This window comes from Burkholderia lata, assembly GCF_902499335.1.
GTDB lineage: Bacteria > Pseudomonadota > Gammaproteobacteria > Burkholderiales > Burkholderiaceae > Burkholderia > Burkholderia lata_B.
On sequence record NZ_CABVQK010000004.1, the window covers coordinates 454,875 to 512,545 of the forward strand.

49 protein-coding genes (1 of these 49 only partly in view) are annotated in these 57,671 nt (G+C 66.2%); 15 read left to right on the forward strand and 34 right to left on the reverse strand.

Features of this window, described 5'->3' with window-relative positions; genetic code table 11:
* The first annotated feature begins 192 nt into the window (after positions 1-192).
* Together BCO18175_RS12625 and BCO18175_RS12630 are read left to right on the forward strand one after the other, a co-directional pair.
* Positions 193-441, forward strand: a complete 249-nt coding sequence (locus tag BCO18175_RS12625; RefSeq protein ID WP_174981105.1) for a hypothetical protein — start codon at positions 193-195, stop codon at positions 439-441.
* 162 nt (positions 442-603) lie between these two features.
* Positions 604-2,187 (forward strand): isocitrate lyase, encoded by a 1,584-nt coding sequence (locus BCO18175_RS12630; RefSeq protein ID WP_011354218.1) that lies wholly within the window; start codon positions 604-606, stop codon positions 2,185-2,187.
* A 49-nt stretch (positions 2,188-2,236) separates the two neighbouring features.
* Here BCO18175_RS12630 and BCO18175_RS12635 read toward each other — a convergent pair whose 3' ends face one another.
* The gene (locus tag BCO18175_RS12635) at positions 2,237-3,115 is read right to left on the reverse strand and encodes a LysR family transcriptional regulator (protein ID WP_174981108.1); all 879 of its coding nucleotides are present in this window, start codon (positions 3,113-3,115) and stop codon (positions 2,237-2,239) included.
* 121 nt (positions 3,116-3,236) lie between these two features.
* On the opposite strand from BCO18175_RS12635, the gene BCO18175_RS12640 reads away from it, so the two are divergent.
* On the forward strand, positions 3,237-3,686 hold the full coding sequence (locus tag BCO18175_RS12640) for a DMT family transporter (protein WP_174915993.1): 450 nt from the start codon (positions 3,237-3,239) through the stop codon (positions 3,684-3,686).
* A gap of 70 nt (positions 3,687-3,756) precedes the next feature.
* Here the strand turns inward: BCO18175_RS12640 and BCO18175_RS12645 are convergent, their stop codons facing one another.
* From BCO18175_RS12645 to BCO18175_RS12675, 7 genes are read right to left on the reverse strand one after another with little or no spacing between them, the layout of a single operon-like run.
* Positions 3,757-5,262 carry an aldehyde dehydrogenase family protein gene (locus tag BCO18175_RS12645; protein ID WP_174981112.1) on the reverse strand — a complete coding sequence of 502 codons (1,506 nt, stop codon included), beginning with the start codon at positions 5,260-5,262 and terminating at the stop codon, positions 3,757-3,759.
* 33 nt (positions 5,263-5,295) lie between these two features.
* Entirely contained in the window at positions 5,296-5,784 is a 489-nt protein-coding gene (locus BCO18175_RS12650; RefSeq protein ID WP_174981115.1) for a c-type cytochrome, read from the reverse strand.
* Between the two features lie 53 nt (positions 5,785-5,837).
* A complete protein-coding gene (locus tag BCO18175_RS12655; RefSeq protein ID WP_174915996.1) occupies positions 5,838-6,338 on the reverse strand; it encodes a c-type cytochrome in 501 nt (166 codons plus the stop codon).
* Complete coding sequence (locus tag BCO18175_RS12660) at positions 6,335-6,880, reverse strand: methylamine dehydrogenase light chain (RefSeq protein ID WP_011354212.1); 546 nt, start codon at positions 6,878-6,880, stop codon at positions 6,335-6,337. The genes BCO18175_RS12655 and BCO18175_RS12660 overlap by 4 nt, the downstream gene beginning before the upstream one ends.
* A gap of 39 nt (positions 6,881-6,919) precedes the next feature.
* A complete protein-coding gene (gene mauD, locus BCO18175_RS12665) occupies positions 6,920-7,546 on the reverse strand; it encodes a methylamine dehydrogenase accessory protein MauD (RefSeq protein WP_174981118.1) in 627 nt (208 codons plus the stop codon).
* Positions 7,543-8,097: a MauE/DoxX family redox-associated membrane protein gene (locus BCO18175_RS12670; protein WP_174981121.1), complete on the reverse strand. Its 555-nt coding sequence runs from the start codon at positions 8,095-8,097 to the stop codon at positions 7,543-7,545. Before BCO18175_RS12670 ends, mauD begins: the two co-directional genes overlap by 4 nt.
* A 7-nt stretch (positions 8,098-8,104) precedes the next feature.
* A complete protein-coding gene (locus tag BCO18175_RS12675) occupies positions 8,105-9,262 on the reverse strand; it encodes an amine dehydrogenase large subunit (protein WP_174981124.1) in 1,158 nt (385 codons plus the stop codon).
* A gap of 244 nt (positions 9,263-9,506) precedes the next feature.
* On the opposite strand from BCO18175_RS12675, the gene BCO18175_RS12680 reads away from it, so the two are divergent.
* From BCO18175_RS12680 to BCO18175_RS12700, 5 genes are all read left to right on the forward strand, one after another.
* Positions 9,507-10,469, forward strand: coding sequence for a helix-turn-helix domain-containing protein (locus BCO18175_RS12680; RefSeq protein WP_174981127.1), 963 nt, complete (start codon positions 9,507-9,509; stop codon positions 10,467-10,469).
* A gap of 127 nt (positions 10,470-10,596) precedes the next feature.
* Positions 10,597-11,541: a GlxA family transcriptional regulator gene (locus BCO18175_RS12685; RefSeq protein WP_174939048.1), complete on the forward strand. Its 945-nt coding sequence runs from the start codon at positions 10,597-10,599 to the stop codon at positions 11,539-11,541.
* Positions 11,542-12,028: 487 nt separating this feature from the next.
* The gene (locus BCO18175_RS12690) at positions 12,029-13,741 is read left to right on the forward strand and encodes a M36 family metallopeptidase (protein ID WP_174981130.1); all 1,713 of its coding nucleotides are present in this window, start codon (positions 12,029-12,031) and stop codon (positions 13,739-13,741) included.
* Between the two features lie 79 nt (positions 13,742-13,820).
* A complete protein-coding gene (locus BCO18175_RS12695; protein ID WP_174981132.1) occupies positions 13,821-15,074 on the forward strand; it encodes a M20/M25/M40 family metallo-hydrolase in 1,254 nt (417 codons plus the stop codon).
* A gap of 127 nt (positions 15,075-15,201) precedes the next feature.
* On the forward strand, positions 15,202-15,570 hold the full coding sequence (locus tag BCO18175_RS12700) for a YbjQ family protein (protein ID WP_174916004.1): 369 nt from the start codon (positions 15,202-15,204) through the stop codon (positions 15,568-15,570).
* 10 nt (positions 15,571-15,580) lie between these two features.
* On the opposite strand, the gene BCO18175_RS12705 is transcribed toward BCO18175_RS12700, so the two are convergent.
* From BCO18175_RS12705 to betC, 8 genes are all read right to left on the reverse strand, one after another.
* A complete protein-coding gene (locus BCO18175_RS12705) occupies positions 15,581-16,291 on the reverse strand; it encodes a PepSY-associated TM helix domain-containing protein (protein ID WP_174981136.1) in 711 nt (236 codons plus the stop codon).
* Entirely contained in the window at positions 16,288-16,971 is a 684-nt protein-coding gene (locus BCO18175_RS12710; RefSeq protein WP_174981139.1) for a Fe2+-dependent dioxygenase, read from the reverse strand. The genes BCO18175_RS12705 and BCO18175_RS12710 overlap by 4 nt, the downstream gene beginning before the upstream one ends.
* 44 nt (positions 16,972-17,015) lie before the next feature.
* Positions 17,016-19,205 carry a TonB-dependent receptor gene (locus BCO18175_RS12715; RefSeq protein ID WP_174981142.1) on the reverse strand — a complete coding sequence of 730 codons (2,190 nt, stop codon included), beginning with the start codon at positions 19,203-19,205 and terminating at the stop codon, positions 17,016-17,018.
* Positions 19,206-19,750: 545 nt separating this feature from the next.
* Entirely contained in the window at positions 19,751-21,001 is a 1,251-nt protein-coding gene (locus tag BCO18175_RS12720) for an MFS transporter (protein WP_174916008.1), read from the reverse strand.
* 228 nt (positions 21,002-21,229) lie between these two features.
* A complete protein-coding gene (cysS, locus tag BCO18175_RS12725; protein WP_174981145.1) occupies positions 21,230-22,642 on the reverse strand; it encodes a cysteine--tRNA ligase in 1,413 nt (470 codons plus the stop codon).
* Positions 22,643-22,990: 348 nt separating this feature from the next.
* A complete protein-coding gene (locus tag BCO18175_RS12730; RefSeq protein ID WP_174916010.1) occupies positions 22,991-24,130 on the reverse strand; it encodes a porin in 1,140 nt (379 codons plus the stop codon).
* 259 nt (positions 24,131-24,389) lie between these two features.
* Complete coding sequence (gene choX / locus BCO18175_RS12735) at positions 24,390-25,355, reverse strand: choline ABC transporter substrate-binding protein (protein WP_174970212.1); 966 nt, start codon at positions 25,353-25,355, stop codon at positions 24,390-24,392.
* Between the two features lie 45 nt (positions 25,356-25,400).
* Entirely contained in the window at positions 25,401-26,936 is a 1,536-nt protein-coding gene (betC, locus tag BCO18175_RS12740) for a choline-sulfatase (RefSeq protein ID WP_174916012.1), read from the reverse strand.
* Between the two features lie 275 nt (positions 26,937-27,211).
* Between betC and BCO18175_RS12745 the strand changes: the two genes are divergently transcribed.
* Positions 27,212-28,117, forward strand: coding sequence for a choline sulfate utilization transcriptional regulator (locus BCO18175_RS12745; protein ID WP_174981148.1), 906 nt, complete (start codon positions 27,212-27,214; stop codon positions 28,115-28,117).
* 211 nt (positions 28,118-28,328) lie between these two features.
* The gene (gene purU, locus BCO18175_RS12750; protein ID WP_174981151.1) at positions 28,329-29,213 is read left to right on the forward strand and encodes a formyltetrahydrofolate deformylase; all 885 of its coding nucleotides are present in this window, start codon (positions 28,329-28,331) and stop codon (positions 29,211-29,213) included.
* 27 nt (positions 29,214-29,240) lie between these two features.
* Here the strand turns inward: purU and BCO18175_RS12755 are convergent, their stop codons facing one another.
* Both BCO18175_RS12755 and BCO18175_RS12760 read right to left on the reverse strand, forming a co-directional pair.
* Positions 29,241-30,233 carry a DMT family transporter gene (locus BCO18175_RS12755; RefSeq protein ID WP_174981154.1) on the reverse strand — a complete coding sequence of 331 codons (993 nt, stop codon included), beginning with the start codon at positions 30,231-30,233 and terminating at the stop codon, positions 29,241-29,243.
* A 168-nt stretch (positions 30,234-30,401) separates the two neighbouring features.
* Positions 30,402-31,019, reverse strand: coding sequence for a TetR/AcrR family transcriptional regulator (locus tag BCO18175_RS12760; RefSeq protein ID WP_174981157.1), 618 nt, complete (start codon positions 31,017-31,019; stop codon positions 30,402-30,404).
* On the opposite strand from BCO18175_RS12760, the gene BCO18175_RS40865 reads away from it, so the two are divergent.
* A complete protein-coding gene (locus BCO18175_RS40865; protein ID WP_302480648.1) occupies positions 31,018-31,152 on the forward strand; it encodes a hypothetical protein in 135 nt (44 codons plus the stop codon). The two genes, BCO18175_RS12760 and BCO18175_RS40865, sit on opposite strands and share 2 nt — an antisense overlap.
* A gap of 62 nt (positions 31,153-31,214) precedes the next feature.
* Here the strand turns inward: BCO18175_RS40865 and BCO18175_RS12765 are convergent, their stop codons facing one another.
* From BCO18175_RS12765 to BCO18175_RS12815, 11 genes are all read right to left on the reverse strand, one after another.
* On the reverse strand, positions 31,215-32,870 hold the full coding sequence (locus tag BCO18175_RS12765; protein ID WP_174916015.1) for an APC family permease: 1,656 nt from the start codon (positions 32,868-32,870) through the stop codon (positions 31,215-31,217).
* Between the two features lie 178 nt (positions 32,871-33,048).
* Positions 33,049-33,912 carry a glycine betaine ABC transporter substrate-binding protein gene (locus BCO18175_RS12770; RefSeq protein WP_174981160.1) on the reverse strand — a complete coding sequence of 288 codons (864 nt, stop codon included), beginning with the start codon at positions 33,910-33,912 and terminating at the stop codon, positions 33,049-33,051.
* Between the two features lie 133 nt (positions 33,913-34,045).
* A complete protein-coding gene (locus BCO18175_RS12775) occupies positions 34,046-35,194 on the reverse strand; it encodes a hybrid-cluster NAD(P)-dependent oxidoreductase (RefSeq protein WP_174981163.1) in 1,149 nt (382 codons plus the stop codon).
* A 29-nt stretch (positions 35,195-35,223) separates the two neighbouring features.
* Positions 35,224-36,465 (reverse strand): aromatic ring-hydroxylating oxygenase subunit alpha, encoded by a 1,242-nt coding sequence (locus BCO18175_RS12780; RefSeq protein ID WP_122947844.1) that lies wholly within the window; start codon positions 36,463-36,465, stop codon positions 35,224-35,226.
* A 52-nt stretch (positions 36,466-36,517) separates the two neighbouring features.
* Entirely contained in the window at positions 36,518-37,303 is a 786-nt protein-coding gene (locus BCO18175_RS12785) for an electron transfer flavoprotein subunit beta/FixA family protein (protein WP_174916018.1), read from the reverse strand.
* Positions 37,300-38,469 carry an electron transfer flavoprotein subunit alpha/FixB family protein gene (locus tag BCO18175_RS12790; RefSeq protein WP_174981166.1) on the reverse strand — a complete coding sequence of 390 codons (1,170 nt, stop codon included), beginning with the start codon at positions 38,467-38,469 and terminating at the stop codon, positions 37,300-37,302. The genes BCO18175_RS12785 and BCO18175_RS12790 overlap by 4 nt, the downstream gene beginning before the upstream one ends.
* A 4-nt stretch (positions 38,470-38,473) precedes the next feature.
* Positions 38,474-40,399, reverse strand: a complete 1,926-nt coding sequence (locus BCO18175_RS12795) for a (Fe-S)-binding protein (protein ID WP_174981170.1) — start codon at positions 40,397-40,399, stop codon at positions 38,474-38,476.
* Between the two features lie 3 nt (positions 40,400-40,402).
* Positions 40,403-42,466 carry an NADH:flavin oxidoreductase gene (locus BCO18175_RS12800; protein WP_011354182.1) on the reverse strand — a complete coding sequence of 688 codons (2,064 nt, stop codon included), beginning with the start codon at positions 42,464-42,466 and terminating at the stop codon, positions 40,403-40,405.
* 74 nt (positions 42,467-42,540) lie between these two features.
* A complete protein-coding gene (locus BCO18175_RS12805) occupies positions 42,541-43,074 on the reverse strand; it encodes a DUF5943 domain-containing protein (RefSeq protein ID WP_006488993.1) in 534 nt (177 codons plus the stop codon).
* 139 nt (positions 43,075-43,213) lie between these two features.
* Positions 43,214-44,185: a dipeptidase gene (locus BCO18175_RS12810; protein ID WP_174931264.1), complete on the reverse strand. Its 972-nt coding sequence runs from the start codon at positions 44,183-44,185 to the stop codon at positions 43,214-43,216.
* Between the two features lie 31 nt (positions 44,186-44,216).
* The gene (locus tag BCO18175_RS12815) at positions 44,217-45,491 is read right to left on the reverse strand and encodes a serine hydroxymethyltransferase (RefSeq protein ID WP_174916022.1); all 1,275 of its coding nucleotides are present in this window, start codon (positions 45,489-45,491) and stop codon (positions 44,217-44,219) included.
* A 447-nt stretch (positions 45,492-45,938) separates the two neighbouring features.
* Here BCO18175_RS12815 and BCO18175_RS12820 point away from each other — a divergent pair, with 447 nt between their 5' ends.
* Positions 45,939-46,964, forward strand: coding sequence for a GlxA family transcriptional regulator (locus tag BCO18175_RS12820; protein ID WP_174981173.1), 1,026 nt, complete (start codon positions 45,939-45,941; stop codon positions 46,962-46,964).
* A gap of 59 nt (positions 46,965-47,023) precedes the next feature.
* On the opposite strand, the gene BCO18175_RS12825 is transcribed toward BCO18175_RS12820, so the two are convergent.
* Positions 47,024-48,436: a discoidin domain-containing protein gene (locus BCO18175_RS12825; protein WP_174981174.1), complete on the reverse strand. Its 1,413-nt coding sequence runs from the start codon at positions 48,434-48,436 to the stop codon at positions 47,024-47,026.
* A gap of 268 nt (positions 48,437-48,704) precedes the next feature.
* Between BCO18175_RS12825 and BCO18175_RS12830 the strand changes: the two genes are divergently transcribed.
* The 3 genes from BCO18175_RS12830 to BCO18175_RS12840 all read left to right on the forward strand — a co-directional run bounded on the left by BCO18175_RS12830 (position 48,705) and on the right by BCO18175_RS12840 (position 52,482).
* Positions 48,705-50,126, forward strand: coding sequence for a PLP-dependent aminotransferase family protein (locus tag BCO18175_RS12830; protein ID WP_174981178.1), 1,422 nt, complete (start codon positions 48,705-48,707; stop codon positions 50,124-50,126).
* Between the two features lie 262 nt (positions 50,127-50,388).
* Positions 50,389-51,144 (forward strand): hypothetical protein, encoded by a 756-nt coding sequence (locus BCO18175_RS12835; protein ID WP_174981180.1) that lies wholly within the window; start codon positions 50,389-50,391, stop codon positions 51,142-51,144.
* Positions 51,145-51,459: 315 nt separating this feature from the next.
* Complete coding sequence (locus BCO18175_RS12840) at positions 51,460-52,482, forward strand: class I fructose-bisphosphate aldolase (protein ID WP_174981183.1); 1,023 nt, start codon at positions 51,460-51,462, stop codon at positions 52,480-52,482.
* 156 nt (positions 52,483-52,638) lie between these two features.
* Here BCO18175_RS12840 and fdhA read toward each other — a convergent pair whose 3' ends face one another.
* From fdhA to BCO18175_RS12860, 4 genes are all read right to left on the reverse strand, one after another.
* Positions 52,639-53,835 (reverse strand): formaldehyde dehydrogenase, glutathione-independent, encoded by a 1,197-nt coding sequence (gene fdhA, locus BCO18175_RS12845; protein ID WP_039369545.1) that lies wholly within the window; start codon positions 53,833-53,835, stop codon positions 52,639-52,641.
* A 254-nt stretch (positions 53,836-54,089) separates the two neighbouring features.
* Complete coding sequence (locus BCO18175_RS12850; protein ID WP_174981186.1) at positions 54,090-55,280, reverse strand: HlyD family secretion protein; 1,191 nt, start codon at positions 55,278-55,280, stop codon at positions 54,090-54,092.
* Complete coding sequence (locus BCO18175_RS12855; RefSeq protein WP_438820494.1) at positions 55,280-57,082, reverse strand: efflux transporter outer membrane subunit; 1,803 nt, start codon at positions 57,080-57,082, stop codon at positions 55,280-55,282. The genes BCO18175_RS12850 and BCO18175_RS12855 overlap by 1 nt, the downstream gene beginning before the upstream one ends.
* A 62-nt stretch (positions 57,083-57,144) precedes the next feature.
* A protein-coding gene (locus BCO18175_RS12860; protein ID WP_174981192.1) for a glycosyltransferase family 2 protein crosses the window boundary here: on the reverse strand, positions 57,145-57,671 show its 3' portion. Its footprint extends 412 nt past the window's final position; the window shows 527 of its 939 coding nt (coding positions 413-939); its start codon lies beyond the right edge, outside the window — the gene reads right to left on this strand; it ends in the stop codon at positions 57,145-57,147.

The window sequence follows — 57,671 nt, forward strand, 5'->3', positions numbered from 1 at the left end:
TTCCTCCCGGTTTGACTCGCGGCAGCCGGTGCGCGGGGTGTGCCCGGCCTGCATCGTGGGAGTAAAAGTAACGAGCCATATTGGTCGCGAGAAGACCGGCGGCGACCTGTTCTTGACTGTTTGCGACTATGAGTGGAAACCACTAGGTTTCTTGTGAGGCTTATCAGGCGGGGTTTTAACGCGCATTTCCGATTGATTCAGCTTGTCCACATGCGGCGCAACGCTTTCGATTCAACCGGGGCGAAGCGAAGTGCCGGTGCGGCTCCGGGCCCGGCGTATTCGCGCCACCCCGACGAACGGGTGTCATGGGCGCATGTGAAGCTGGCCTGGCCTCCAGCAGCCGAAAGCGCGTTTCGTATTGCGAAATCCACGCCGAATTCCCGCGCCGACGCCTTTTCGTCGCTTGAAAACATGTTTTACATCGCAAAAATCACAACGTAACTCATTGAAAATCAAGCAAAAATAATGTCTTATGTCTTATATAAGACATCACCAAAAGCTCAACGGGCGGCGTTACTATTTATCCCATGCAGTTCGCTTCGACAGACGTAGCGGGCACGCTCAACCAGTTACTCAAACGCGCTTTGCTCCCAGGAGATTGACATGGCCCAGTATCAAGACGACATCAAGGCAGTTGCCGGTTTGAAAGAAAACCACGGCAGCGCGTGGAATGCGATCAGCCCCGAGTACGCCGCCCGCATGCGTGCCCAGAACAAGTTCAAGACGGGCCTGGACATCGCCAAGTACACCGCGAAGATCATGCGCGCCGACATGGCCGCCTACGACGCCGATCCGGCCAAGTACACGCAGTCGCTGGGTTGCTGGCACGGCTTCATCGGCCAGCAGAAGATGATCTCGATCAAGAAGCACTTCAACAGCACCGAACGCCGCTACCTGTACCTGTCCGGCTGGATGGTTGCCGCGCTGCGTTCCGAGTTCGGCCCGCTGCCGGACCAGTCGATGCACGAAAAGACCTCGGTCAGCGCGCTGATCCGCGAGCTGTACACGTTCCTGCGCCAGGCCGACGCCCGTGAACTGGGCGGCCTGTTCCGCGAGCTGGACGCCGCCAAGGACGCAACCGCGAAGGCCGCGATCCAGGACAAGATCGACAACCACGTCACGCACGTCGTGCCGATCATCGCCGACATCGATGCCGGTTTCGGCAACGCGGAAGCCACGTACCTGCTGGCCAAGCAGTTCATCGAAGCAGGCGCATGCTGCATCCAGATCGAAAACCAGGTGTCCGACGAGAAGCAGTGCGGCCACCAGGACGGCAAGGTCACGGTGCCGCACGAGGACTTCCTCGCGAAGATCCGCGCGATCCGCTACGCGTTCCTGGAACTGGGCGTGGACGACGGCATCATCGTCGCCCGTACCGACTCGCTGGGCGCCGGCCTGACCAAGCAGATCGCCGTGACCAGCACGCCGGGTGACCTGGGCGACCAGTACAACGCGTTCCTCGACTGCGAAGAACTGTCGGCCGACCAACTGGGCAACGGTGACGTCGTCATCAAGCGCGACGGCAAACTGCTGCGTCCGAAGCGCCTGCCGAGCAACCTGTTCCAGTTCCGCGCCGGCACGGGCGAAGCACGCTGCGTGCTCGACTGCATCACGTCGCTGCAGAACGGCGCCGACCTGCTGTGGATCGAAACCGAAAAACCGCATATCGCACAGATCGGCGGCATGGTCAGCGAGATCCGCAAGGTCATCCCGAACGCGAAGCTGGTGTACAACAACAGCCCGTCGTTCAACTGGACGCTGAACTTCCGTCAGCAGGCGTACGACGCGCTGAAGGCCGAGGGCAAGGACGTGTCGGCCTACGACCGTGCGCAGCTGATGAGCGTGGAATACGACGAGACGGAACTGGCCAAGCTGGCCGACGAAAAGATCCGCACGTTCCAGGCCGACGCAGCCCGTGAAGCAGGCATCTTCCATCACCTGATCACGCTGCCGACGTACCACACCGCCGCGCTGTCGACCGACAACCTGGCCAAGGAATACTTCGGCGACCAGGGCATGCTGGGCTACGTGGCCGGCGTGCAGCGCAAGGAAATCCGCCAGGGTATCGCCTGCGTGAAGCACCAGAACATGTCCGGCTCGGACATCGGTGACGATCACAAGGAATACTTCAGCGGCGACGCAGCGCTGAAGGCGGCAGGCAAGGACAACACGATGAACCAGTTCTGATACCGGTCATCTCCAGGCAAAAAGCCAACCCGTTACGGGTTGGCTTTTTTTATTCCGCGATAACCCGCACGAACGCGTCCGCCAGAACCGTCGGCTCGACCGGCAACACCAGCGCGCAAACCGACTTTGCGTCTTCATCCGAAATCGGTACGAAGACGACCCCGTCGATCCCGAGACTCGCCATTCGTTCCGGCACGATCGCGACACCCTGCCCGGCCGCGACGAGATTCAGCATCGACGTCTTCGGCGACACGATCCGGGCGGTAGCCGGCACGAATCCCCGCTTCAGGCAAAGATCGATCACGACGCGCGCGAGCCCGCCCCGCTCCCGATACACGGCCGATACGAACGGCTCGTGCCGCAGCCGCGAGATCGCCATGCGCTTGCGGCCCGCGAGCGGATGATCGGCCGGCACCGCCACGCACAAACGCTCGGCCGCGAGCTCGACGAAACGCACGCGCGAATCGCGGCGCAGCACCGGCAGACGAACGATTCCGATATCGGCGTTGCCGTTCGCGATCTCCAGGACCTGATCCTCGGACGATGCGCGGTCGAGATCGATCCGCGCGCCCGGACACGCGCTCATGAAGCGTTCGAGCACCGGCATCAGGCTGCCGACGGGAACGGTGCTGGAATGCAGGAGCCGCAGTACGCCCGCTTCGCCGCGCGACAACCGCGCGCCCTCCTCGGCCGCGGCGGTCAGGGTCGCGGGAATCGACGCCACGCGATCGCGATAGATCACACCGGCCGGCGTGAGCCGCACACCCCTCGGCTCCCGGTCGAACAGCAGGAACCCCAGCTCGTCTTCGAGTTGACCGATCTGCCGGCTGAGCGCCGACTGCGCGACGTGGAGCGCGCTCGCGGCCGGCGTGAAGCCGCCGAGATCGGCCACGGTCAGGAAATACTGGATTTGCCTCAGGGATGGCATGCCGAAAAGAGATGGATAAACGCCATATTTGATATTTGCGTTATACCGTCGCGCTTCCCAGAATGGAAGCCTGCCGTGCCGGAGCCGCCGTCACGGCCACCTCGCCGGAGCCGCCCTCTTCGTGACTACTCTCCTGTCCTATCTGCTGGTCGTTGCCGCCGGCGTCAGCGTGGCGTTGCAACAGGTGCTCAACGCCAACCTCCGTGCACAGCTCGGCTCGCCGTGGTGGGCCGGGTCGGTCAGCTACCTCGTCGGCCTGGCCGCGATGCTCGCGGTCGCGCTCCTGTCCCCGCATCCGCGCTTGAGCGGCACCGGCACCATCACCGGTGCCGGGTCGTGGTTCAGCTGGACCGGCGGATTCTTCGGCGCGGTGTTCGTCGGCATCGCAATCCTGATGGTGCCGCGACTGGGCGCCGCGACGACGCTCGCGCTGATCGTCGTCGGGCAGATGACCGGCGCGCTCGTGTTCGACCACTTCGGCGTGCTCGGCATCCAGCAGCATTCGGCCAGCCCGATCCGCATGGCCGGCGCGGCGTGCCTCATTCTCGGGGTGGTGCTGGTTCGCGCGTGACGCCGTCGCGTACCGCTGCCGGATGCGCGCATTGCCGCACCTCCGGCAACGCACGCATCCGCCGCTACGCTCATGCGTAGTTCATCATCACCGACTTGCTTTCCGTGTACTGGTCGATCACCGCGCGGCCGAGTTCGCGACCGAAACCCGACTGCTTCATCCCGCCGAACGGCATCGCGTTGTCGAGCAGCGAGTGGCAGTTGACCCACACGGTGCCGGCCGCGATGCGCGGGATCAGCTTGTGAATCGCGGAAAGATCGTTCGACCAGATGCTCGCGCCGAGGCCGTAAGGCGTGTCGTTGGCGAGCTGCACGGCCGAGTCGACGTCGTCGAACGGCATCGCGACGAGCACCGGCCCGAAGATCTCCTCGCGCACGACGCGCATCGCCTGCGTCGTATCGACCAGCACGGTCGGTTCGACGAAGAAGCCGGGGCCGTCGATCGCGCGGCCGCCCGCGGCGGCACGGGCGCCCTCGCCGAAGCCCGAGTCGATATAGCCGCACACGCGCTGGCGCTGCTTCGCCGAGACGAGCGGGCCGATCTGCGTCGACGGGTCCATGCCCGGGCCGATCTTCAGGCTCGTGGCGATCTTCGCGACGCGCTCGATCACGTCATCGAACACCTTCGCATGGATGTACGCGCGCGACCCGGCCGTGCACACCTGCCCCTGGTTGAAGAAGATCGCGTTCGCCACACCGAGTGCGGCCTTGTCGGGATCGACATCGGGCAGCACGATCACCGGCGACTTGCCGCCGAGTTCGAGCGACATCCGCGTCATGTTGTCGAGCGCCGCGTGGCCGATCGTCTTGCCCGTCTGCGTCGAGCCCGTGAACGCGATCTTGTCGATGCGCGGATCGCGCGACAGCGCGGCGCCGGCCGTGTGACCGTAGCCGGTGACGATATTGACGACGCCGTCAGGAAACCCGGCCGCCTGAATCAGCTCGCCCAGCCGCAACGCGCTGAGCGGGGTATCTTCCGCGGGCTTCAGCACGACGGTGCAGCCCGTGGCCAGCGCGGGCGCAAGCTTCCACGCGGCCATCAGCAGCGGGAAATTCCACGGAATGATCGCGCCGACCACGCCGACGGGTTCCTTGCGCGTATAGGTGAAGATCTCGCTGTCCGGCATGTACGGCATGCCCGCGTCGATCACGCTGCCTTCGATCTTCGTCGCCCAGCCGGCCATGTAGCGGAAGCATTGCGCGGCCATCGCGACATCGAGCCCCTGCGCCACCATCACGGGCTTGCCGTTGTCGAGCGACTCGATTTCGGCCAGCTCGCGCGCATTCGCTTCGATCAGGTCGGCGAGCGCCAGCAGCAGGCGCTCGCGGTCGGTGGTCTTCGCGGTGCGCCACGGCCCCGCGTCGAATGCGCGCCGCGCGGCGACGACGGCCTGCTGCACGTCGTGCTCGTCCGCTTCGGGCACGCGTGCGAGCACGGCGCCATCGGCCGGGTTCACGACGTCGAGCTGGCGGCCCGACGCCGCGTCGCTCCACTCGGCACCGATCAGCATCTTCTTCGGCTTCGCGAGAAATGCGCGCGTGGCGTCGAGCAGCGGGAAATGTTCGTTCGTTTCCATCTTCTTGATTCCTCGATTTCCAGAATGGGTCGGTCAGTAGCGATCGGCGACACCGTCGATCCCGCGTGCCTGCAACGCGCGAACGAGGCCGGCGCGCACGGTCGCGACATCGGAAAAGGCGGGACGGCGGTGCGCGGCGACTTCGGCGGCCGTATAAGGCTTGAAGTCACGCGGCAGCGCGTCGTGGTTCATGGTCGTGAGTACCCAGTTGAGCACGTCGGCAAGGTCCTGGTCCGACAGCGCCGAGTTCGACGCGCCGGGCACGCGCATTACGTACTCGCGCCCGGCCGGCAGATGCGTGAAATAACCGAGCGAGTTGGCAAGCGGCGGTACCTTGCCGGAAATACCGCCGCCCGTCACCGTGTGGCAGCCCATGCAGTTGAGCACCCAGTGCTGCCGCGCGAGCGCCGCGTCGGCCGCGCCTTCGGCATGCGCAGGTGCTGCGGTCAGACTGACGACCGCCCCGGCCAGCATCAGCAGCGACGCCAGGCGACGCGACGCACTGCCGAGCCGCGACGACACTGCGCACCGCGTGCTTGGCGCGGCGTCGCCAACACCGGGCGTGCACGCGAGCTTCACAGGCCGAGCCCCTTGACGACAACTTCGCGTTGCGCATGAACGGCCGTGCCGTCCATCGCCTTCGCGCGCGCCGCGCGGATATCGGCCGCCGTGAACGGCTTCGCGTCGCCGTGCTGTGCGTTGAGATCGAACACGACGTAGTTGAGCACGTGTGCGATATCGTCGTCGCTCGCGCTCGCAAACGACGGCATCTTGAAGTTGTAATTCTTGTCGCGCACCTTGATCTCGCCGAACATCCCGTGCAGCAGCGTCGCGACCAGTTGCGCACGTCCCGGCTCGGCCGTCGCATACTTGCCCGGATACTCGGTCAGCGGCGGCGCGAGCCCGTCCTGCCCTTTTCCGCCCGCCTGGTGACACACCGCGCACTGCGCGTCGAACAGGCTCTTGCCGGCCGGGTAATGCACGGCTTCCTGCGCGCCGGCAGGGCTCGCCAGCGCGAAGGCCGCCACGGCCGTCATGCATACGACGGCAATCTTTCCCGCTTGCTTCACTTTCATTGCTTTGCCGCTCCCAGCAGAACCGAAACCGAACAGTGATAGTTCGAATTGCCGTTGGCCATGCACCAGTTGATGTCGTTGTTCAATGACAGCTTGTACAGCGGCTTCTCGCGCTCGTTGCGGTTGCAGAAGCACTTGCCGCATGACGTCTTGCCGCAGCAATCGTTGTACGACACGATGTAGTCCGAACCGTCGTGCGGATTGCGGCAGGTACCGATCCACGTGATCGGCGAAGGCGTCGTGCCCGGCGGGCAACTGCTCGACGTGCCGCCGCAGCAACTGCACAGCCAGCCGTCGATCGCGCAGTACTTCCAGTAGTCGCAGCTCATCGGATCGTCGCTCGCACCCGATGCGGCGCCACCGGACGCCGCCGACGCGCCCGACGCCGCATCGGCCGCGTACGCGGTGCGATCGACGGGCAGCAGCGGCAGCATCGCCGATCCCACCAGCACCTTGCCGAGCTTCGCCATCGCGCTGCGCCGCGAACTGTGCTGCGCGACGCCGCGCGCCGACCGCTCGAACCATGAATCAAACAGGCCCATATCGTTGTTCTCCCTTGACGTTGAAAGAGGGTCGGCCGGTCATGCGTGCTGCGCGTGCGCGTCGTGGCTGTGATCGCCGTGCACGAACTGCTGCAGCGATGCGACGCCGCGCTCCTTCGCTTCGAACAGGCTCTCGAGATGCTCGCGCGTATTGACGAGCCCCTTCGCACGCACCGTGCCGGTTTCGTCGAGCAGCACCGCATACGGCAGCTTGCCGATCTGGTACGCGAGGCCGAGCTCCTGCGACAGCACGTACGGGAAGCGCCCGAGATCGTGCTTGCGCGCGAAACGCGAGTGCTCGTCGACATCGCCGTCGCTCGCGAGCACGATGTTCACCGGCGTCGATTCGCTCGACTGCAGCGACGGCAGCAGCGGCAGCAGCTTCTTGCAGACAGGGCAAGTGGGCGACAGGAAGAACAGCAGCGTCGCCTTGCCCGACGCATCGATGCCGCCGACCTTCACCTGCGAGCCGCGAATGTCGGTCAGCTCGAACGTCGGCGCGATCGCGCCGACCGCCGGCCCCTTGTCGATCATCAACGCGCCGGCCGGCATGATGCGTTCGTACAGGATGCCGATCTGGCGCACCAGCGCGAGGCAGATCGCGCCGAGCGCGAGGACGGCCACCCACAGCAGGGCGGTGGAAACGGTGAGAGCGGTTTGCATCATGAATTCCTCAGGTGGGAAAGGCGCGGTACGTTGGCGAGCAGCACGTCGACGGTGAGCAGCGCGCAGACGATCAGCAGCACGGAGAAGAACAGCGTCAGGTAGTCGAACCACACGACCGCGCGTGCGCCCGGCTCGACGAGCGCGGTCGCGGCCAGCGCGGCGAGCAGCAGCGCGCGCCCGACGTGCAGCCAGCCGATGCCGCGCGGCGCGTCCGTGCGCGCCGCCGCGAAGCCGGAACAGCCGCAGTCGATGTCGGTGTGGCCGCGCAGGAGATTGATCGCAATCGCGGCGGCGAAGGCCACGAGCAACGCGATCAGGCCGATCGCGCCGGCCGTGCGCGTATCGGGAAACAGCAACGCCGCGGCGCCGACGAGTTCCGCGAGCGGAATCGCGAACGCGACGGGCGCGGTCAGCGCGTCGGGCAGCAGCCGGTAGCCGGCGAGCGCCTGGCTGAACGCGGCGGGCCGCCGCATCTTCGCGAACGCGCCGAGCAGCACGACGACGGCAGCGCCGGCCTGCGCGCTGGTGGCAAGTACGGGATCGAGCGTCATCGCGGCCTCACGGGTTGACGAGCAGCGACGACGTATTGCCGATCTGCTTCTCGACGTTCTGCAGCTTGCCCGTGCGCGCATCCATCACGACGAGGTCGGACGTCGCCGTCAGCCCGTAGAACAGCGGCTTGTCGTCCTCGCTGACCTGGATCGACACAAGGGGATCGACCTTCTGCTGCACGAGATCCCAGCGCGCGACACGCTGCTTCGACTTCAGGTCGTACACCCACACCTGCGTGCCAGGATCCTTGTGCGAACCGTCGCCGCCCTTGTGCATCAGCACGTAGTAGCGGTTCTGCCTGGCCTGCACGGCCGTCTGCTGCATGCCGCCCGGGCGCCAGCCTTCGGCGCGCTCGGCATCCGTCAACAGCGGCCACGGCTTGCCGAACGCGGGCTTGTCGCCGCTGAAATCCGCGCTGCGCACGTTGCCGCCGTACGTCGTGAACAGATAGTCGCCCTCGTAGCGCGATGCATTCACGAACGCCGGATCCTTGTCGACGTCGATGAACGCATCCGACATCGTGCGCTTCGTTTCCTTGCCGTTCGCATCGAGCGTGACGGTCAGTGCCTTGCCGCTTTCGCACAGCGCGGTGAAGCGGTCGTTGCCCGACGGATACGCGAGCACGCAGGCCGCCGTGTCGATCTCCGACAGCACCTTCTTCGACACCGCATCGATCACCGTCATCGAAGCCGCCGGCGTGATGTTCGCGACGTACAGCCGCTTGCCGTCCGCGCTGAACGCGGTGTTGTACGGCGACGGCACGTGCTGCGCGTGCTTCGCCGGAATCACGATCTCGCCCGCGTGATCGAGCGTCGTGTTGTCGGTCATTTCGACGACGTCGGTGCGCGTGCCGTGCGAGCCGCGCGAGAAGTAGGTCGTCGCGACGAAGCTCGTCCGGTGATCGGGCGAGATCGCGAAGCCGGGGCCGAAGCCGCCGTCGATCTGGCCGAGCAGCTTCTTCGCATCGGCGTCGTACACGTAGATGCGTCCGTCGGTCATCGACGGCATCGAGATGTCGACGATATAGACCTCGTGCGGATGCCACGGCGGCATCTTCTGCACGACCAGTTCCTCCGGCTTTTCCGTTGCGTTCGCGCTGCCGACCCATGCCGCCGCGAACGCCAGCGTCGCCGCGAGCACCGCGGTTCGTCGCCTTGTCCTCATGTCGCCTCCAGTTGGGGAATCACGTTATGTGGGGCGACTGTAGTTCGACAATAAATCCGGTCAGCACCCGGACCGGCACCGCGTGCGTGCCGATTCGGGATATTGGAAAACCGCCTGAAAGCCGCGTTGGCCCGAGGCATCCGACCCTCTGACGAATGCGCCCGGAATAGCGCTCCTCCTTATTGCGCCGACCACGCGGTCGGTTTAATCTTGCGCGGTCCTGATCGACGCACCTGGAGGCGCTGTGTTCGTGTTTCACGAGAGGTTCGACAACGCGGACCGGCATGCCGAGGCGCTGCGCGGCTGGAACCAGCGCTACGACCAGATCGGCTCCGGCACGTATCGCAGCGCGGTCAAGCACGCGGTGCTGGACGGTGTGCAGCTGTTCCAGGAAGCCGCCAACGTTCGCATCATCCAGCGCGGAAGGCTGCCGCACGACCATACGGTGTTCGGCATGCCGCTCACCGGCTCCGGCGCATTCGCATTCGGCGGCGCGCGCATCGAGCGCGGCACGATGGTGATGGCGCGCGGCGGTGCGCCGTTCGAGTTGCATTCGCCGGACGACATGTCGCTGATCGGTGTCGTCGCCGATCGCGAACTGACGCAGCAGGTCGAGGATGCGGCCGATGTCCGCCTCGACGAAGCCACCTTGCGGCGCGGTGTCGTCGACATGCCCACCGCCGTGCTGATGCGCGCGAGCGTGCAGGTCGCCTCGCAACTCGAGCGTGTGCTGTCGGCACCCGATACCTACCGCGACGCACGCACGCAGCGCGAACTGCGCGGCGAGATCGGCAACGTGCTCGTCGATCTCCTCACGTACCGGATTCCCGATCCGTCGAACCGTCTCACGCACGCCTGCCGCGCCGACATCGTGCGCCGCGTGCACGACTACGTGATCGGCCATCCCGAAGCACCGGTCGACGTGCTGAGCCTGTGCACGCAATTGCGCGTGAGCCGGCGCACGATGCAGAACAGTTTCCAGTCGGTCGTGCAGACCGGCCCGTTGAATTACGTGCGCTCGCTGCGCCTGTCGCAAGTGCGGCGGATGCTGCTCGATACTCGGCAGTCCGACCTGCCGATCAGCGACGCGGCCGCACGCTGGGGTTTCATCCATCTCGGGCATTTCGCGAACGCGTACAAGGCGCAGTTCGGCGAGTTGCCGTCGACCACCGCGCGCCGGGCCGTGCGCGGCGCAAAAACGCGCTGAGCCCGCGCAAAACCCGCGATAATCTCCCGCTGACCGTGCGGCGCGCGCGAACCGGCCGCGGTGCATGCCCGTCCGCTCGCCGCCCCGTGCGATGCGCGACGACCACCGGATTCCACTGCCTGCCCCGATGCCCGAGGATTTCCACTTCCTGCTGCTGCCCGGCTTCTCCGCGCTCGGCTTCATGTCAGCGGTCGAACCGCTGCGCGTCGCGAACCGCTTTCGCACCGAGCTCTATCGCTGGCATGTGATCAGTGCCGACGGCGCGCCCGTCGCCGCGAGCAACGGCATTCCGGTTGCCGCCGAAGCCGCGTGCGCGGAGGTCGACAAGGTCGATACGGTGTTCGTCGTCGCGGGCTTCGATCCGCTCGTGTGCTACACGCGCGCGATCGGCGACTGGCTGCGCCGCCAGCACCGCCATGGTGCAACGCTCGGCGGCATCGATACGGGCAGCTTCGTGCTCGCGGAAGCCGGGTTGTTCGACGCGTCGCAGCCGCTCACGCTGCACTGGGAAGCGCTGGCCGCGTTCCGTGAGCGCTACCCCGGCCTGAACGCGACGCAGGAGCTGTTCGAGATCGACGAGCGACGCATCACGTGCGCGGGCGGCACCGCGTCGATCGACATGATGCTCGACCTGATCGGCCGCCGGCACGGCGCCGATCTCGCGGCGGCGATCTCCGAGCAATTCGTCGTCAGCCGGATCCGGCAGCGCTCCGACAGCCAGCGGCTCGAGATCGCCGCGCGCTACGGCGTGCACAACCGCAAGCTGATCCAGGTGATCGGCACGATGCAGCGGCACATGGAAAACCCGCTCGGCTCCGATGCGCTCGCGCAAGAGGTATCGATTACGCGCCGCCAGCTCGAACGGCTGTTCAGCGCGACGCTGAACGACACGCCGACGCATTTCTACCTGAACCTGCGCCTCGATCGCGCACGTGAACTGCTGCAGCAGACCGACATGAGCATCACGTCGGTTTGCGTCGCGTGCGGGTTCGAATCGCCATCGCACTTCTCGCGCACGTATCGCACGCGATTCGGGTTGAGCCCGCGCAACGACCGGCGCGCGACACGCTGATCATCGCGGGTTTAAGCACAATCCGACGCGGTATTACGCGTTCCGGCTGCGTTTCCCGCCGCTCGCTGAACAATTCCGGCGATTGATCGACGGACCGAAGCGGTCATCGAAAATAAATTGGAATGTCGTTGAAAATATTCTGTAACATACCAAAAAAAGTTAGATAGGCAGCCTAACGACACGCGTGCTGTATCTCGACGCGCCGCGCCACGCGGGCTACCAACCGATATCGATCCGATCCGAGGGGTATGACATGACGATGCTCGATTCGCCGTCGCCGCACCTGCCTTCCGTTCGCTTCTTCGTCCGCTCCCCCCGCTCTTCGCCCACCTGTTTCTTTTCGACCTGACATTTAGGGCTCCTTAGTCAGTCGACGTTCCCAACACCGCTTCGCCGCACCTGCTCCATCGAGCCGGCGCGCGGGCCGTGTCGTGCCTGCGCGCCACGAACGCGCGGGCGTGTCCAACCGTTGAGATGAGGATCACGTATGCAGACATCACGCAAAGCACTGCCGCTCGCCCTGGGTCTCGCGCTCGGTTTCGGCATCGTCGGCGGCACCGCGGCCGATACGAAAGTCTCGAATCCGCAAGCAACGAGCCTGCGCGAAAGCCTGACACGCGGCGTCGCGCCGCCGGCCGCCAAGGCCGATACGGCCGCCGGGCAGTACCGCTCGGACGGCGTCGCCGTCACGCTCTACAACCCCGCGTATCGCGCGAAGAAGACCGCCACGACGCCCGCCGCCACCGCGCGCGACTTCGTCGCGTCGCAAGCCACGCAGCTCGGGCTCGACGCGACCGCGCTCGCGAGCCTCGTCGTCACGTCGGAGCGCGCCGATGCCGACTTCACCGTCGTGCGCCTGCAGCAGCAGGCGGCCGGATTGCCCGTGTACGGCAGCGATATCGCGGTGACGGTCGGGAAGGACGGCCGCATCCTGTACGTCGCGAGTAACACGATCAACGGTGTGGTCGCGACGTCCCGCAAGTCGCAGGCCGTCGACCAGCAGCAGGCGCTCGATCGCGCACGCGCGTATCTCGGCGTGAACGGCTTCACGAACCTGGACGCGCAGCTCGTGGCCTTCGTCGACAAGACCGGCACGCATACCGCTTGGAAAGTGCGCGGTCGCCCGAACGACGGCCCGAAAGGCGACTGGGAACTGCTGATCGACTCGGGCAGCGGCGAAGTGCTGCGCGCCGAGGACAAGGCGTTCTATGCGACCGACGGCACGGGCTTCGTGTTCCGTCCCGACCCGCTGTCTCCGACCAAGAGCAGCTACGGGAGCACGGGCTACAAGGACAGCAACGACGCCGATTCGTCGCAGCTCACCGCCGCACGCGTGCGCGTGACGCTGAAGGATCTCGCGCAGTCGGGTGGGCGTTACTCACTGTCGGGCCCGTATGCCTCATGCGTCGATTTCGACGCGCCGCTCGACAAGGCGTGCCCCGTGCAGTCGACGCCCGCGTTCGAGTTCACGCGCGGCAACCTGTATTTCGAGGCCGTGAACACGTACTACCACATCGACACGTTCCTGCGTTACGTGAACCAGACGCTCGGCATCAAGGCGATGCCGTACCAGTACACGGGCGGCGTGCAGTACGACCCGCACGGCGAATCGGGCGACGACAACTCGTCGTACTCGTCGAGCAGCGGCCGGCTGACCTTCGGGCAAGGCGGCGTCGACGACGCGGAGGATGCGGACGTCGTGATCCACGAGCTCGGCCACGGCATCCACGACTGGGTGACGAACGGCGGCCTGTCGCAGCAGGAAGGCTTGTCGGAAGGCACCGGCGACTATCTCGCCGCCGCGTACAGCCGCGACTTCAACCAGTGGAGCCCGTCGGATGCGCAGTACCACTGGGTCTACAACTGGGACGGCCACAACGAGTTCTGGGGCGGCCGCGTGACCAACTGGAACGTCGGGCGCACCTATGCGCAGGCGCGCGGCGCCGAGATTCATACGGCCGGCCAGTACTGGGCCTCGTGCAACCTCGTCGCGCGCGACGCGATCGGTGCGCAGGCGATGGACAAGGCGTTCCTGAAGGGGTTGTCGATGACCAACAGCTCGACCAACCAGAAGGCCGCCGCGCAGGCCGTGCTGACGGCTGCGTCCGCGCTGGGCTACAGCAGCGCGCAGCTCACCGCGATCGGCAATGCGTACAACCAGAGTTGCACGTACGGCGTGACCGTACCGAAGAAGTCGTAATTCCGCAGCAGGCGGGGGCGCGTCGCACGACCTGCGGCGCGCCCTCTTCCTCGACATCGCCATCCTCACGAGATCGAACATGCCTACTCTGAAACTGACCCGTCTGAGCGCCGCGCTCGGCGGCATGCTGCTGACCGCCGCCGCGCACGCGACGCCGGTGTGGATCACGCTCGGCGACACGGCGTTCCACCAGTTGCAGCGCATCGACGCCAGCGCCACCGCGCAATACAGCACGACCCTCGACGCCGGCAAGACGGCCGACGGCGCCGCGCGCCGCGAAACCGTCCACGTCGTCGAAATCGACGATTCACGGCTCGGCGAGCTCGCCCACGCCGTCCACCATACGCGCGGCCACGGGCCCGGCTATGTCGTGCACGACTCGTTCGACGAAGCGCGCCAGGCACTGCAGCCGTTGCCGCCGACGCTCGCGAAGCAGGCCACGGCCGCCGTGTACAAGGTATCGAACGCGCCGCAGATCGGCACGTGGATCCAGCAGCTGCAGGCCAGTAACATCGTCGGCACGATCACGTCACTGTCCGGCTTCACGAACCGCTACTACACGACGTCGCACGGTGTCGCCGCGTCGGACTGGCTCGCATTGCAGTGGAAGCAGCTGGCGGGCTCGCGCACCGACATCACCGTCGAGCAATTCGCGCACACGGGCTTTCCGCAGAAATCCGTGATCCTGACGATCCGCGGCAGCGACCCGGCCGCGGGCACCGTCGTGCTGGGCGGCCACCTCGATTCGACGGTAGGCCGCACGACGGAGAACACGCGCTCGCCCGGCGCCGACGACGATGCATCGGGCATCGCCAGCCTGACCGAAGCGCTGCGCGTGCTGCTGGCGAACAACTACAAGCCGAAGCGGACGATCAAGTTCGTCGGGTACGCAGCCGAGGAAGCCGGGCTGCTCGGCTCGAAAGCGATCGCGAAGCAGTTCCGCGCGCAGAATGCGAACGTGGTCGGCGTGCTGCAACTCGACATGACGAACTACAAGGGCGATCCAAAGGATATCTACCTGATCACCGACTACACGAACGCGTCGCAGAACACCTACCTGACGAACCTGGCGAAGACCTACCTGCCGGAACTCGCGATCGGCACGTCGCAGTGCGGGTATGCGTGCTCGGATCACGCGTCGTGGAATGCGCAAGGCTATCCGGCGTCGTTCCCGTTCGAGGCCGACCAGAACGACAGTCCGTATATCCATACCGTGAACGATACGCTGGAGAATTCGGATCGGCAGGCGAATCACGCGTTGAAGTTCGGCAAGCTGGCGCTCGCCTACGCGGTCGATCTCGGCGGGAACGGCAGCTCGACCGTCAAGCGTTGACCCGGCGACGGCCGGGTGCGATGGAACGGGCGCGTGGTGCGGGCGCGCCCGTTCGAACCCGGTCGAGCCCGTTTGGCGTTCCGGATAGAATCGTCATTCGCTTACTTCAGCAACACGGGGCCATGCCATGACCGATATCTCCCGCTCGTTCGACGATCTCACGCCCGAACGCGTCACGACCGCATTCGACCTGCCCGGCCACACGACCGTCCGCTCGCTCGGCGTCGCACAGGGCATCATCGTGCGCTCACGCTCGATCGTCGGCTCGTTCGGCGCGTCGCTGCAAACCATCTTCGGCGGCAACATCACGCTTTATACGTCGCTGTGCGAGAAGGCGCGCCAGCAAGCGTTCGACAAGATGCTCGGCGACGCGCGCAAGCTCGGCGCGAATGCGATCGTCGCAATGCGCTACGACTCGACCGAGATCGGGGCGGGCGTCACGGAAGTCATCTGCTACGGCACGGCCGTGCGGGTCGCGCGCGACGCCGGCGCCTGAGCGTCAACCGCTACGCGCCGGCCGCCCACACGATCGCGACGATCGAGCCGATCACGAGCACCACGCCGACGGTCTTGCGCCTGTTCAGTTCAGTCCACAGCAGCACGCCCGTCAGCGACAGCAGGATCAGCGCACCCGCAAGCGTATCGACGAGCAGCACCCAGCCGATACTCATGCCCACGCCCTTGTGCAGGTTCGTCAGCCACGCAAGCGTGCCGTTGCCGGTGCGCTTGAGCGTGATCGTGTCGCTGCCGACCCAGTAGTCGACCGCGACGTTCTCGCGCGGCGACGCGAACACGAGCTGCCAGTGCTCGGGCTGCACGGTCTCGCGGTCGCCCCATGCGACCGGATGCTCGGGCTCCTTCTGCACGCGCCCCATGCGTTCGGGCAGATGCAGATCCGGTTGCCCGCGCAACCATTTCGCGAGTTCTTGCGGCGATGCGGGCTCCGGATCGGGTACGTCGAGCCGCAACGTCTCGACCTTCGGCGCGCCGGTCTGGATCCGCAGCGGCGGCGCACGATGATTCAGCAGGAACCCCGTCGTGCCGAACAGCAAGCCGAGCGCGGCGCCCCACAGTCCGACCCAGCCGTGCACCTTGCGCAGCCACTTGATGAATGTGCCGCGGCGCGATCGCGCGCCGCCGGCGCCGGCCGGACGCGCGCCCGGCGCGGTGCGCGACGCGGGTGCCGCGTTGATTTCGATGGGATCGGCAACGCTCACGTTTCGCTCCAGATTCTCAAAAGATTGTGATAACAGCCGACGAGACTGCGGCACGCCTGCGCGTCGGCGCCGCTGGCATTGAGCCGCTGGATCGCGGTGTCCATGTCGAACAGCAGCGCGCGCTGCGCATCGCTGCGCACGAGGCTCTGCACCCAGAAGAAGCTCGCGACGCGCACGCCGCGCGTGACCGGCGTGACCTGATGCAGGCTCGTCGCCGGATAGACGATCAGGTCGCCGGCCGGCAGCTTGACCTGCTGCACGCCATACGCATCCTCGATCACGAGTTCGCCGCCGTCGTATTCGTCGGGTGCGGACAGGAACAGCGTGACGGACACGTCGGTGCGCAGCTTCACGCCGTTCGGCAGCACGCGCACCGCGCCGTCGACGTGGCTGCCGAACGTCATTCCGCCTTCGTAGCGGTTGAACAGCGGCGGATAGACCTGATTCGGCAGCGCCGCGCTGATGAACAGCGGATTGCGCTCGACCGCGGCGAGGATCACGTCGCCCAGCTCGCGCGCGACCGGCGAATGCTCGGCGATCTGCTGGTTGCGCTTGACCGGCGCGCCCGTGTAGCCGGCCGTCGCGCGGCCGTCGACCCACGCGTCGCCCGCATGATCGAGCCGGTCGCGCACCATGCGCACCTGTTCGGGCGTCAGTACGTTCGGAATGTGTACAAGCATCGTTCCACCTTTTTCATCGAATGCCGCGGCGGCATGCGTATCGCTCAGAACCGGTAGTCGAGCGTCGCGAGGAACGTACGCCCGACGCCCGGCACCGCGCGGCCGCCGTCCGACTGGATCAGCGCATCGTAATAGAACTTGTTGGTCAGGTTCAGCAGGTTCAGCCGCAGGTCCCACTGCTTCGCGTGATACGCGGCCGTCGCGTCCCAGCGCGTATAGCCGCCCACCTGCACGTAGTCCGTGTTCGCCGCGTAGCGTCCCGACATGTACGTCGGACCGCCGCCGATCTCCCAGTGCGGCGTGAACGCATACGTCGTCCACAGCGTGAAGGTGTTGCGCGGCGTATTCGCGAGCGTCTTGCCCTGCGTGCCGTCGAGCGCGCTCAGGATCACGCCGTTCATGTACGTGTAGCTGCCGAACACCTGCCACTTCGGCGTGATGTGGCCCGTCACGCTCGCCTGGAAGCCACGCACGCGGATATCGCCTTCGAGCAGGTATTCGCCCGTCGACGTCTGCGTGCGCGCGTTGCTCTTCTCCTGCTGGAACAGCGCCGACGTGACCGACAGGTTGTCGTTCAGCAGGTCCCACTTGCCGCCCACCTCATACGACTTCGTGTGTTCGGGCGACAGGTTCTGCGTGTTGTTCGTGACCGTCAGCGTCTCGAGCGACGGGTTGAACGACGTGCCGTACGAGAAGTAGTACGACTGCGAATCGGTCGGCTGGTAGATCAGGCCGGCCCGCACGCTCGTGAAATAGTTCGTCTGCGACGCGTAGCCGGGCGCGCTCACCGTGTTCGCGAGATGCGCCTGGAAGCGATCCCAGCGCAGCCCGCCCACGAATTTCCAGTCGCGGCCGATCGATATGGTGTCGTTCATGTACGCGGCGAGCGTCGTCGCGCCCGATTCCGCATGATTGGCAGGCGTCTGGGTCGCGTTAGTCGCCGTCGATGCCAGATAGGCCGGATCGATCAGCGACAGGATCGGCAGGCCGCTGCGCGTGTACGTCTGGTTCGTGTAGCTGTCGTGGCCGACCTCGACACCGGCGATCAGGTCGTGCTTCACGAACCCCGTGTCGAACTTGAAATGCGCCATCGTGTCGTTGTCGATCGAATGGTTCTCGATCACGCGATCGTGGCTCGCGAGCTTTACGTACAGCGCGGACATCGGCAACGACGTGTAGTTGCCGTTCGTCAGCGCGGTGCTGGACGACAGCGGCCCGGTCAGCACCGCGTTCGCCGCCGTCTCGCGCGCATCCGTCATCGAGTGCGAGAGCGACGTGCGGTTGCTGATCGTCAGCGCATCGTTGACGCGATGGTCGATGCGCGCGGACACCGTCTGTACGTCCTGGATCGTGCGGTCGTCGGTGAGGCCGTAGAACGTGTTCTTCGACACCGGCGCCGGATGGCCGTTGACCGCGAGCACGCCATAGTCCGGCATGTCGTAGTTGTGCTGGATCAGCGCGGACAGCGTGACCTCGGTCGGCGTGCCGATGCCGAAGCGCAGCTCCGGCGCGATCCCGTAGTCCTTGTTCTTCATCACGTCGCGCGTCGAGCCGAGCGACTGGCCGAACGCGTTGATGCGGAACGCCGACGTCGCGCCGAGCGGCCGGTTCAGGTCGACGCTCGTGCGGTAGCGATCGTCGGTGCCGATCGTCGTCGACACCTCGGCCGACGGCTTCAGGTTCGCCTTCTTCGACACCTGGTTGATCACGCCGCCCGTCGAGCCGCGCCCGAACAGCATCGACGACGGGCCGTACAGCACCTCGACCGAATCGAGATCGAACGTGTCGCGGTAGTACTGGTTGCGGTCGCGGAAGCCGTCGAGATAGATGTCGTTCTGCGCGGTGAAGCCGCGCAGGTTGATGTTGTTGCCGATCTGCCCGCCCTCCGCGCCGCCGATCGTGATGCCCGGCGCATTGCGCAGCGCATCCTGGAACGACGTGAGCCCCTGCGACTCCATCAAGGCCTTGTTGATCACCGTGACCGACTGCGGAATGTCGCGCAACGCGGTCGGGGTTTTCGCGCCGACGGTCGAGCGCTCCGCCTGGAAGTCCTGATGCTCGGCCTGCCCCGACACGCTGATCGTCGGCAGCGTGTCCTGCGTGCGCGCGGCCGGTTTTGCGTCGGCAACGGGGTTCGCGTCGACGGCGGGTGCGCCCTGCGCAAGCGCGGGCGAAACGATGGGCATGGCAAAGGCCAGCGCGAGCGCGCTCGCGAGCGGGGTCCTGTTCGGCATGGAAATCCAGTCGGGAAAACCGTCCGCGTGGACGCGCGATGATGCGCGCACGAGGCACGGATACGTTGGCTGACTGGCCGTCCCGAATCAGGCTGAGGGCGGCGCTAGCTGGCTACGGTTGACGAGTGATCGACGGGCTTGCCCGACCGACCATGAAAATGAGAATCGATATCATTTCATGTATTTCCATTTGTTTCAATTTCCGAAACTTTGCCATACCAATGATTATCGTTTCTAAAAATTACAGAAGCCTATTTGTAATTTATTGAATGGGCTTCGTAATTTAATGTCGGCATTCTTCTGATGATAAACGCCCGCGATCCGTTGACCGGTAAGCCATTGACGGATCAGGCACTTCTTCGCGGCCGTATTGCGGAACAGGCCGATTCGCGCGGGTTTCGAGGTGCCTGAATCGTGCCGGATCCAACTTCGGACGATCCATTTTTATTAATCAGATGATTTATCGCACCAAACAACGAAAGCAATTAGATTGAATATGGAATGGTATTTGAAATATTCAGACGTGAAACGGCGTCGGTATCGCTTCAACGCTCTCGGTCCAGCGAAGTCATGTTCCGCAGTTGCGGGAACAACCGCATCCACGTGAGCGCGACCAGAATCGTCGCGGTACCACCAACGACGATCGCCGTCGGCGCGCCCCACCACGCGGCCGTCACGCCCGACTCGAATTCGCCGAGCTGGTTCGACGTGCCGATGAACAGCGCATTGACCGCGCTCACGCGCCCGAGCATGTCATCGGGTGTACGCAGCTGCACGAGCGACAGCCGCACGACGACACTGACCACGTCCGACGCACCGAGCACCGCCAGCGCCACGAGCGACAGCGCGAAGTGCCGCGACAGCCCGAACACGATCGTCGCGATGCCGAACGCGATCACGCCGCCGAACATCGCGCGACCCGGCCGCCCTTTCAGCGGAAATCGCGTGAGCCACAGGGTGCCCGCGAGCGCGCCGACCGCGGGCGCCGCACGCAGCGCACCAAGCCCCCACGGCCCGACCTGCAGGATGTCGCGCGCGTAGATCGGCAACAACGCGGTCGCGCCGCCGAACAGCACCGCGAACAGGTCGAGCGACAGCGCACCGAGAATCGCCGGCTCGCGCCTGATGAACGCGATGCCCGAAAACACCGAGCGCAGCGTGACCGGCTCGCGGGCGGGCGGCGCGCTGCGCAGCGGAATCGTACCGCTCAGCATCGCCGCGATCGCGAATGCGACGACGCTCGTGCCGAACGCGGCGGGCGCGCCGACACCGTACAGCAGCCCGCCGAACGCGGGCCCGAGGATCTGCGCGGCCTGGTTCGCGGACGTCGACAGCGCGGTTGCGCGCGGCAGGTCGGTGCGCGGCACGACGGCCGGCAGCAGCGACGACACCGACGGCGACTCGAACGCACGCGCCGTGCCGACGATCGCCGCGAGCGCATACACGGCCGGCGCGGCCAGCCACCCTTGCGCGGCGCCGAGCAGGAACACGCCGGCAGCCAGCGCCTCGACGCCCTGGCAGATCGTCGCGATGCGGCGGCGATCGTAGCGGTCGGCCACCTGCCCGACGACGAGCGTCAGCGCGAACATCGGCACGAACTGCGCGAGGCCGACGAGACCGAGTGCGAACGCGCTGTGCGTGAGCGCGTAGACGTACCAGCCGATGGCAACCGACAGGATCTGGAAAGCCAGGGAAGACATCACGCGCGTGCCCCAGAAGCGCTGGAACGGGACGTGGCGGAACAGGTTGGCGGGTAACGGGGATAAAGGACTGGGGTCGGGCACGGGGTCGGTCATCGAGGTCTCGGCGGGCGGCGCTGCGCGCCGGTACCGTTCGGGAAACGACTGCGCACGCCGGAGCGTGCGCGCGACAACGGTGCGGACGCGACGAAATCGCGATGATATGCCAACCGCGGAAAACGGGCAGTGGGCGTGGGAACTGACGATTCCGGCGGCCGCGCCGATCGCGGCCGCCGGGTCATCGTGCGGACACCTCATCTTCTGATCGAGGCGCCCCCGGGAGCTTCACCGCGGCGGGATACCCGTATCGGTCGAGCCTGCTGCGATGCCGAACAGGCGTTGGCCTTCGGGGGTGTCCTCGACTCTCCAGCCCTCGGCGCTCAACGCTTCCCGGATCCGGTCAGCTTGCGCCCAGTCCTTGTCCGCCCTCGCGCGCTCACGATCGCCGAGCAACCCGCGGACGTGCTCCGGAACGTCGAACGCAACCGGCCGCCACTCGCGCAAACCGAGGCCAAGCACGGCGTCGAAGCTGTCGACGGTCGCCTTCAGCGTCGCGGGCGGCAGGTTGCTCCTGACCAGATCCCACAGCACCGCGAGCGCCCTGGGCAGATTCAGGTCCTCGTTCACTTCGGTGTCGAATCGCGCGGCGAAATCCGCATCGACGCGCCCGCCGTCAGGCCAGCCGGCATAGAGGTGCCGAAGCCGATTCAGCGCGGTGTGCGCCGCGTCGAGCGACGCCCACGTGAAATGCAGCTTGCTTCGATAGTGGGCCGTCAGGCACAGGTAACGGTACGCGAGCGGATCGACATTCCGGCTCTGCAAGGTCTGCAGACGGACGAAATCGCCGCTCGACTTCGACATCTTCGTATCGGCGTCGAGCGTCAGGAAGTGCCCGTGCATCCAGTAATTCGCGAGTTGCGTGCCGTGGGCCGCCCGCGTCTGCGCGATCTCGTTGCTGTGATGCACGGCGATATGATCCTCGCCGCCGCAATGGATATCGAACAGCGTCCCGAGATACTTCGCCGACATCGCCGAGCATTCGATATGCCAGCCCGGAAAACCGCGCCCCCACGGGCTGTCCCATTCCATTTGCCGCCTGACGTCGGCCGGGCTGAACTTCCACAACGCAAAATCCGTGATGCTCCGCTTCCCGCCCAGCGCCACCCGCTTGCCCGCCTGCAACCCCGCGCGGTCCAGCCGCGCGAGATAACCGTAGTCGTCCTGCCGACTGGTGTCGAAGTAGAGGCCGTCGTCCGTCCGGTAGACGTAGCCGGCCCGGTCGAGCGTATCGATGAACGCGATCTGTTCGGCGATGTGATCGGTGGCGCGGCACCAGACCGTCGGCTCGAGCAGGTTGAGCGCGTGCCAGTCCCGGACGAACGCTTCGGTGTAGCGCCGGGCGATGGCCCACGCCGACTCGCCGGTCCGACGGCTCCCCTTCTCCATCTTGTCTTCGCCTTCGTCCGCATCCGAAGTCAGGTGGCCGACGTCGGTGATGTTGACGACGTGCCGGACCGTGTAGCCGTTGCGCTCCAGTACACGACGCAGGAGATCCTCGAACACGTAGGTTCTCAGGTTGCCGATGTGGGCATCGTCGTAGACCGTGGGGCCGCAGCAATACATGCCGACCTGCCCGGCCCGGATAGGCGTGAAGGGGCGCACGGTACGCGACCAGGTGTCATACAGCGCAAGCGGCATCGAGTTTCTCCGTCCCGAAAATGTCGGCCCAAAAACAAAAAGGCCGCCTGTTTTGCATCACAGGCGGCCGGAAGGCGATTGCTTGAATGTTTAGCGAGTTCGCTAGACGCAACTTCCCCCTGGCATGTTCTGACAACATGCACGGATCAGCGAGGAGGGGGAAATGGCGCGATCAAGCATGCGGACGATGCTAGCGCCTATAGACGGCAATGGTCAATACCCGTCGGGCGGCCGGCACCGGCCGGATGCAATTCATGCCCGCTTGCACCCGTCAAAAAAAAGCGCGAACCGTAGTTCGCGCCAAAGAGAGACCGCTCGCTGAAGACGTCGCTGCTCCACACCACCCGCTTAGAACGAATGCCGCATCCCGATCCGCACGTCGGCCTGCGTCTGCGTCGTCGACGGCGTGAAGCTGTAGCCGATCACCGCATCCACGCCTTGCGACGCGCGCAGGTAATCGCCGGAGATGTACACGTCCGTGCGCTTCGACAGCATGTAATGCAGGCCCGCCGTGCCCTGGTTCCAGTGATGGCCTTCGAAGCGCGTGTGCTGGTAGCCGGCGATCAGGCTCAACGCCGGCGTGAACTGGTACGAGCCGCCGCCTTCATAGACCTGCATGTGCGACGACTGGCCGAAGCCCTTGATCGTCGTGTACGAGAAGTTGCCGTCGAGCGTCAGCTTGCCGATCGTGTAGCTCGTGCCGATGCCGAACGTGCCCTGGCTGTCGACATCCATCGGCGTGTTCGCAAACAGGTCGGTGCGTGCGCCGGTCGCCGGATCGACGGTGACGGTCTGCTGGCCGAGGAACGTGTGCGTGCCGATCATCGCGTACGGGTCGAACGCGTAGATGCCGTTCGGGTTGTTCAGGCGCGTGTACGCGGCGCCGATCGAGAAGTCGCCCTTCGTGAAGCTCGCGCCCGCACTCCATGCGCTGTTGCGATGGAAGTTGCCCGCGACGTTGCCGAACGAGTACATCGCGCCGAACTTGAAACCGCTCAGGTCGTTCGACAGGAACTTCACCGAATTCGGCAGGCGGTCGCCGTTGAAGCGGTCGAAGTCGCCCTGGTGAATCGCGTAGCCGCTGCCCCACGCGGAGATGTTGTAGATCGATACAAGCTCGTTCGTGATGTCGAGCTGGTTACCGAACGACAGCGTGCCCCAGTCGTTCTGCAGGCCGACATACGCCTGGCGGCCGAACTCCGAGCCGCCGAAGCCGAGCTGCCCGGTGCCGAGGCGGAAGCCGCTCTCGAGGGTGAACACGGCCTTCAGGCCGCCGCCGAGATCTTCCGTGCCCTTGAGGCCGAAACGGTTCCCGTACGCGACGCCGTCGTCGAACTTGACCACGTGCGAACCGCCCGTGTTGTTCACGTACGTGATGCCCGCGTCGAGAATCCCGTACAGCGTCACACTGCTCTGCGCATGCCCGATGGCGGGTACACAGGCCGCGCATGCAAGCGCGGCGGCTACGGCAACTTTCGTATGCTTCATTATCGACCACCCTCCCTGAACCGTTCGATGGAAAGAACCTCGTTCCGGCGCGCGCCGCAATGCGCCGGTGGATTCGAATTCGGTACGCCTGATGGCTTCGGAATTTCGTTTTCCGCAATAACGCAGCCATTGGCGAAAAATACAAACCCATATTTCGCGTCACCCGTCTGAAGGCGACACCAAATGGTCACGATGCGACCCGGTCGGGAAAACACGTAGACAGGCGGCACGGTAAAACCGGCCGCCCGGAGGGAGGAAATCAGCGCCCGTCGAGGGCCGCGCGCACCGCTGGCAGGCCCGGTGCGCCCGCTGCCGTCGTCACGCCGTCCAGCCAGCCGGCGACCAGCGCCGGGTCGGCCTTCAGCGCATGCTGCGCCGCGAGCGCGGGCGACGTCTTGTGGTCGAGCATGTCGGCGATCATCCGGTTCTCGACGTCGACGGAAAACGTCATCTGCCGGAACAGCCGCGCGAGGTTCGCGCACTGGCCCGCGAACCCGGCGCGCGTGACCGTGTTGACCGTCGCGCCGCCGTAGTTCGGGCCGAAATACGCATCGCCGCCCGACAGGTAGGTCAGGTGGAATTTCGTGTTCATCAGATGCGGCTCCCAGGCCAAGAACACGATCCAGCGCTTGTCGCGTACCGCGCGCTCGACCTGCGTGAGCATGCCCGTCTCGCTCGATTCGACGAGCGACCAGTTCGCCGCACCGAGCGCATGGTCGGACAGCAGCCGCTTGATGTTCTGGTTCGCGGGCGCGCCGGGCTCGATCCCGTAGATCTTGCCGCCGAAGCGATCCGCGTAGCGCGCGAGATCGGCGAACGTATGCACGCCGGCGGCCGCCACGTAGTCGGGCACCGCGAGCGTGAACTTCGCACCGCTCAGGTTCGCGTGCAGCACGTCGATCGATTTCTCGTCGACGAATGGCTTCACGAGCGGTGCCTGCGCGGGCATCCAGTTGCCGAGAAACACGTCGACCTGCCCCTTCTTGAGCCCCTGGTACGTGATCGGCACCGACAGGTTCGCCACGTCCTGCCGGTAGCCGAGCGCCTTCAGCACGACGCCCGCCATCGCGTTCGTCGCATCGATGTCGGTCCAGCCGGGCGCCGCCATTTTCACATCGCCGCACGTCTGCGGGTCGGCCGCGTACGCGGCCTGCGTCGTCATCACGCACGCGGCCGCGGCGAGTGCCGCGCCGATCCGGATTGCTGCATTGCATTGCCGTTCCATCGTCCGCTTCCTCCGTCGTTCGTCAGTGATCGCGATGCGGGACGCTCAGCGCCCGACGCGCGGAAAGCGCGCCATCGCCTCGAGCGTGTCGAGCTCGATGTGGTTGCGCATGTAGCGCTGGCTCGCGTCGGTGAACGGCTGCCAGTCCCACGCGTGGATGCGGCCCTGTGTCGTCGCCGCGTAATGGAAGCGCCGGCGCCGCTGGCTCGCACGCACCTGCCGGTCCAGCTCGGGCAGGTTCCAGCGTTGCGCGGCTTGCGCGCGGAATGCGGCGAGTACGTCGGCGGCTTCCGGCGTGCCGGCGAGGTTCGTCAGCTCGCGCGGGTCGTCCGAGAGGTTGTAGAGCTGATCGGGATCGAGCGGGCAATGCACATACTTCCAGTCGCCGCGGCGAATCATCACGACCGGTGCAACCGCGCCTTCCGCCAGGTATTCGCCGAGCGCAACGTCGTGTGCCGGCGTGCCGTGCAGGTGCGGCACGAGGCTCGCGCCATCGACGGGGTCAGGCCAGCCGCCGGCCGGTGCGGCGCCGGCCAGGTCGACGAGCGTCGGCAGCAGGTCGACGTGCGATACCGGCCCGCGCACGCGCGCGGCGCCGAAGCGGCCCGGCGCATGGACGATCAGCGGCACGCGGCAGCCGCCTTCGAAGAACGTCATCTTGTACCAGAGCCCGCGTTCGCCGAGCATGTCGCCGTGGTCGGACGTGACGATCACGATCGTGTCGTCGGCGAATCCGCACTGTTCGAGCGCGGCCAGCACGCTGCCGAACTGCGCATCGACGTAGGACGTCGCGCCGTAGTACGCGCGGCGCGCGGCCCGGATCTGCGCGTCGGTGGGCGGCGTACGGTCGTTCTCGCAGACGAAGCGCAGCCGCTGCGAATGCGGGTCGCTGTCCGCCGCGTCGAGGCGCACGGCCGGCAGGTCGATCTCTTCGTCGCTGTAGAGATCCCAGTATTCGCGCGTGATCGCATACGGATCGTGCGGATGGGTCAGCGACACGACCATGCAGAACGGCCGCGCATCGTGCCCGGCGGCGCGCTCGCGCGCGACGTCGTACAGCTTCTGCTTCGCGGCGAACGTGACTTCGTCGTCGAAATCGAGCTGGTTCGTGCGCACGCACGGGCCCGCTTCGAGCACCGAACTCATGTTGTGATACCAGCTCGGCCGCTCGGCCGGGCTGTCCCAGTCGGGCACCCAGCCGAAATCGGCCGGATAGATGTCGGTCGTGAGCCGCTCCTCGAAGCCGTGCAGCTGGTCGGGCCCGCAGAAATGCATCTTGCCGGACAGCATCGTCCGGTAGCCGCCCGCGCGCAGGTAGTGCGCGAACGTCAGCGTTTGCGCCGGCAATTCGGCGGCGTTATCGTAGGCGCCGATCCCCGACGGCAGCTTGCCCGTCAGCAGCGAGAAACGCGACGGCGCGCACAGCGGGCTCGCGCAATACGCGGCATCGAATACGACGCCTTGCGCGGCGAGACGGTCCAGCGTCGGCGTGCGCGCGACGCGATTGCCGTAGGCCGGCAGCGCGAATGGCGTGAGCTGGTCGGCCATCAGGATCAGGATGTTGGGTGTCGGGTTCGTCATCGGCTGTCGTGGGGAAAGCGGTGTTCGAATGGAACGGCACGCCGCTCGCGCAGCGGGACGTCCGGCATGACGGAAGCGGCTCGACGAAAGTGCCGCGCGGGCGGGCCGCGCTGGCTAGAATCGCGGGATGCGTTGCGCGGTGGCCGTGAAGCAGGCTTTGAAGCAGGCGTTGAAGCAGGCCGTGAAGCACGCGTGTCGCACCGTCCGATGCACTATCACCCGCCCGAATTCGCGCGGGTAGGCGTCCAGCCCTTATGGGGCCATTAGAGGGACTTATGTCGAAATCCGAACCGTTACCGTCGATGCAGGCGCTGCGCGCGTTCGAATCGGCCGCCCGGCTCGCGAGCTTCACGGCCGCCGCGCGCGAGCTCGGCTCCACCCAGCCGGCCGTGAGCCAGCAGGTGTTTCAGCTCGAAGCCGAACTGGGCGTGCCGCTGTTCGAGCGCAGCCCGCGCGGCGTCACGCTGACGGCCGACGGCCAGTGCCTGTACGAAGCCGTGCGGCTGAGCCTCGACACGCTGCGCGGCGCAACCGCAACCCTGCGTGCGCGCCGCGAGCACGGCGCGCTCACGATCGTCACCGACTTCGGCTTCGCCACCTATTGGCTGATGCCGCGCCTGGCCGGGCTGAAGCGCGTGATGCCTGATGTCGACGTGCGCGTCGTCACGTCACAGGATTACGACGCGCAGCGTGACCATGGCGACATCGCGATCCTGTTCGGCGACGGCCACTGGCCGTCGTGCACGGCCGCGCGCCTCTTTCCGGAATCGGTCACGCCCGTGTGCTCGCCCGCGTTCCGCGATGCGCACCCGCACGTCGCACGGGCCGACCACCTGCTCGCGTTGCCGCTGCTGCATGTGCAGCCGACGCGCCCCGAGCGCTGGCTGTCGTGGTCGGGCTGGTTCGACGCGCACGGCCTCGATACGGCGGCGGCCGCGCGCGGCGTGACCTTCAACAGCTACGCGCTCGTGATCCATGCGGCGCTGCTCGGCGAAGGCGTCGCGCTCGGCTGGTCGCCGCTCGTCGACGAACTCGTTACGTCCGGTCAGCTGGTGAAGCTCGTCGACGCGCCGGTCGTCACGTCGCGCGGCTACTTCCTCGTGCGGCCGCCGCAGCGGCCCGAGCCGGACGCGACCCACGTGTTCCGGCGCTGGTTGCTCGACGCGTGCTCGCCGGCCTGAACGGCCGCCCTGCCGGTCAGCAGCGATCCGCCTGACGCCCGACGGGCCGGGCCCGCCCGGCAGCACTGGCGCGCCGATACCAGCCACACGGCGGGTTGGTTCTATCCGTACCAAAATCGTCCTGATTTACTTGAGCCTCCCGCTACCCGCGTAGCCTGGCGCCCGATGCGCCGCCGCGCGGGTTCGCGTCCCATGACATCCGAGGAATCTCATGACCGCCGACTCACGCCCCGATCAATTCGTCTTGACGCTGTCGTGCCCAAGCGCGGCCGGCCAGGTCGCCGCCGTCGTCGGCTTTCTCGAGCGCCATCGCTGCTACGTCGACGCGCTGAACGTGTTCGACGACGATCTCAGCAACCACTTCTTCGTGCGCTGCGTGTTTCATCCGACGGATGAATCGTTGCAGATCGACGCGCTGCGCCAGGAGTTCGGGCCGATCGCGGCCGAACTCGGCGGCCACGACGGCAATACGCAATGGGCCATCCACGACGTGAACGCACGGCCGAAGGTGCTGATCATGGTGTCGAAGCTCGAGCACTGCCTCGCGGACCTGCTGTTCCGCTGGCGGATGGGCGAGCTGAAGATGGACATCGTCGGCATCGTGTCGAACCATCGCGACTTCGAGCCGCTCGCCGCGCAACACGGGTTGCCGTTCCGCCACTTCCCGATCACGGCCGATACGAAGGCGCAGCAGGAAGCGCAGTGGCTCGACTTCTTCGAGTCGAGCGGTGCGGAGCTCGTAATCCTCGCGCGCTACATGCAGGTGCTGTCGCAGGAAACCAGCGCGAAGCTCGCGAACCGCGCGATCAACATCCATCATTCGTTCCTGCCCGGCTTCAAGGGCGCGAAGCCGTATCACCAGGCGCATGCGCGCGGCGTGAAGCTGATCGGCGCGACCGCGCACTTCGTCACCGACGATCTCGACGAAGGCCCGATCATCGAGCAGGTGGTCGAGCGCGTCGATCATGCGCTGCGCCCCGAGCAGCTGCTCGCGGTGGGCCGCGACGTCGAATGCATCACGCTCGCACGCGCGGTGAAGGCGTTCATCGAGCGGCGCGTGTTCCTGAACGGCGATCGGACGGTGGTGTTTTCGTAAGCGTGCCGCGGGCGGCTCGACCGTCCGTCACGCGGAAGCCGACGGCACGCGCGAAGCCGCCGTGCCGGTTCGCCGCGCCCGGTGCCGCAGGTACAGGTTGTTCAGGATCAGCGCCGTGCCCGTCAGCGTGGCGCCCGCGATCTGCGCGCGATTGGGCACCAGGCCCGTGAACGCGGACACGATGAACGCGGTGATCGGCACGATGTCCATGAACAGCATGCCGTTCATCGGCCCCAGGTTCCGGTTGCCCGTCATCCAGAGCAGGATCGCGCCGAAACCGGCCACCGGCCCCATGTACACGAGGTGCGGCAGCACCGCGTGCACGGCGGCCAGTGACGGCGCCGCGATCCGGTGCGTGACGATCAGCACCAGGTTGAGCGCGACGATCGTGGTCAGTCCGAGCCAGGTCGTGAAGGTCGTGTATTTCAATGCCGACCAGCGGCTAAAGCGCGCCGCGCCGAATGTATAGACGACCCAGCACAACGCGCCGGCGATGATCAGCGCGTTGGCCGCGTAGTGCTGCGGCTCGTGCAGCGCGCCGATCACGTCGCCGCGCGTGATCACGAGGGCCACGCCGGTAAAGGACAGCACGACGAACAGCACCGACGCCGGCACGGGCGCGACGCGTCTCACCAGGGCGTTGAGCAGGAGCCCCATCATCGGCTGCGTGGCCATCATGATCGACGCGGTCAGCGCCCCTTCGTCGCCGGCCAGTTGCTGGCCCAGGAACACGAACGATCCGAACCCGCAGAAGCCGATCGACCCGAGCAACCACGCAAGCCCCAGCGGCTCGCCGGCCGAACGGAACGCACCGGGCCCTTCGACGATCCGCAGCAACGCGATGAAGCCGATGCCGGCGATCAGATAGCGCAACGACGTGAACGTAAAGGGATCGATGTACCGCAACGCATCGGTCATCACCGGAAACATCACGCCAATCAGGATCGTCGCGGTCACACAGGCCACGACGCCTTTCCCGTACGCGTTCGCGGCGGGCATTGCGAGTGTTGCGTCATTCATGACTGATCATTCCCAAATTAATTGAAAAATGATGCCGGTGCGGCTATGCGCAGCGGCAGTGTCGAATCACAACTTCCCTACCGTCCTGACGTGCCCTTCATGGTCTCGATGCGGGTATTCGGGATACCCCATATTTGAAACCGGTCATTCTCAAAATAACCAAAAAAATCAGGTCAGCGCCCGCATCGCGATATCGACGATCGATGCCAGCTCCGCCTCCGACGCACTCGACTTGCCCAGCACGCGCATCCCCTGGATCAGGCACAGCAGGAACCGGCCGACCTCTTCCGGATCGAGATTCCGGTCGAAATCGCCCGACTGCTGGCCGCGCGCGATGGCCAGGCTAAATTGCGTACCGATACGCAGCAAGGTCGATTCGATGTACGGGCGCAGTGCGTCGTCGCCGGGCAGAAGCTCGACGGCCGAATTCGTGATGAAGCAGCCGCGCCGCTCCGACAGCCGCACACCGATTTCCGTGTAGTACAGCAGCGCCTCCCTGAGGGCCTGCCGCGGCGGCAGATCCGCCGCGAGCCGCTCCTTGAGCCGTGCGATCGCGCCTTCCGCATAGCGGTCGAACGCGGCGACCAGCAACCCGTGCTTGTCGCCGAACGTGCGGTACAGGCTGCCGCGAAAGACGCCGGTCGCCTCGCACAGCGCGTCGATCGACGTCGCGTGATACCCCTGCTCCCAGAACACGCGTGCAGCGGCGTCGATCACCTCGTCGGTGTCGAATTCGCGTGGTCGCCCCCTGTCGCGGGCGCCGGAAGATGCGGAGGTCGGGCTCATGGATGCCGATATTAGAACCGATCATTCCCAAAATCAAGCGGCCATGCACCGTGAATGCGTCGCGCACGCCGGCATGAATGACGAAAGCCCGACCGCTTGCCAGCCGGTCGGGCTTCTTCATTGCCTGCCGTGACATCGATCACAGCGTCCGTGTGCGGTTTCCGGACGCTGCGCTCCGTTACACGGCCTGGCGCGTCACTTCACCCAGGCAAAGTAATACGACAGCCAGATCGTCAGCCCCGCGCCGACCAGCGCCGCATAAGGCATCAGGCTCAGCCACATCGCGCGCTTCGGCACTTCGAGTTCCATGTCACGCTGCATCTGCGCGGGGAAGCGGCCGCGATCCTGCCAGTAGTGGCGGAACAGGAACACCGGCACGATCAGCAGCATCGCGATCAGCCCGTTGCGCAGCGTGCCTTCGCCCTGCAGGTTCGCGCCCGCCCCGACATACACCAGGTTCGCGTAGCCGCAGATCGAGCCGGCGACGAGCAGCCAGGTCGGGCAGCGGAACGGCCGATCCCAGTTGCCGCGATCCATCCGGTGGATCCAGCCCGACTGAAGATTCAGGAATACGAACAGCATGTAGCAGACGTTCGAGATCGACAGCACCGTCATGTAGTCCGACATCATCAGCAACACGAGGTTGAAGCCGAGATCGGTCCACATCGCGCGCGTGGGCGAGCCGTGCTCGTTCACGTGCGACAGGTACTTCGGCAGCCAGCCGTCGACCGATGCCTGGTACAGCGTGCGCGATGAGCCCATCATCGACGTCATCACGATCAGCAGGATCGACAACATCAGCATCACGACGACCGCATTCGCGACCCATGCGCCGCCACCGACGATCTTCGCCATCGCGGCCGCGACGCCGGTGCCGTCGCCGATCGACGGATCGAGCATCGCCTGCGTGCCGAGCGCGCCCTGGAACGCCATCGGCACGAGCGTCATCACGACGAGACACAGTGCACCCGACCAGAAGATCGCCTTGGCGGTATCGCGACGCGGATCGCGGAATTCGCGCGTGTAGCAGACGGCAGTCTCGAAGCCGTACGACGCCCAGCCGGCCATGAACATCGCGCCGAGCGCCATCGTGACGCCCTGCCCGTTCCACGAGCCGAACGTCGCGGTCGTGAGATTGCCGTGCGCGTCGTGACCGAGCGGCAGCAGCGGGAGCAGGTTCGACATCGGCACGTCGCCCGTGATGAACGGCACGATGCCGACGATCAACAGCGGCGTGAGCGACGCGATACCGAGAATGCGCTGCGTGCGCGCAGCCTTCGATGCACCGCTGTGCTGAAGCTTGAACGTAATGAGAAGCAGGATCGTCGCGATGATGAACGTCGCATTGATCCGCAGGGACAGACCCGGCTTGATGAACCCGAGATCCGCAACCTTGAGCTGCCAGTGCAGCACCGCCGCGTCGGCGGGAAAGAGACTCGTGAGCGCATAGCTCGCCGCGAGGCCGCAGCCGAGCGCGAGCATCGGCGACCACGCGAGCCAGTTGCACCACACGGAAACCGGGGCGATCAGCTTGCTGTAACGGACCCAGCCGATCGCGCCGTACACGGACGCGCCGCCCGATTTATGGGGAAATAGTCCCGATATTTCCGCATAAGTCGCGCTTTGAATCAGCCCCATCGTGATCGCGGCGATCCAGATCGCCCACGCGGGCTGGCCGATCGTCGCGCATACGCCGCCGATCGTGAACAGCACGCCTGCCGGCACGCCGCTCGTCACCCAAAAAGCGTCTTTCCAAGTCAGGCCACGATGCAGCGTGTGGCCCGTCGAATCATGTGAGATGGTTGCCTCAACATCACTGGTGCTGTTCGCACGCAGTCCTGCCTGACTCATCCAATTCCTCCTGTGATGACTCCGCACAAGGGCCGTAGTGTAACAATTTACGGGCTTTCTTGCAGAATCAAAAAAATAATTCCGGGATATGACCGCATCGCAGTGCGATTATTTCGGCATCCTTCCGATCAATCCCGGACTGTCTCGTCGTAGTTTTATTGCGTCGTATCGTCGCGGTTTATTGCGCGCCTTCCGTCCACGCATTCACGCGATCCGCGTGCGCGGCGATCCATGCATCGGCAGCCGCTTCCGGCTTCGAGCCGTTCTGGATCGCAAGCATCACGCTGTCGATTTCACCCGGCTTCCACTGGAATTTTTTCAGGAACGCGACCACCGGCTTCGCCTTCGTTTCGAGCCCCGGATTCACGACGCTGTCGACGTGCTCCGCGCCGCCGAACACCTTCTTCGGATCCTCGAGGAAGCGCAGCTTCCACTTCGCGAACATCCAGTGCGGCGCCCAGCCCGTCACGATGACCGGCTTGTTCGCATTGACCGACCGCGACAGCTCGGCCGTCATCGCGCTGCCCGAGCTCGGCATCAGCGTGTAGTTCAGCCCGTAGCTCTTGATCGCATCGTCGGTCTTGCGCATCACGCCGGCGCCGGCGTCGATGCCGACGATCCGGCCGCTGAAATTGCTTTTCTCGGCATTCAGATCGTCGATGCTCTTCGCCTTCACGTAGTCGGGAACGATCAGGCCGATCTTCGCGTCGGGAAAGTTCGCGCCGAGATCGACGACCTTCGTCTTGTATTCGCCCCAGTAGGAGCCGTGCGTGACCGGCAGCCACGCGGACAGCGTCGCATCGAGATCGCCGCGCGCCACGCCCTGCCACATGATCCCGGCGGCGACCGGCACGAGCTGGACCTGGTAACCGAGCTTCTTCTCGATCACGCGCGCCGCGACGTTCGACGTCGCCACGCTGTCATCCCAGCCTTCGACGTAGCCAATCTTCAGCGTGGGCTTCGTATCGGCAAGCGCCGACGCGCTCAGCGCCACCATTGCCGACAGTGCGCCGGTCCACAACAATTTTCCGAACAGCTTCATGGTCGATCTCCTTGATGTGCGCCTGCGCGCGTTGTCTCTCTAGGTTCTTCAACCACAAATCCGCGGTATCGTTGTTTTCCGACGGATGCTTGTCCGGACGCGACGCCCCCGGACAGCCGATGGCGTGTTGCGACTACTTGTCGATCACGAGATCCGACAGCGGCTTGCTGCAGCACAGCAGCACCATCCCCTGGTCGATCTCGCGCTGGCGGATACCGCCGTTGTGCTTCATTTCAACCTGCCCGGACACGAGCTTCACCTTGCAGGTGCCGCACATGCCCTGCGTGCACGAGGCCGGCAGCCGCACGCCCGACTGGCGCGCCGCATCCAGCACGTGCTGCTCCGAGCCGCACGAAATCTCGCGATTGCTCTTCGCGAAACTGACCGTGTACTGCTTCGTATCGGTGTCGGCACCTTCCGCCGGCGGCGCGAGATCGACGAGCAGTTCGTCGCTTGCGGTTTGCGCGAGCGTTTCGAACGAGAAGCTCTCCTCGTGATACTGCTTGCGATCGAAGCCGGCTTCGTCGAGCAGGTCGCGCACGGCCTTCATGTACGGCGCGGGGCCGCACGTGAAGATCTCGCGCTCCATGAAATCCGGAGCGATCAGCTTCAGCAGCGGCAGCGTCAGGAAGCCCGTGACGCCCGGCCAGTTCGTGCGCGCGCCCAGACGCTCGACGACGAACGACGTGCGGAAGTTCGTGTGGTTCGACGCGATCAGGTCGAGCTCGCGCGCGAAGATGATGTCGTCCGGCGTGCGCGCGCTGTGCACGAACAGGATGTCGCGATCCTCCGCGAGATCATGGTGCGCGCGGCTCATCGACATCAGCGGCGTGACGCCCGAGCCGGCCGACAGGAACAGGTACTTGCGCGCCGGATGCCGTGCGCACGTGAATTCGCCGGCCGGGCCGAGCACGCGCACCGGTGCGCCCGGCTGCAGGTTGTCGTGCAGCCAGTTCGACACCTTGCCGCCCGGCACGCGCTTCACCGTGATCGACACCGTGTGCGGCCGCGCCGGCGACGACGAGATCGTATAGCAGCGGTTGATCGTTTCGCCTTCGATGTCGAGCTCGAGCGTGAGGAACTGCCCGGGCTCGAACGAGAACGAGCGGCCCTGCGGCGAACGGAAGAAGAAACTCTTCACGTCGTGCGTTTCCTGCCGCACGTGGCAGCACACCAGCGTTTCCTCGACGTCGCTCGTCCAGCGCTCGGGAAGGCCGTTCCAGAACGCCGGGCGCGTGACCCGGCTGTCCGTCGGCTCGAAGTTGGCCGCATCTCGCATCATGTCTGACTCCGCTTATACGCTGCTAAGTGCTATTCGCCGGTTTTTTCGGCGAGCCGGCCGATGTACCAGGCCGAGAATTTTTCGACGAGACCTTCCGTGAACGGCGAATACGGGCCCGGCTCGTACGCGCTGCTGGTCGCGCCGCGCTGCGAGAATTCGACGAGCGCGCGATCCTGGTCGTTGGTCGCGTTCCACACGGCCGTGAGATTCTTCACGTCGTAGTCGATGCCTTCCTTCGCGTCCTTGTGCACGAGCCACTTCGTGCGCACGAGCGTCTTGCCGGCCGACAGCGGGATCACCGAGAACGTCACGATGTGATCGCTCATGAAGTGGTGCCACGAGTTCGGCTGCGTCCAGAACGACAGCCCGCCGAGGTCGGCCTTGTCGAAGCCGCCGAGCAGCTTCTTCGATGCGACCTTCGCATCGAGCGTCTGCGATTCACCGTGGCGATCGAGCGGCAGGCGCTGCGTGCGGAAACCCGTCACGTCGAGCAGCTTCTCGATCTCTTCGGACGGCAGGCCCATCTCGGCCCACTCCTTCCCGCGCCGCACGCATGTTTCCGCGAACGCGTCCATGCCTTCCGCGTTGGCGTCGGAGCGCTGGTAGCCGAAGCCGTATTCGTACAGCGAGATGGTGAGCTCCGGATGGTTCGCGACGCAGTGATAGCACTCGCGGTTGTTCTCCATCGTGAGCTTCCAGTTGCCTTCCTCGATGATGTCGACCTGCGCGGCGATCTTCGTGCTCGGCAGATCGTGCGGCAGCAGGTACGGCTCCATCTCGGCGCGCAGCTGCGCGAAGTCGGCGGGCGGCTCGTCGGCGAGGCAGACGAAGATCAGGCCCGCGAGGTTCTCGACGTGCACCGACTTCAGGCTGTGCTTGCAGCGGTCGAACTTCTCGCCCATGTGCTCGGCGAACATCAGCTGGCCGGTCAGGTTGTAGGTCCAGCTGTGGTACGGGCACACGATGTTGCCGACCGAGCCCTTGTCTTCGTTGCACAGGCGCGCGCCGCGGTGACGGCACACGTTGTGGAACGCGCGGATCGCCATGTCGTCGTCGCGCACGATCAGGATCGAATCGCTCCCGAGTTCCACGGTCACGTAGTCGCCCGGCTCGGGAATGTCCGGTTCGACCGCCACCTGGATCCAGTGCTGGCGGAAAATCGCCTCCATGTCGAGCGCGAAGATGTCCTCGCTCGTGTAGAACGGTGCCTCGAGGCTGTGCCCTTCCTTGCGCCGCTCGATCAGTGCACGAATGTCTGCCGATACTTTCATCGTTTGCTCCGGATTCCTTGCATCCCTGGGTTCTTGCCGACAGGCATCAAAATCAGTAGTCGATGAGCTGATGCTCGCGCAAATACGCGAGGATCACTTGTGCTTTTTCGACCGAACTCCCTTCATTTACGACGTTGCCGCCACGGCTTTCGGTCGTCGTCGCGGACAGCATCCGGGCATGCCCGGAGCGCTTCTCGGCGGCGACCAGCTTTACGGGTTTACGCTCGATCGGGCCGACCTTCCACGCGGCCGCGTCGGCGTCCGCGCCGGGCGCCGCGAGCGCGGGCCGGATCGCGCCGGCGCGCAGCCGCGCATACGCGTAGCGCGGCTCGGCATTCGCGAGCGGATGGACGGCGACGACGGCCGGCAGCGCCGTGTCGACGCGTCGCCGCAGCCCTTTCGGCAAAAATTGCCGGACGGCCGCGCGGCCGCCTTCGACCGTCACGTCGACGGCCGAGCCGACGAGCGGATAGCCGAGCGCCGCGGCGATGCGATACGGCAGCATGCCGGTGTCGTAGGCGCCCTCGGCACGCGTGCCGGTCAGCACGAGGTCGTAGCCCTCGACGCGCGCGGCGAGCGCATGCACGGCATCGTCGCCGTCGCGGCAGGCCAGCACCTCGACCTCCCGTGCGCCGAGCGCGAGATATTCGGCAAGCGCCGCGTTCGCGGGGTCGCCTGCATGGATCACGTCGAGCTTCGCGCGATGCCGCTCCGCGAGTTGGCGGCCGGTTTCGAGCGCGGCCGCGTCGTTGCGGCTGTAGCGCGCGACGCCGCTGACCGGATGGCGGCCGACGGACACGAGCACCGCGATGCGTTGCAACTGGCGGGGGGCGTTCATGCGGCGACTCCTTCCGGTTCACGGGTGCCGACCGCGGCCGGCGATTCGCCACGCGCGGCGCGCGCGGCCTGCACCTGTTCGATCAGCGCCGCGATCGTGCCCTGCGCGTCGCCGACCACCGTCAGGTTCGCGCGCTTCGCGATCGGCGCGCTGCCGTCGAGGTTCACCGCGATCACGTGGCGGCAGTCCTTGATCCCCTGCAGGTGCTGCACCGCGCCCGAGATGCCGAACGCGATGTACACGCTCGCCTCGACCGTCTTGCCGGTTGCACCGACCTGCTTGTCGCGCGTGAAGTGACCGTTGTCGACCGCGACGCGGCTCGCGCCGATCGCCGCACCGAACGCACCGGCCAGCCGTTCGAACGCACCGATGTCGGACACGCCGTTGCCGGCCGACACGATGAAATCGGCTTCCTCCAGCGCAACCTGTGCCGCGTCGATTTCGTCGAGGCCGAGATCGCGGTACGGTTGCGCGGCGTCATGCGCCGGGCGGATGAAGTCGGCAGCCAGGCGTTCGCCCGCACCGACGAACGGCAGCTTCGCGTCGACCGCGTTCTGCTCGAGCAGGATCACGTCGGGCAGCGCACGGGTGGCAAACGCGCGCCCGGCCTGCGCATACGCGCCGACATGCTTCGCGTCGATCTCGACGACGTGGGTCGCGACGCTCGCACCGGCGGCCGCCGCGTAGCGCCGGCCGAGATCGCCGTCGCCCGTCGCGTTGTCGGGCACGAACACGTGTTTCGGCGCGAGCGCGGCAACGCAGGCCTGCAGCGCTTGCAGTTCGCTTTCAGGGTCGAACGCGCGCCGATCGAAACCGGCGAGTTCCAGCAGCTTGTCGACGCCCAGTTCGGCCACGTCGTCCTTGAGTTCGCCGAACGCGAGCAGCGCGACTTCGGTCTGCGCATCGGCGAGCAATGCGGCGGCGGCGATCGCCTGCCGCGAATGATCGTCGAGCGCGCCACGTTCGCTGTGCGCGACCACCAGCATCACGTGCTTCGGATCCTGCACCGCGCGGCGCGGCTTCGCAGCCGCTGCGCCATGACCGTGCACGGACCCGTGCGCGGCGTTCGCATCGGCGCTGCCTTCCTCGCCGAGCGTGATGCGCTTCAGGCCCGCGGCCGTGATGATGAACGGCCGGCGCGGATCGATTCGTTTGATCGTATTCATCGATTCACTCCAGCGAGGCGGCGACGAGTTCGGCCACGTCGAGCACGTCGGGGCGCGGGCCCACGACGCCTTCGAGCATCGCCGTGCAGTTCGGGCAGGCAACCGCTACCACGTCCGCGCCGATCGTGCGCGCGTCGGCGATGCGGATATCGGGAATGCGTTGCTTGCCGGGAATGTCGGTCAGCGGCGCGCCGCCGCCACCGCCGCAGCAGCGGCCGCGCATGCCGTTGCGCTCCATCTCGACGACCTGGATGCCGATCGTCTTCAGCAGCTTGCGCGGCGCTTCCGTCTCGCCGTTGTAGCGGCCGAGGTAGCACGGGTCGTGATACGTGGTGCGCTTCTCGCGCAGCGCTTCGACGGCCTTCGGCGCGATCTTGCCGCTGTCGGCCAGTTCGGCGAGGTAGGTCGTATGGTGCTTGACCGTCACGCGCAGCCCGAGCGCACGGTATTCGTTGCGCAGGCTGTGCATCACGTGCGGGTCGGCCGTCACGATCTGCTTGTACGACAGCGTGCCGAGCGTGCCGATCAGGCGCTTCGCCATCTGCTGGAACGTCGCTTCGTCGCCGAGCCGGCGGGCGACGTCGCCCGTGTCGGTTTCGGTCGAGCCGAGCACCGCATAGTCGACGCCCGCCTTGTTCAGTACCTTGACGAACGCGCGAAGCGTGCGCTGGTAGCGCATGTCGAACGCACCTTCGCCCGCGACGAACAGCACGTCGACCGGCTTGCCGGGTTGCGCGACAGGTGCGCTCAGGTCGACCGACCAGTCGTAGCGCGCAGCGGTGTCGTAGCCGCCCATCGTGCCGGTTTCACGCAGGTTCGCGAGCACTTCCTGGCCTTTACCCGGCACCGTGCCGTGCACGAGCGTGCGGTTGCGGCGCATGTCGACGATCGCGTCGACGTGCTCGATCAGCATCGGGCATTCCTGCACGCAGGCACGGCAGGTCGTGCACGACCACAGCGTCTGCTCCTCGATCAGGCCCGACACGATCGGGCCGTTCGGCTCGCCGCGATGCTGGCCGACCGCGAGGCCCGGCGACGGGCTGCCCGCGTATGCCGCATCGGTACCGCCCGCCATCCCGACGACGAGATCCTGGATCAGCTTCTTCGGGTTCAGCGGTTGGCCCGACGCGAACGCGGGGCACGCGGCTTCGCACTTGCCGCACTGCACGCACGCGTCGAAGCTCAGCAGCTGGTTCCAGCGGAATTCGACCGGCTTCTCGACGCCATACTCCTGATGCTCGATGTCCGGCAGCTTCAGCGCCGTCGGCGGCGTAGCCGTGCCGTTACCGGTGAACGATTCGCGCGTGGCGGCGAAACGCTCCTGGCGCGGGTGGAAGGCCAGGTGCAGCAGGCCGGCGATCGCATGCTTCATCGGGCCGCCCTTCGCGGCGCCGACCGTCATCGTGAATGCACCGACGCCGATCAGCACTGCGCAGAGCACCGCGAACGCGCCCGACATCGCACCGGTCGGCACCAGCATGAACAGCACGAGGCCGAGCGCGAACGAGCCGAGCAGCCAGGGCAGCGTATTCCACGGGCCGCGCGACAGGCGGGCCGGCACGTCCTTGGCCGCGCGTCGGCGCCACACGAACACCGCGCCGACCAGCATCGCGAGCGCCGACAGGAAGATCAGCTTGTCGAGCCACGGCGAGTAGATCGCGAGGCCGTAGTTGATGAACACCAGCGCGAGCGCGCCGATCGCGCCGCCGGCCGTCGCGACGTGCGTCTTCGCGATGTACGGATCGCGGGCGACCACGTGGTGCAGGTCGACGAAGTAGCGCTTCGGGATCGCGAACAGGTTCGCGACGCCGAACGAGCCGGGCGCGGTGGCCCGGCCGAGACGCCAGTAGGACGAGCGCTTCGCGACTGCGAACGCGAGCCCCGCCACCGACAGCCACAACAGGGCGGTAATGAGGAAGGACGGATTCATCTTTTAGAAATCCTTCACGAGACGCAGCGAGTCGTAGATCGCACCGTGGACGTTGTGCATCGAGATGCAGTCGCCGACACGGAACAGCAGGAAACGGCCATTGCCGAGTTCTTCCGACAGGCACGGCTGCGGCTCGGCCGCGAACAGCGTGTGCGGATCGATCTGGCCGCGGTTCACCGATTCCGGCTTGAGCTTCCAGTACAGCTCGTCGTTCGGCGACGAACCGTTCTCGATCACCACCTGGTCGACCGCGCGCTCCTCGAGTTCTTCCGTGTACTCGTTGCGCAGCACCGCGATCAGCTTGCCGTCCTCTTCATAGACGCGATCGAGCATCGTGTTCGGCGTCGGGATCACGCCGAATGCGTACAGGCGGCGATAGAAGATCGGGAACGTCGTGCCGCCGCAATCGTCGGCCACCTTCACGTCCGGCGTGACGACCTCGACCTTCGAGCCGCGGCTCGCCATGAAGTCGGCCACGCCCGCGCCCGCATGCGTGCTCACGCCGTCGAACAGCAGCACGTTCTGCTTCGGCTCGACCTTGCCGGTCAGGATGTCCCACGAGCTGACGGCGAGGCCCTCGGCCACGCCCCAGCCCGGCACCTGCCACGTGAAGCTCGACCCGCCCGTCGCGAGCACGACGATGTCCGGCTTCTCGGCCATGATCATCTTCTCGTCGGCTGCCACGCCGAGCCGGCGATCGACGCCCAGGCGCTTCGTTTCCATGTCGAACCAGCGGATGATCCCCGACATCTGTTCGCGCTGCGGCGCCTTCGCGGCGATCATCACCTGGCCGCCCACTTCCGCGTTCTTCTCGAACAGCACGACGTCGTGGCCGCGCAGCTTCGCGACGCGCGCCGCCTCGAGGCCCGCCGGGCCCGCGCCGACCACCACGACCTTGCGCTTCGGGCCGCGCGACTTCTCGATGATGTGCGGCATCGTCGATTCGCGCGACGTCGCCGCGTTCTGGATGCACAGCACGTCAAGGCCGTTGTACTGGCGGTCGATGCAGTAGTTCGCGCCGACGCACTGCTTGATTTCGTCTTCGCGGCCGTCGCGGATCTTGATCACCATGTGCGGATCGGCAATCTGCGCGCGCGTCATGCCGACCAGGTCGATCATGCCGGTCGCGAGCAGGCGCTCGGCCTGGCCCGCATCGCGGATGCTCTGTGCGTGCATCACCGGAATCTTCACGACCGACTTGATGCCGGCCGCGAGGTGCACGAACGGCTCCGGCGGCAGCGCCATCGGCGGCATGCAGTTGGCGATCGTGTTGTGCGTATCGCCGCCCGAACCGACCACGCTCAGGTAGTCGATCAGGCCCGTCTCCGACATCGCCTGCGCGATTTCCTTCAGTGCTTCGTGATCGAGGCCGTCCTCGTGGAATTCGTCGCCGCACATGCGCAGGCCGACGCAGAAATCCTTGCCGACCGCCTCACGCACCGCCGTCAGCACCTCGATGCCGAAGCGCAGCCGGTTTTCCAGGCTGCCGCCCCATTCGTCGGTGCGGTGGTTCGAACGCTTGCTCCAGAACTGGTCGATCAAGTGCTGGTGGGCAGCCGAGATTTCGATGCCGTCCATGCCGGCCGCTTTCACGCGCTTCGCGGCTGCCGCGAAATCGCCGATGATGCGGCGGATTTCCTCGATCTCGATGATCTTCGCGTTACCGCGGTGCACGGGTTCGCGCACGCCCGACGGCGACATCAGGTGCGGCCAGTGCTCGCCGTGGAACGACGAGCGACGGCCCATGTGCGTCGCCTGGATCATGATCTTCGCGCCGTGCTTGTGCATCGTGTCGGCGAGGCGCGTGAGCGGATCGATGATCTTGTCGGTCGACAGGTTCACCGATTTCCACCAGCCCTGCGGGCTGTCGATCGACACCGGGCTCGACCCGCCGCAGATCGCGAGGCCCACGCCGCCCTTCGCCTTTTCTTCGTAGTAGCGGATATAGCGGTCGCCCGGCAGGCCGCCCGGCTCGGCATACACCTCCGCATGCGCGGTGCTGACGATCCGGTTGCGCAGCGTCAGCTGGTTCAGCTGCATGGGTTTGAACAGGTGGGGATAACGCATCGCTGGCGACCTCTGGCGTTCGAATGTCTCGTGTTGCGGGTGTTGTTGTGTTGCTGTGCCGTTACGTCAGCGCATCAGTGCGCGATCGGCGACACTTCGAAGACGCAGTGGTCGTGATGCTCGGCCGCGCACTGCACTTCCTTCGATTGCGCACGCGGTGCGCCCTTGCCTTCCGGCGTCGTGTCGTTGACCCAGTCCATCGCGCCGGCGAACCAGCCCGCGAACATGTAGCAGAGCTTGCCTTCCTTGCCCGGCTGCTGGAGCACGAACGACGAGTGGCGCAGCTCGATCTTCGCGCGCGCGCTGGCCGGATCGGCCTCGATGATCGAGAACAGGCCCCAGCCGCGCTGCGACAGGCGCTTCAGGTAGTGCTCGAACACGGCCATGCCGGTCAGGCCGTGCAGCTTGGCTTCCTTGTCGCACCAGTGGTAGGCGGACTTGTAGCCGGCCTTGTACAGGATCTCGGCATACGCCTCGACGCCGAGCGCTTCCTCGACGGCGACGTGGTTGTTCGTGAAGAAGTGGCGCGGCACATACAGCATCGGCAGCGCGTCGGTGGTCCAGACGCCGGTATCGGGATCGACGTTGATCGGCAGTTGCGGTTGCATCGTGGTGACTCCGTGAGGAAATTGGCCGCGCGGCTCAGTGCGCAGGCGCGACATCGTCCGCGCGCCCGTGCGGCTTGCACGGGCACGTCCCGATTTTTTTAATGTTGAATCGCTGGCGGTGGTTCGGCGTTCGCGGCGCTTACGCGCCCCACACGTCCTTGAACACGCGCACCCAGTTCTCGCCCATGATCTTGCGGATACGCGACTCCTTCCAGCCGTGGCGCTCCATCGCGGCCGTCAGGTTCGGGAATTCGCCGATCGTGCGGATGCCGTCCGGGTTGATCACCTTGCCGAAATTCGTCAGCTGGCGATAGCGGCCCTTGTCATGCGTCAGCATGTCGAAGAACTCCTTCGCGAAATCCTGCGTGAAATCCGTGCCGATGCCGACCGCGTCTTCACCGATCAGGTTCACGACGTAGTCGATCGCCTCGATGTAGTCGTCGATGTTCGCCTCGATCCCGCGCTTCAGGAACGGCGCGAACATCGTCACGCCGACGAAGCCGCCTGCGTCGGCGATCTCCTTCAGCTGTTCGTCGCTCTTGTTGCGCGGGTGCTCCTTCAGGCCCGACGGCAGGCAGTGCGAATAGCACACCGGCTTCTTCGAGAACGCGATCGCTTCCGACGACGTGTTGCCGCCCACGTGCGACAGGTCGACCATGATGCCGACGCGGTTCATCTCGGTGATCACTTCGCGGCCGAAGTCCGACAGCCCGCCGTCACGCTCGTAGCAGCCGGTGCCGACCAGGTTCTGCGTGTTGTAGCAGAGCTGCACGACGCGCACGCCCATGTCGGCGAACGCTTCGATGTAGCCGATGTTGTCCTCGAACGCATGCGCGTTCTGGAAGCCGAGGATCACGCCGGTCTTGTCTTCCTTCTTCGCGCGGAAGATGTCTTCCGTCGTGCGCACCAGCGTCAGCAACTCGCTGTTGTCGCGGATCTTCTTCTTCATCACGCCGATGTTGTCGACGGTCTTGGTGAAGTTTTCCCACACCGACACCGTGCAGTTCGCGGCGGTGATGCCGCCCTTGCGCATGTCTTCGAACACCGGCTTCTCGAACTTCGAGATGTTCAGCCCGTCGATGATGATGCTGTCTTGATGCAGCGTGCTCATGTGTTGCTCCAGTATTGTCGGGTCGGTGGGATCAATAGATCGGGAAGCGCTCGCACAACGCGAAGATCTCGCGGCGCACGCGCTGTTCGGTGGCATGGTCGCCTTCCGGGTTCGCGCGCAGCGCGTCGAACACTTCCAGGATCAGGCGGCCCACTTCGCGGAACTCCGCGACGCCGAAGCCGCGCGTCGTGCCGGCCGGCGTGCCGAGGCGGATGCCCGACGTGACGGTCGGCTTCTCGGTGTCGAACGGAATGCCGTTCTTGTTGCAGGTGATTCCCGCGCGCTCCAGCGCCTGTTCGACCGGCGCGCCCTTCAGGCCCTTCGGGCGCAGGTCGACCAGCAGCAGGTGGTTGTCGGTGCCGCCCGTGACGAGATCGACGCCGCCCGCCTTCAGCACTTCGCCGAGCGCCTGCGCGTTCGCGAGCACGTTGTCGATGTAGGTCTTGAAGTCCGCATGCAGCACTTCGCCGAACGCGACGGCCTTGCCGGCGATCACGTGCATCAGCGGGCCGCCCTGCAGGCCGGGGAACACGGCCGAGTTGATCTTCTTCGCGATGTCCTCGTCGTTGGTCAGCACGAAGCCGCCGCGCGGGCCGCGCAACGTCTTGTGGGTGGTCGACGTGACGACGTGCGCATGCTCGACCGGGTTCGCGTGGCGGCCCGCGGCGATCACGCCGGCGATGTGCGCCATGTCGACCATCAGCTTCGCGCCGACGCTGTCGGCGATCGCACGGAAGCGCGCGAAGTCGAGCGCCCGCGGGTATGCCGAGAAGCCGGCGATGATCAGGTTCGGCTTGTGCTCGTGCGCGAGCGCTTCGACCTGGTCGTAGTCGATCAGCATCGTGTCGCGGTTCACGCCGTACTGGACCGCGTTGAACCACTTGCCCGACAGCGCCGGCTTCGCGCCGTGCGTCAGGTGGCCGCCCGCGTCGAGCGACATGCCGAGCACCGTGTCGCCCGGCTTGGCCAGCGCGAGCATCACCGAGCCGTTCGCCTGCGCGCCCGAGTGCGGCTGCACGTTCGCATAGCCGGCGTTGAAGATCTTCTTCACGCGTTCGATTGCCAGCGCCTCGACTTCATCCGCGAACTCGCAGCCGCCGTAGTAGCGCTTGCCAGGATAGCCTTCCGCGTACTTGTTGGTCAGCACCGAGCCCTGCGCCTCGAGCACGGCACGCGACACGATGTTTTCCGACGCGATCAGTTCGACCTGCGACTGCTGACGCTCGAGTTCCTTCAGGATGGCGCTGCGCACCGGCGCGTCGCGCTCGGCAAGGGGCTGCGAGAAGAAAGGCTGGGTGTTCGACATAGTGCGTCCGTGACGAAGAATAAGGGGCTGAAACCGAAGCTCAAGGCCCGCCCTGCCTGGGTTTCCCGCTCGTCCCGTACAAGGCTGCCGACGGCTCTATTCTTGTCGTTCGGATTTTCGGCGGATTGATGAATTTAGACGCGTTCTTTGCCTTTTCCGCCATCCGCGTCCGTTTTATACAAGTGACCGGTCGTGCTTTTTCGGATGACCAAGCAAACCGCCTCCGGCAGTTCACCTATGAACAGGCACGCCGGCGGTGCGATTGCCGCCCGGTCGGGGTGCAACGCGTCCCGAATACGGTGCAGCGCAGCATGCGGCTTTCGGCCAGACAACGTATGGATCTAGGGTTTAGCCGTATGGCACGCTTGTTGCGCTGGCTCACACAATATCGCAGCCCGTCCGTGCCCCCCGGGCGTAAAGCTATTAGAGATTCAAGGAACACCCCCCATGTCGCCCGACCGCACAGCGTCGCTGTCCCACTTCGCGTTCATGCCCTTACCGAATTTCACGATGATCGCGTTCACCAATGCGATCGAGGTGCTTCGGATGGCGAACTACCTGAGCGGCCAGCCGCTCTACCGCTGGTCGGTCATCAGCCCGGAAGGCGGCCCGGTTACCGCGAGCAACGGGCTGACGGTCGACACCGGCCCGGCCGAATGCGTGGGGCAGCCCGACATCGTGTTCGTATGCGGCGGCGTCGACGTGCAGCGCGCGACCACGCCCGCCCATCTGTCGACGCTGCGCCGCTTCGCGCGCTCGGGCATCCCGCTCGGCAGCCTGTGCACGGGCACCTATGCACTCGCGAAGTCGGGGCTGCTCGCGGGCTATGCGTGCGCGATCCACTGGGAGAACATGTCGGCGCTGAAGGAAGAGTTTCCGGACACCCGCTTCCTGAAGGAACTGTTCGTGATCGACCGCGACCGCATCACGTGCACGGGCGGCGTCGCGCCGCTCGACATGATGCTGAACCTGATCGCCGCGCGCGTGGGCACCGCGCGCGTCACGCAGATCGCCGAGCAGTTCATCGTCGAACACGTGCGCGACACGAGCGCGCAGCAACGCATGCCGCTCGTCGCGCGCCTCGGCTCAGCGAACAAGTCGCTGTTCGAAGTGATCTCGCTGATGGAGAACAACATCGAGGAACCGCTGTCGCGCGAGGAGCTCGCGCGGCTCGCGAACATGTCGCAGCGGCAACTGCAGCGCCTGTTCCGCGAACACCTCGGCATGACGCCGACGCACTACTACCTGACGCTGCGGCTGCGCCGCGCGCGCGAACTGCTGCTGCAGACCGACATGTCGATCATGCACATCACGATGGCGTGCGGCTTCCAGTCGGCGTGCCATTTCAGCAAGAGCTATCGCGATGCGTTCGGCGTCGCGCCGACCCGCGAGCGACGCAAGCAGGTCGCGCCGCTTGCTCAGGGTGCGGCAAGCGCCAGCCCGGCATTCCCTGCGCATGTGCTGCACGCGTAACCCGCACCGCCACTGACGCATGAAAAAAGCGGCCTAGAAGGCCGCTTTTTTCTTTGCGCTTACGATCCCCACACCTGCATTTCGTCGAGCGAATAACCCCACTGCGTCGCGCGCTTCGTGCCGTACATCCGCACGTAGCGGCCATGCCCGTTCAGGTTCGGCAGCGTCACGTGGCCATACGACACGCCGTTGTTCGTCGAGTAGATCGTCGTCCAGTTCACGTTGTCGTTCGACGTCTGGATCTGGTAGACGAGCGCGCCCGCATCCCAGTAGAGATCGACGCTGTTGATCGTCTTCGTCGCACCGAGATCCACGGAGATCCATTGCGGATCGACGCCCGCGCCTTCCGGCGAATCCCAGCGCGTGCTCGTGGTGTTGCCGTCGAACGCCTTGTCGGGCGTGAGCGACGCGTTGTAGCTCGCCGATGCGGCGGCCGGGTGGCCTTGCGACAGCAGCGTGATCTGGTTCGAGGCCGGGCCGCCGTAGTAGCTCGACCCGAGCTTGGCCTTCGTCGTGTCGGCGTTCACGCCGAATTGCGACAGGCTCCAGCGCTGGCCGGTCGTCACGTCGCCGACGTAGAGCTGGTAGCCGCCCGCCGTCGTCGACGAGAAGAACAGGTAGTTCGTGCCGCTCACCGGCGCGGGGTCGGAGTTGTTGCTGATGCAGTCGTTGAGCGCCAACTGATTCGGCGTCGATGCCGGGTCCGCGGTCTTCGAGTAGATCTGGTCGAGCTGGCTCGTGTCCTTCCAGCGCGCGTAGAACACCGTGCCGTCCGCACGCACGATCGGATAGTAGGTCTGCAGGCCCGCCGGATTATCGAACACGGCCGTGGCACCAGTCGCGAGCGTGCGCTTCATCAGGCCCATGTTCGCGCCGGTGCCGCTCGCGTAGTAGACGGCGCTCGCGTCCGGCGCGAGGAACGGCATCGAGTACTCGGCGCCGGCCGGCGCGTTGGTCAGGCTCACGACCGACGTGAACACCGGGCCCGCGCTCGTGTACGACAGCGTGGCCTGCTTGACGTCGCCGTTCTGCTTGAACACGAGGGTCTTGCCGTCCGCGCTGAATTTCGGGTCCTCGTTGCGGGTGGCGCCCGTACTGTTCGTCATGTTGATCGGCGCATTGCTGGTGCCGAGCTGAACCATGAACACGTTCCATGCGTTGTTCTTGATGCCCATGAACGCGAGCCACTTGCCGTCGGGGCTGAACACGCCGTTCATCGGATCGGTGATGCCCCACGCGCTCTTGCTCAGTTGCGTCAGCGTACGGGCCGAGAAGTCGTAGAGGAACAGCTGGCTCGTGCCGTCACCGTAGTTGACATAGCTGTGATAGACGAGCTTGCCGGTCAGGGCGGCGGGGAACGTCGTGTTCGGCTGGGCGGCGGGATTGCTGATGCAGGCGGCCTGTGCCGCGCCGCCGGACATGCCGAGGGCGAGGCCGGCCATCAGGCCCGCGATGAGGGTCTTCGATTTCACGCTGAAAGATTCCGGGTAAGGTAAGGAGGACGCCGCAGAAAGGTCCCGCAAAGGTTGCGCGGAAGCTACGGATCCGCCGCGAGGCAGCGTGGTCTCCGTATCGATCGGACATCGGGAATGAAGCTTGCTCTAGGATGCCCGCTCGTCAGACGAAAGAAAAGGATCAGAGTCCACGCAAAACATGCGGATCAGCACGTCGACGGGATTGCGCGCGACGGGTGCCGTGCTACTCTTTTTTCAGCGAGGCTTCGAGCGGCCGGGGGGCAGCATGAAGCGATATGCGGCGCTGGCACAGACGATCGCCGAGGCCATCCGGCGCGGCGACCTGGCGGCCGGTGCGCGCATCCCCACCGTGCGCGCGGCCTGTCGCGCGTATGGCGTGAGCCCGTCCACCGTGTTTCGCGCGTACTACGCGCTCGAAAGCGAGGGTCTGATCGTCGCGCGTGCACGATCCGGTTATTTCGTTGCGAACCTCGAAGACAAGCACGTGCGGTTCGGCCATGAACCGCCACGCAAGCCGGCCGCCGCGCCAAACGACGACGACGATACGCTGTTCCGCCTGCTCGACTCCCTCAAGTGCGAAGACATCGTTCCGCTCGGCTCGGCGTTCGCCAGCTATTCGCTGTTCCCGATGGGCAGCCTGTGGCGCGCAATGGCGTCGGCAGCCCGCAACATGGATCGCACGGCCCTGCTGTCCGGCTTGCCGCCCGGCCATGACGCACTGCGCCGCCAGATCGCGCTGCGCTACCTGAAGGCAGGCGCGGCGCTGCCGATGGACGAGATCATCATCACGACGGGCGCGCTCGAAGCGCTGACGCTCAGCCTGCAGGCGCTGACGCGCCCGGGCGATATCGTCGCGATCGAGCGACCGGCGTTCCATGCGGTCCTGGAGGCCGTGCAGCGCCTGCACCTGAAGGCCGTCGAGATTCCGGTCGACCCGCGCACCGGCCTCGATCTCGACGCACTCGAGCAAGCGCTCGACACGCATCCGGTGCGTGCCTGCTGGTTCATGACGTCGTTCCACAACCCGACCGGCGCGACACTGTCCGACGAGCGCAAGCGCGCATTGATCGACCTGCTCGCGGCACGCAACGTGCCGCTGATCGAGGACGACGTCTATGGCGAGCTGCATTTCGGGACGGTCCCCACGCGTCCCGCCAAACTGTATGACGACAGCGGGCTCGTCCTGCATTGCGGTTCGTTTTCGAAATGCCTCGCGCCCGGGTTCCGGATCGGCTGGGTCGCGGCCGGACGCTATGTGCGGCAGATCCGTCAGGCAAAAGGCGCGAGCGCGCCGGCGGCCGACGTGCCCGCGCAGATGGCGATTTCGAGCTACCTGCGCGACGGCGCGTACGATCGCTTCCTGCGCAAGCTGCGCCGCAATCTCGCTGCACACCAGGCGCAGATGCTGGCGGCCGTGCGCGCCTATTTTCCGGCCGGCACCGAAGTGTTCGCGCCGCGCGGCGGGTATTTCCTGTGGATCGAACTGCCGCCGCGCGTGGATGCGATGCACCTGTTCGGCGATGCGATGGAAAGCGGCGTCAGCATCGCGCCGGGCCCGATCTTTTCCGCGACCGGCGGATTCCGCCGCTATCTTCGGCTCAATTACGGCCGGCCGTGGACGCCGGCCGTCGAGCAGGCGATGCAGACCATCGGGACACTCGCGGCCCGGCAGCGGCGGGACGGCTAGCGTGGATCGGACGAATCACGGCGGCCTGCTCGCGCCTTGCGTTTCACGTGCCGGCGACCAAGAATGAAGCGATAGGCCGGCACGGACGAACGTGTTCCGCGCACCCGACGTCATGGAGAACCTCATGAGCACCGCATGCGGACGACAGTCGACGACGCACGCTCCGCCGGATCCCGGCACGGGCCGATCGGCTGCGTTGCAGGAAAGGATCATGACGCCCGGCGAACGTTCGCCTCGTTGACGGCCCAGACTGCTTCCAGCGATGCGAGTCCTGCCCAACCGCACCATTCGCGCGCGCGATGACTGGCGCGCGATCCTGAACGCGCGAGCCGAAGGGCGGCGCACCGCCAGCTTCCGCTGCAGGGAATGCGGCTTCGTGGCCTTCCGTGCACTCGAGCACTGCCCCGTCTGCGGCCGGTGGAACTGGCCGTTCGATTCGATTCGCGTTGCTTCGGCCGACACGCATGCCGCGCACGCGGCGCGATCCTTTCACACGTGGTCATCGCGTATCGCGCGGGCGCTTCGCAACGCGACGTTCCAGCGGCCGCGCGCATCGAGCGCGCCGATCCTGAGCATCCTGACGCTCGTCCTGCTGGTCGGCGGCTACGTGGCGGTCGACCGGACGTGCAAGGCCGATCCCGTTTGTCGCGGCTCGAATGGATCGATCGCGACGGCAAGCCATGCCGGCCCGTACGCGTCGATCGATCCCGCGCCACCGGTCCTGCTGGCGCCCGTCTACCCGTTCCATTCGACTGACGGAGCGCAGGCGGCGGCCGCCCGACAGGGCAGCGCGGAGCTCGGCGAATCCGCCGGACGGACGGTGACTGCACAAGCCGCGCCGCCGATACGCGCGCCCGACCGGATACACGCCGGCACGGTTCGCGTGACGGACTGGAAAGGCAACCACGCTTCCGCGCATCGTGCTCACGCAATCCACCGCGTGAGCCTGCACACCACGCATGCACGACGCACCACCGCCAACAATACGCAAATCGCGCAGCTCTATCGCGGCCACTGAGCGCGACCCGTGCTTCTCCACACTTCCACAGCAAAAACGGGCAGCCCGTTTCCGGCACCACCCGCTTCGCACGACGCGTTGCGTGTGTCGAACGCGCGGTGCAGACCATCGGTGCGCTGGCCTCGCGGCAACGGCACACGCACCAGCCCTGGCACGGACGATGCCACCCGAGTGTGTGCCAATCAGGCGCGGCACGCGCCTTGCGTTCTGGCCGACGCGCGACAAAGAATGAAATCGGAAGGCGGCGTGACGATGTGACGAAGTGAACAGCGAGCGGCCGGCACGGCCGCGTGGCGGTTTCAGCGGAGGAATTCCATGAGCACCGAGAGCGCACTCCAGGCGACGATCCAGGCACTCGTTCAGGATGGCAAAGGCTTGCTGGCGGCCGACGAAAGCGGGCCGACCATCGCGAAGCGCTTCAAGACGATCGCGGTCGAATCGACCGAAGAGAACCGCCGCGCATGGCGCACCCTGTTGCTGTCGACGCCGGGCCTCGGTGAATTCGTCAGCGGCGTGATCCTGTATGAAGAGACGCTCGGGCAATGTGCGGACGATGGCACGCCGTTGCCCGAACTCGCCGCTCGCCAGCAGATCGTGCCCGGCATCAAGGTCGACGCGGGCAAGATTCCGCTCGCGCTCGCGCCCGGCGACGAAATCACGCAAGGGCTCGATGGGCTTGCGGCGCGCCTCGACGGCTATCAGCGGCAAGGCGCACGGTTCGCGAAATGGCGCGCGGTGTACAACGTGTCCGCCACGCTGCCGGGCCATGCGGCGATCAAGGCAAACGCCGAAGCGCTCGCGCGCTATGCGGCGATCTGCCAGGAGGCCGGCGTCGTGCCGATCGTCGAGCCGGAAGTGCTGATGGACGGCGATCATTCGATCGGCCGCTGCGCGCAAGTGACCGACGCCGTGCTGCACGCCGTGTTCGACGCGCTGCACCGGCACCGGGTCGTGCTGGCGCACATGTTGCTCAAACCGAGCATGGTCGTCGCGGGCAGCACGCACACCGCACAGCCGGCCCCCGCCGAAGTCGCGGAGGCGACGGTGCGCCTGTTGCGCAGCACCGTGCCGGCCGAAGTGCCCGGCATCTTCTTCCTGTCCGGCGGACAGACGCCCGAGGAAGCGACGGCGCATCTCGACGCGATGAATCGCGTTGCCGGGCGGCCGTGGCTGCTGAGCTTTTCATATGGACGCGCGCTGCAGGAGCCGCCGCTGGCCGCGTGGAAGGGACAGGCGGCCAACGTACGCGCCGCGCAGGATGCGCTGCTGCTGCGCGCACGCCTGAACGGTGCGGCCTGCCGCGGTCAGTACGACGCCGCGATGGAGCGCACCGCGTGAACGGAGCCGGGCGAATGTCGCCCCGGTCGATCGTTCACGCGTGAGCTTCTCGCCCGGCTCGATCGCGGGCACTGAGCGCGCGCTTCCCGAACGCACAAAGGGCCGAGGCGCTTGAACGCCCCGGCCCCTTCGATTACCGCGCGGTGGTCGGTCGCGTTACGCGGCCAGCAACCCGTGCGGGTCGATGACGAATTTGCGCGGCGCGCCACCGTCGAACTTCTTGTAGCCTTCCGGCGCCTGGTCGAGCGAAATCACTTCGACGTTGACGATCTTCGCGATCGGCAGCCGGTCGAACAGGATCGCCTGCATCAGGTTGCGGTTGTACTTCAGCACCGGCGTCTGGCCCGTGAAGAACGAGTGCGACTTCGCCCAACCGAGGCCGAAGCGGATGCTCAGGCTGCCGTGCTGCGCGGCCTTGTCCTTCGCGCCCGGATCGTCCGTCACGTACAGGCCCGGGATGCCGATCGCGCCGGCCGGCCGCGTGATTTCCATCAGCGAGTTCAGCACCGTCGCGGGCGCTTCCTCCGAATGGCCCGACGAGCCGTGCCCGTGTGCCTCGAAGCCGACGCAGTCGACCGCGCAGTCGATCTCGGGCACACCGAGAATCTGCTCGATCTGCTCGCCGAGCGATGCGTCCTTCGACAGGTCGACCGTCTCGAAGCCCATCGCCCGCGCGTGCGCGAGGCGTTCCGCGTTCATGTCGCCGACGATCGTCACCGCCGCGCCGAGCAGGCGCGCCGAAGCGGCCGCCGCCATCCCGACCGGGCCCGCGCCCGCGATATAGACCGTCGAGCCCGGCTTCACGCCCGCGCTCACCGCGCCGTGATAACCGGTCGGCAGGATGTCGGACAGGCAGGTCAGATCGCGGATCTTCGCCATCGCCTGATCGCGGTCGGGGAATTTCAGCAGGTTGAAATCCGCGTACGGCACGAGCACGTACTCGGCCTGGCCGCCGATCCAGCCGCCCATGTCGACGTAACCATAGGCACCACCCGCACGCGACGGGTTCACGTTCAGGCACACGCCCGTATGCGTGTCCTTGCACATCGCGCAGCGGCCGCAAGCCACGTTGAACGGCACCGACACGAGATCGCCGAGCTTCAGCGTCTCGACGTCGCGGCCGATCTCGACCACCTCGCCCGTGATCTCGTGACCGAGCACGAGGCCGACCGGCGCAGTCGTGCGGCCGCGCACCATGTGCTGGTCGGAACCGCAGATGTTCGTGCTGACCACTTTCAGGATCACGCCGTGGCCGATCGCACGGCCGCTCGGATCGACCATCTTCGGATAATCGATCTTCTGCACTTCGACCTGGCCCGGCCCAAGATAGACGACACCTCGATTGCTGCTCATCGTATTGTCTCCATGTCTCGTTGGATGGCGCCGCGGCGCGCCGGCTCATGCGGCACACGCGCAACGTGCTGTTCGAGAGTAGTCCGGGAGGCGGGGGCGCCGATGTCTCAAACGCGACACGCGTTTGAACGGCGCCGACATCGATGGCGGAAATGCGAAAGTCGGGTGGGAAACGACGGGAAGGTTGCGCGCGCGGCGTGACGCGCCGGGGCGGGCCGATCGTGGCGACCGGCCTCCCCTCGCATGGGCAGGCGTTACCCGCCCTGATTTTCGCGGATGATCGCGGCGGCGGCGCTTTCCGCGTCGCTCGCGACGCCATCGTGCACGCGCGTGCTGACGGCCGGCGTCGGCGGCTCGCTGTCGAGCGCGTGGCCGTTGCGGTCGTGCGTGTCGACCGTCGCGCGCATCGACAGCCCGACGCGCAGCGGATGCGCGGCGAGATCGCGCGCATCGAGCGCGATCACGACCGGCACGCGCTGCACGACCTTGATCCAGTTGCCGGCCGCGTTCTGCGACGGCAGCATCGAGAACGCACTGCCCGTGCCCGCCGAGAAGCCCTGCACGCGGCCGCGATAGGTCACGCGCGAGCCGTACAGATCCGACACCACCTCGACCGGCTGCCCGACGCGCATGTGGCGGATCTGCCCTTCCTTGAAATTCGCCTCGATCCACAGCTGGTTGAGCTGCACGATCGACATCAGCGGCACGCCGGGCCCGACCTGCTGGCCGACCTGCACCGAACGCTGCCCGATCGTGCCGTCAACCGGCGCGACGATCGTCGTGCGCTTCAGGTTCCGGTACGCGAGCTTGAACTGCGCGGCCGCCTGCACGACGGCCGGGCTTTCGTCGACAGGCAGTTTGGTGCCGAGCGCGCGTGCCGCGTCGAGCTGCGCCTGCGCGGCCGCGAGATTCGCCTGCGCACCGGCGACCGCCGCGCGCGCACGCGCGAGCTCCTCCGGCGCGACGATCTCGACCGACGCGCCCGAACGTGCGGCGAACGCACGCTGCGCGAGCGACAGGTCGGCCCGCCGCGCATTCACGGCCTCGACGTACATCGTGTTCGAGATCTTCGCGTTCGCGACCTGCCGCACCGCCTGCGCGAGCTGCGCCTTCGCCTGCGCGAACGCGACGGACGCCTCGGTGTCGTCGAGCTTCACGAGCGTCTGGCCGGCGCGCACGGCCTGCGTATCGGCAACCACGACGTCGGTCACCGATCCGGGGATCTGCGCGGCGACCTGGACGATGCTGCCGGCGACGTACGCATCGTCGGTGTCTTCGTAGTAGCGATCGCTCAGCAGCCAGTATGCGATCCATGCGAGCGCGGCCACCAGCACGACCGCGAAGAACGCGATGAAGCGCTTGCGGCGCGTCGCGCGGCGCGCGTCGAGTGCCGGGTCGTTCAGTGCGGCCGGCGGCGCGGCGGTATGAAGGTTGTCGTGGTGCATCAGTCGCTTTGCGTAACGATCAGACGATCGTGCTGGAACAGGGGGATCGGCGGCATGACCGACGGGCTCGGCGCCGGATTCGCCGCTGCAGTGCGTGCGAGAACGGGGGTGCCGCGCGTTGTCGCGCCGGCGGCCGGCGTGCTTGCTGCATCGTCACGTCGTGCGGACCCCGCATTCGATGCCGCGACGACCTGCGGCACGGCCCCGCTCGCCGCGCGCGCTTCGGCCGACGGCCCCGCCACGGATCGGCTCGCGGTCGGTGTGGTCGCAGTGCCCACGGCGGTCGCTGCGGGCGCGGCGGTCGAAGCGCCTCGCTTCGTCGCCCCGCTACGCGCCCGATGCACGGCCGGCGCCTGCGCAACCGTCGCGCCCGCATCGAACCCGCCACCCAGCGCGCCGATCAGCCCGACGCGCAGCGTCCGCTGCCGGCCGAGCAACGCGATCATCTGCGCGCGCTCGTCGATCAGCGTGAGATCCGCGACATCCACGTCCTTCTGCATCAGCACGCCGCGCCGGTGACGATCGGTCGCGATCTCCACGATCTTCTGCGCAGCCACGACCGCGTCCTGCTGCTGCGCGACGAGCGTCTGCGACGTCTGCAGCGACGTGACGAACTGCGCGACCTGCCCGAGCGCGTCGTCGACGGTCTTGTTGTACAGCCCGATCGCCACATCGGCCTGCGCGACGTCCGCACCGAGCTTCGCCTTCAATCGGCCGCGATCGAAGATCGGCAACGAGATCGCCGGGCCGATGGAGCCGGCGAGCGCGTCGCGCGAGAACAGCGACGCAGGCGTCAGCGCGAACACGCCGCCGAGCGCGACGAGGTTCACGTCCGGATAGAACTGCGCGCGCGTCGAATCGGCATTCGCGAATGCGGCTTCGACACGCAACCGCGCGGCGACGATGTCGGGCCGGCGGCCCAGGAGATCGGCCGGCAACCGCGCGGGCAGCGCGCCGCCCGCGAACGCGCCGACGCGCGGCCGCTGCAGCGCGAGCCCGCGCTCGGGGCCGCGGCCCGACAGCACGCCGAGCTGAAGTTGCCCGAGCTTGATCTGCTCGTCGTTCAGCGCAATCTGCGCGAGCAGCTTGCTGCGCTTGATCGATGCGTCGCTCGCGTCGTATGCGTTGTCGAGCCCGCGCGCGGTGCGCTCGCGCAGCACGGTCGTCACGCGCTGGCTGACCTTCAGTTTCTGCTGCAGCAGTTCCTGCGTCGCGTACGACTGGTCGAGCTGGCAGTAAACGGTGACGATCGCGACCGCCAGCGTGAGCCGTACCTGCTCGGCTTCGACCCGCGCCGCTTCGCGCAACGACATCAGGCTCTTCGTCGCGGCGCGGTTCTTGCCCCACAGGTCGAGCTGGTAGGTGAGCCCGACGAACACCGACGACGGCGAGGTGTTCGGATCGCCGAAGATCTCGACCGGTACGCGATAGCCGCCAACCGATACGTCGGCAACGTCGTTGCCCGGCTTCGGCATCCGCGCACGGCTGACCGTCGCACCGGCCGTGCCCGTCAGCCCCGTCAACGAATCGAACTGCTGAAGCTGCGCCTGCGCGATTCGCAGCCGCGCCTGCGCGACCTGCAGGTCGGGATTGTTTTGCGATGCCTCGGCGACCAGTGCGTCGAGTTGCGGATCCTTCAACTGCTTCACCCAGTCGGGCGCGGGCCATGCACCGTTCACGCCAGGGCCGGCCGTGTGTGCGAGCGCATCGTCGGCCGGCGCGCGCAACGACAGCGACGGCAGGAAGCCCGACGGCACGCATCCGCTCAACGCCAGCGACACCGCCGTGGCGACGATCATCATCGAGCCGCCCTTCACGCTACGCGCCGGCCCCGCCGCTTGTTTCTCACGCCGCATCGCGCCCCTCACCCCTGCTGAACGCGCTGCGCACGCGCGGCCAGACGCGGCCGCGTGCGTTCGAGCGGGCCGAGCCGGCCGAACAGGCCGTCCGCGACGCCGAACAGGATGCCGGCGAGCTTCGCGCGCTTGTCGCGTTCGACGAGCGCGATCTGCACGATCTGCCACACCGTCAGCAGGTTCGGCACGATCGCCACCGGAAAGCGCAGCCCGTATTGCATCCCGAGCTGCACCGCATTGCGTGCGCTGTAGTAGCGCCGTTGCCACGAGTGATTCATCGACGTCATTTCAAAAGGGCCGATCGCGTGACGCTGCTTCGCGCCGATCCGGTGCGGCAGCACCAGCGACGGCACGACATAGAGCGGCACGTTGCGCGACAGCGCGCGGAAGCTGTATTCGGTATCGACGTGATCGATGAACAGCGTCTCGTCGAACCGGCCGAGCAGGTCGAACGCGTCGCGCGACACGACGCAGCCCGACGAAATCAGGAACGCGCAGCGCTGCGGCGGCGCGCCCGGCTCGATGCGCAGGCGGC

Coding starts and splice junctions, on each gene's coding strand:
- BCO18175_RS12630 (WP_011354218.1), top strand. CDS start 604: ATGGCCCAGTATCAAGACGACATCAAGGCAGTTGCCGGTTTGAAAGAA.
- BCO18175_RS12635 (WP_174981108.1), bottom strand. CDS start 3,115: ATGCCATCCCTGAGGCAAATCCAGTATTTCCTGACCGTGGCCGATCTC.
- BCO18175_RS12645 (WP_174981112.1), bottom strand. CDS start 5,262: ATGGAAACGAACGAACATTTCCCGCTGCTCGACGCCACGCGCGCATTT.
- BCO18175_RS12655 (WP_174915996.1), bottom strand. CDS start 6,338: ATGAAAGTGAAGCAAGCGGGAAAGATTGCCGTCGTATGCATGACGGCC.
- BCO18175_RS12660 (WP_011354212.1), bottom strand. CDS start 6,880: ATGGGCCTGTTTGATTCATGGTTCGAGCGGTCGGCGCGCGGCGTCGCG.
- mauD (WP_174981118.1), bottom strand. CDS start 7,546: ATGATGCAAACCGCTCTCACCGTTTCCACCGCCCTGCTGTGGGTGGCC.
- BCO18175_RS12670 (WP_174981121.1), bottom strand. CDS start 8,097: ATGACGCTCGATCCCGTACTTGCCACCAGCGCGCAGGCCGGCGCTGCC.
- BCO18175_RS12675 (WP_174981124.1), bottom strand. CDS start 9,262: ATGAGGACAAGGCGACGAACCGCGGTGCTCGCGGCGACGCTGGCGTTC.
- BCO18175_RS12685 (WP_174939048.1), top strand. CDS start 10,597: ATGCCCGAGGATTTCCACTTCCTGCTGCTGCCCGGCTTCTCCGCGCTC.
- BCO18175_RS12690 (WP_174981130.1), top strand. CDS start 12,029: ATGCAGACATCACGCAAAGCACTGCCGCTCGCCCTGGGTCTCGCGCTC.
- BCO18175_RS12695 (WP_174981132.1), top strand. CDS start 13,821: ATGCCTACTCTGAAACTGACCCGTCTGAGCGCCGCGCTCGGCGGCATG.
- BCO18175_RS12700 (WP_174916004.1), top strand. CDS start 15,202: ATGACCGATATCTCCCGCTCGTTCGACGATCTCACGCCCGAACGCGTC.
- BCO18175_RS12710 (WP_174981139.1), bottom strand. CDS start 16,971: ATGCTTGTACACATTCCGAACGTACTGACGCCCGAACAGGTGCGCATG.
- BCO18175_RS12715 (WP_174981142.1), bottom strand. CDS start 19,205: ATGCCGAACAGGACCCCGCTCGCGAGCGCGCTCGCGCTGGCCTTTGCC.
- BCO18175_RS12720 (WP_174916008.1), bottom strand. CDS start 21,001: ATGACCGACCCCGTGCCCGACCCCAGTCCTTTATCCCCGTTACCCGCC.
- cysS (WP_174981145.1), bottom strand. CDS start 22,642: ATGCCGCTTGCGCTGTATGACACCTGGTCGCGTACCGTGCGCCCCTTC.
- BCO18175_RS12730 (WP_174916010.1), bottom strand. CDS start 24,130: ATGAAGCATACGAAAGTTGCCGTAGCCGCCGCGCTTGCATGCGCGGCC.
- choX (WP_174970212.1), bottom strand. CDS start 25,355: ATGGAACGGCAATGCAATGCAGCAATCCGGATCGGCGCGGCACTCGCC.
- betC (WP_174916012.1), bottom strand. CDS start 26,936: ATGACGAACCCGACACCCAACATCCTGATCCTGATGGCCGACCAGCTC.
- BCO18175_RS12745 (WP_174981148.1), top strand. CDS start 27,212: ATGTCGAAATCCGAACCGTTACCGTCGATGCAGGCGCTGCGCGCGTTC.
- purU (WP_174981151.1), top strand. CDS start 28,329: ATGACCGCCGACTCACGCCCCGATCAATTCGTCTTGACGCTGTCGTGC.
- BCO18175_RS12755 (WP_174981154.1), bottom strand. CDS start 30,233: ATGAATGACGCAACACTCGCAATGCCCGCCGCGAACGCGTACGGGAAA.
- BCO18175_RS40865 (WP_302480648.1), top strand. CDS start 31,018: ATGGATGCCGATATTAGAACCGATCATTCCCAAAATCAAGCGGCCATG.
- BCO18175_RS12760 (WP_174981157.1), bottom strand. CDS start 31,019: ATGAGCCCGACCTCCGCATCTTCCGGCGCCCGCGACAGGGGGCGACCA.
- BCO18175_RS12765 (WP_174916015.1), bottom strand. CDS start 32,870: ATGAGTCAGGCAGGACTGCGTGCGAACAGCACCAGTGATGTTGAGGCA.
- BCO18175_RS12770 (WP_174981160.1), bottom strand. CDS start 33,912: ATGAAGCTGTTCGGAAAATTGTTGTGGACCGGCGCACTGTCGGCAATG.
- BCO18175_RS12775 (WP_174981163.1), bottom strand. CDS start 35,194: ATGATGCGAGATGCGGCCAACTTCGAGCCGACGGACAGCCGGGTCACG.
- BCO18175_RS12780 (WP_122947844.1), bottom strand. CDS start 36,465: ATGAAAGTATCGGCAGACATTCGTGCACTGATCGAGCGGCGCAAGGAA.
- BCO18175_RS12785 (WP_174916018.1), bottom strand. CDS start 37,303: ATGAACGCCCCCCGCCAGTTGCAACGCATCGCGGTGCTCGTGTCCGTC.
- BCO18175_RS12790 (WP_174981166.1), bottom strand. CDS start 38,469: ATGAATACGATCAAACGAATCGATCCGCGCCGGCCGTTCATCATCACG.
- BCO18175_RS12795 (WP_174981170.1), bottom strand. CDS start 40,399: ATGAATCCGTCCTTCCTCATTACCGCCCTGTTGTGGCTGTCGGTGGCG.
- BCO18175_RS12800 (WP_011354182.1), bottom strand. CDS start 42,466: ATGCGTTATCCCCACCTGTTCAAACCCATGCAGCTGAACCAGCTGACG.
- BCO18175_RS12805 (WP_006488993.1), bottom strand. CDS start 43,074: ATGCAACCGCAACTGCCGATCAACGTCGATCCCGATACCGGCGTCTGG.
- BCO18175_RS12810 (WP_174931264.1), bottom strand. CDS start 44,185: ATGAGCACGCTGCATCAAGACAGCATCATCATCGACGGGCTGAACATC.
- BCO18175_RS12815 (WP_174916022.1), bottom strand. CDS start 45,491: ATGTCGAACACCCAGCCTTTCTTCTCGCAGCCCCTTGCCGAGCGCGAC.
- BCO18175_RS12820 (WP_174981173.1), top strand. CDS start 45,939: ATGTCGCCCGACCGCACAGCGTCGCTGTCCCACTTCGCGTTCATGCCC.
- BCO18175_RS12830 (WP_174981178.1), top strand. CDS start 48,705: ATGAAGCGATATGCGGCGCTGGCACAGACGATCGCCGAGGCCATCCGG.
- BCO18175_RS12835 (WP_174981180.1), top strand. CDS start 50,389: ATGCGAGTCCTGCCCAACCGCACCATTCGCGCGCGCGATGACTGGCGC.
- BCO18175_RS12840 (WP_174981183.1), top strand. CDS start 51,460: ATGAGCACCGAGAGCGCACTCCAGGCGACGATCCAGGCACTCGTTCAG.
- fdhA (WP_039369545.1), bottom strand. CDS start 53,835: ATGAGCAGCAATCGAGGTGTCGTCTATCTTGGGCCGGGCCAGGTCGAA.
- BCO18175_RS12850 (WP_174981186.1), bottom strand. CDS start 55,280: ATGCACCACGACAACCTTCATACCGCCGCGCCGCCGGCCGCACTGAAC.
- BCO18175_RS12855 (WP_438820494.1), bottom strand. CDS start 57,082: ATGATGATCGTCGCCACGGCGGTGTCGCTGGCGTTGAGCGGATGCGTG.